Origin of the sequence: Colwellia hornerae, assembly GCF_007954355.1 — a bacterium.
In the GTDB taxonomy this organism is placed as follows: Bacteria; Pseudomonadota; Gammaproteobacteria; order Enterobacterales; family Alteromonadaceae; genus Colwellia_A; species Colwellia_A hornerae.
Genome location: NZ_VOLR01000018.1, coordinates 1 through 57,671 on the forward strand (window position 1 = coordinate 1; position 57,671 = coordinate 57,671).

Consider the following 57,671-nt stretch of genomic DNA (forward strand, 5'->3'; position numbering starts at 1 on the left):
AAACGAAAGTCTTTGAGTTATCAACGTTTGATGTGGGAACTGAGAAAAAAGAAGCAGCCTAGTCGTCTAAAACTAGATTGCAGAAGCCCATTGATCGACGCGAAGCGGCGTCGGTGGGTAGTTCACATGCTAATACGTATGGGAAAAAGGCATTTGTTGAATTCAACGATACCTTTAAATTAAGTACTTCTTACATAAAATTAAAAGATTATGATTTACAATCAAGTAGTAGCAAGCAATTCATCCTCAAGGATGTAGAAGGGAATATACTTACATTTGATAAGACAGAACAAGGCTGGAAACTCAATGTTGATAAATCTTTAGAAGGTGTTGTACTTAAAGAAGCGAAGCAATTAATCGCGTTTTCTATTGGTGCATATTTATCACTAATTTCAAAAATAAAATGCCAGTAAAAGACATCTATAAGTTAGGAGGTAGATATTTTATTGTCGCCACATATGGTTATTTTGATAAAAAATCACAAGAAAAGTTAGATGGTATCTTTGAAGAAAAAAATATCGATGCTGAAGCATTAAGGCGCGATATGCTTTCATTTTATCAACCATCAAATCAATAATTTAAGCCTGCTAATGTCCTACTTGTTTGATAAAACGATAAATTAACAAATGTCAGATCACGCATAAATTTAGCTTAACTCTATTATAAATGATGATAACTTTGTGCGCATTATCATTTTATATAGAAATATCACTAGCGACGTCTATCTGTATAAGTAAAAATACTAATGTTATTAATTGCTTGGTTTGTAGTGGGTAGGAAATAGAAAAGCCGCTAAGTGTATCTTAGCGGCTTAACTTTTGAAACTAATGATTAATTATTAGTTTCAAGTGTTGAAGTTGTTACGGCAATCGTATATTCAGTGGCTACTGAGATATAACCATTAACGCGTAAAGTATAAAGTCCACCGCTAGTTGGGCGAAAGTTAATTTCTTCAGGGTTATCTAAAGAGGCGCTATTAGCGACAACTTCACCTGCTTCGTTAAGTAAGTCAAAATCTAAATCTGCAACACCTGACCACGTTAACACGGCATTAAGCATAGAAACGTTATCTGTCAGCTGTATATCATGATCCGACACTTCCATATTTTCATATGATGGACCCACTGAACCGGCAAAGTTACTCTCGGTTTTGATAATGACCGCCGCGGAGTCGACTAATTGACCGTCGAGTAAAATACCGTCAAACGAAACTGTACCGTTGATACGTTTAAGGCTTATGCTATGAACGCTATCGGTGGATAAATCTCTAAATGCAACAGTTTTAACTTGACGTTGTGGCGAATAATAATCTAATAAACCTTGGCTTTTACCATCAAGAAATAATTCGGCATGACCTTTTCTATTATTAGTTATATATTTTAATTGAACACTATCACCAATGAAATCAAAGCTAATTTCCGCATTTCTACGACGTGTCTGTTTAAAGGTGCCATCTGACGATAATGGACTCGTTTTTACAGCCCAACGTTTTTTGTAATTAACATTTTCATCAGTTTCAGAAACTTCAGACCAAACGCCTTGGCTTGACCAGCCAGTTTGTCCGTTCATAAAATCTGTTCTTTCACCGATAGTAACTCTAGCCAAATCTACAGCGGCTTTTACGTTAATATGACCCGCACCCACTTGATGTACTTTATAGCCAGGCATTTCGTCTGCGCTGTCTTTTAAAATTTGTTCAACTTGATCGGGTGATAATTGTGGGTTCACTTCCATCAATAAACCGACCACACCAGCAACAAAAGGTGTCGCCATTGACGTACCACTCATACTGGCATAATAAAGGTGATATTCAGGATGAGCAGGGTCGATAATGGGACCTGCCGCGCCCAATGGCGTATTAAGTGCTCGCGTTGATACAATTGAGCTACCTGGCGCAGTAATATCAGGTGTTTTAATCCAATCACCTTCAACACCACGGCTTGAAAAATCAGCTAATTGACGGTCAGTTGTGCCAGCAGCAACGTTAATAACCCAAGGGGCAATTGCATATTGGTTAAGGGTGTTGTCATCTGGACCACTATTAGAAGCGGCAAAGGTCACTACGATGCCTTTTTTGTAAGCTTGATAAGAGGCTTGGTTGGTAGGGTTGTTCGGATCAAAACTTGCGCCGTCACCGCCACCCCAACTGTTCGTTATGACATCTATACTATAACGTTCGCTATTAGCAATTGCATAATCAAAGCCAGCAATAGCATAAAGAATTGAAATAGCTTCACCAGCGCCTAGACCTACCAAAGTTGCTTTTGGGGCGATACCTGCTTGATAAAAACTTCTCCGTTCATCATCTCTTGATGCTTCACCGCTACCGGCAACAGTGCCGCCAACATGTGTGCCGTGTCCTGAGCTCGTATCGGTATTTGGCACACCTTCTAAAAATAAGTTTTTACCACCGGCAAAATCAAGATCGCCAGCAATTTTAACATTTTGGATAGTTTTATCACCTAGTAATAAATCAGGGTGTGTTGCATCAACACCTGAATCGAGTACTGCAATCGTTGAACCTTCGCCATAAACACCATAATCGTCATGTACTAGATGACCACTGGTAATTTCGCCAGAGTTATAGTTGTAATACTCTAAAGGAGCATCAAAATAAATACTCTTAACCCGTGCATCTTTAGCTAAGTTATTAATTTGGCTGCGAGTTAAAGAGGTACCCGCCATAGGTAATACTTTTAACGCTAAATAAGGAACGTTTAAACCAGTCATAACATTATCTAGTTCATTGTACTGGTGGGTTGAAACAATCACTTTAGTACTTTGAACTAAAGTGGGTAACAAAGATTGTAATTTAGAGCCGATAAGCGCATCTGCATTAACATTAAATGTGGTTGCAGCGACTACACTGACCGACAGTGCCAAAAGTGTCTTTTTCATTTTCTTATTCCTTTTGAATGATTATAATTTTGAATGATTTTAATCTCATTAACTCACCTACTGTGCATAATTTTGTTTAGCGTTATAATCGTGAAGAACCCCTAGGTCTGTGTGATAAAACTACTTAGCAGATGTTTTTTAATACGCTTGAATGGAAGTTATGAAGAGATAGTCGTGGGTAAAAAAGTTAATAATTCATTATATACTGGTCAATTTTTTTATAAAAAGCTCTGGAATCAATATAGCTAATTTTATGCAAGTTACTATATTATATGGGTTTATGAACGATTGCCTCTAGGTTTTAATCAATATCTCCAATTTATTGGAATTATCTTTTTAGCAGAGAAAATACGCTGGTTTTCTATGGTGATGTTGAAAAGATTTGTCGTTTAAATCGTTAAGCTGTTTTATTAGGTTGTTCTGGATTTAATTGCTTAGTTGATGTTGAAGAACGAATGCTTTTTTCTTTAGACCATCGCTTTGTATGTCTGTTTTTTTTGTTTTTATAGAAGATTTTTCGTTTCGCTAATAAATCAACATTTAATCTATTACCAGTTTGATAAACGCTCGACTTAAGTATTTCAGTTAGTATGACATAACGTGAACTTGGTATAATATTGACAAATTTATTACACAGGTCAGTTGTAACAGACGCTTTAGTCTCTTGTGCTAAAAAAGGTAATGAAAATTGTAATTTTGAACTAATAAATGTACCCGCATTGTTGTTAAACGAGGTAATAGCCAGTACACAAATAAATAGAACAACAATTTTATTTTTCATTATTTAATTTCCTTTAACGTTTTGATTCTACCAATCTACTCTGCATTATTTTATTTAGTGTTATAATCGGGAATAACCCCCAGCTAATCCTAATAAAATTACTTAGCAGGAATTTCTCATTAGCTTGTTGTTAATATTTTATCAGGAGCATGGTGAAGTAGAGTGATTATTTTTAATTAAATCATAGGCTTCACTGGATTCCCCTCATAGGGCTACTAATTTGAACTGAGTGAAAAATAACTTAATCAACGTGGTTTTTTTAGAGAAACCCTTCTAAACTTTGAAATAAATTAAACTTAGAGACACTTTAAATGGTAATACGGTCAAGTGATCCTGCTTTAATTGTTAATTTTTGCCAACGAGTTGCGTTGATATCATTGCTTTTATTTACTGGTATAAGCTCGGCTGAAAAAAGCTTTGAAGAACAACAAGCTATTTTTGAGCTTTCACTGGCTGAGTTACTAAACGTTAGGGTTGAAGTTGCCTCTTATACCTCAGAACGGATTATTCAAACTCCCGCGATAGTTTCCCGCTACAATCAAGATGACTTAACTTTGATGGGTATTAGAACCCTAAAAGATATGCTGTCGTTTATTCCCGGTTTTGTGCTACAAGAAAACCGAGCGGGTGGCACTCCCGTAATGATCAGAGGAATAGTGGAAGCCTTTAACCAGAAAATTCTCTTTTTATTGGATGACGTTCCCTACTGGATGCCATCACATTCTGAAATACCGCTTTTAGGTATTCCTATTGAGGCTATCAGTCATGTGGAAGTTATTCGCGGACCTGGCGCTATCTATTATGGTACGAATGCTTCTGCTGGTGTCATTAAAATTGTCACTAAACAAAAAGCGGGCAACAGCCTAGCCATAAATTATGACTCTAATCAAAAACTCAATGTTGGCGGTTATTACTTTCATGCTTTTAATGCTGATTCTCATCTCTCATTAGCTGTTGAGTCTCAAAAAGATAATGGTTTTACCAGCTATATAGCGGGAACGCCACAACCACCTTTTTTTCCAAAGGGCACACCGGACTTTGATCATATTGTTATAACAGAAGAAATGACCTCTGTGCTGGCGCGTTTTCGATACCATGATTTTAATCTTAATTTTCAAATCTTTGACTCGATGACCAATGATACTAACGCGCCAACCCACTTAAGCATAGCGACACAAAGAGAGCATAAGGGGTATTTATTACATCTGGATAAGGGGTGGGAATTTGAACATTCAAACCTGCAACTCTATAGTGAATATAATCAATTTTATTTACAATTTGTCTCGCGAAATGTGCTTGGTTTAGACAATGATGGTGGATTTCGTTTTGATAATAATGGTGATAACAATACCCGCTGGCGCACTGGAGCTACCTTTGATTATCACTGGAGCGACACTTTAATTTTAAATAGCGGTATGGAATTTGAAAAGCGACGTATTGAAAATTATAATTTATATAGCGTAGCGACTAACCGCAATATATTAAGGTTAATTGAATCCCAAGGTGTTGAAGAGAGCGCCTTATTTGGTCAAATAGATTACCAATACCAGCAATGGCGGTTTCTTATTGGTGGTCGCTACACAAATAACAGCCAGAGTGGAGATCGAGTGACCCCACGTATTTCAACAGTTTACCAAATAGATAACCATCAATCGATAAAACTGCTTTATTCGGTTGGTTTTAACTCACCTAATTTTACTCAATTATTTATAAATATTCCTGGCACGATAGAAGGAAATCCTAATTTAAAAGCTGAACTCGTTAAAACTACCGATCTGGCTTATTCATATGAAAAAGATAATACGTTGTTTGTTGCAAACGCTTATTTGTTGAAAGCAGATGATTTTATTCAACGGGGTTTTAATAACAATCTGGTTAGTTTTTTTAATTCAGGTAGCTTTGATCGAAGTGGCATTGAATTAGATTACCAACGCGTTTTTAAAAACTATACGGTATTTGCCAATTTTGCTTATATTCATCAAGGAAATCGTGAGCTGCGTGATGATAACTTAGCCGCGATTGTACCCAAAATTACTACAGCTTTTGGGGTGTCATATCCTTGGGACGAATTGCAAACTTTAGGGGTTTCACTGCGAACCATCAGCAAACGCAATAAAGCGCAAGCCTCATATTTACTTAATGCAAATTACAATTATAAGACTGAGCGCTATTCATTGTTCTTTACAGTAAAAAATTTACTGGGAAAAAAGGTAGTCTATCCAGATACTCAAGACTTTGTAGCAGAACACTTAATTGAAGGTGACGATAACGCTAATCTATCGGTATTACCTAAAATATTTATTTTAGGTAATACCTGGTTAGCCAGTATTAGCTTAGATTTTTGGTTGCAGTGATAAATAAAACAATCTTTATCGAATGTTATATCTCTTGAATCTTAATTACTCACACAAGGGCAACCTTGAGTGCCATAGATTCGATAAAATTTTTTATAACTGTGCTTTTAACCACGTTAGCGCATCATCTTCGTTATCAAAATACTCTATATTTTGAGCCGCTTTTGAAGGCACCCATTGTTGGTCAATACTTTTTATCACTTGCGAGGTAATGACGATAGCTTTTGCTACCATATTTTGGCCATTGAGCCACTCATTAAACTTATTAGATATATTAAATGCGTCTGGCGTAGCACCGTTTAAGTTTGAAAGATTAACGAGGATCAGAAAATTGCTTTGATTGAGCGATTTGATTATTGCTGCTGTTTTTTGCGAGACTTCTTCAGCACCATACTCATTAAAAGACCCTTTTAAGGTAATATGTATAATATTATCTTTTAAAATTATCGTGTTATCACCATGCTCTATCGTCAATTTGACTCTCCAATAACATAACCATTTATTAGTCGTGTTTAGTTAATAGACTAAAGATTTGCATTGTAACTGAATTATAGTAAATATCGCGGTTTATCTTTCATTAGAAGAAGGCATATTACATTTAAACCCCAAAGGCCACCAATAATAAAATACAAACACTGATTAAAACTACTGACACATAGGTTGATTGCATATTCAGTGGCATCACTTCCTGGGGGGAGAGCTTTTTATCAATAAAATTTTTCAGTTGAGCGAGTAAGCCAAGGTTAACGGCTTTATCTTGTACAATTTTTGGTGTCAGCTTTTCGCCTGATAAAAAAAGTTTTTTTATTGCTACTAACTTCAAACCATCGATGCTGAAAGTTACGCGGCCGTCTAGAATAAAGGTCACTAGTAACTTATAGACAATAATTGCTACAACTATGGGCACTAATGATGAGATAAAGCTATTTAGGCTTACCAGTGATAATAAGCTGGTTAAGGTGTACTTTTCATTAAGTAAAGACCAAGGCGCTAACAGTACTAGAAGGGTGTTAACTAGGCAAATGGCCAGTAATGGGTATTCAGATTTCTTGCCATGAGCACTATTTTTCTGACCTTTGTCGTAAGCCATATGGATAAAACGACACATTAAAAGTCCGGTAAATAATGCACTGATAATAATCGCATATTTCAAATAAGGTAAGTCAATGAGCAAAATTTTGACTTCATTTTTAGCGAAAAATCCACTGGTAAACGCAGCTCCAACCAAGGATAACGCCGGTAGTACCATAGTGCTATAAGTCATACCACGCAGGAAGACTGGTGTATTACTTTGTTTATTTAATAATGGTGTAGTTCCCACAGATAAAAATAAAGCTGACTTAGCTAAACCGTGATGAATAGCATAGAAAATAATGGCGCTGGTCATTGCATCTTTCAGAGCGGGAAAGGCTAATATCACACCAAAACAGGCAGATAATATGCCCATTTGGCTCACGGTAGAATAAGCAAGCACCGCTTTGGGATCCTTTTGCATTACCCCCTTTATTGCCGCATAAAAGGCGCCAATGGCGCCAATAACAATAGTCAGTAAACCTAAGTGATAAAATGTCGCAAGATCATTGCTTTGAAAAGGAAAAAATTTAAGCCAACCAATCATGCCAGCTTTTACCATAAAGCCACTTAATAAGGCACTAGCGGGCACTGCAGCAACAGGGTGCGCAAGGGGCAACCAAGCATGAAAACCAAATAAGCCAATTTTTATACCAAAACCAACAACCAGCATTAGTCCCATAAACTGTAATAACGTTGGGCTAACTATCTGTTGAGAAATGTCCATATAATTAAGAATACAAAAGGCACTAAAAATAGCAACTTCACCGACAATGACCCACTTTATATAGACATTAGCCGCTAAAATAGCGGGTGCTGTTTTATCCCTAATAATGAGTACATAGGACGACAAACTCATCAAAGTAAAAAAGGTCAAAAATCCAAACATGTCTGTGCTGAGAACTAAACCAAAACTACTGGCCATAGCGACACAAAATAATGCCATAAAGGTAGGTTTATTATTACCCAAATGAGGATAAAATAAAGCATATGTTGAGCTTAGTAGCCATAATAGCCCCGCCAGCAATAGAAAACCTTGGCTGAGTTCATCGAGTGAAAGCTCACTACCAAAAAATAAGAATGGGATGCTTTGAAAATAATATTCAGGTTGGAAGCCTAAATAAATAGCAGGAATGGCGCAAAGGGGCATTAAATAGGTAAGTTGGATAGCTTTAGGGCGGATGATAATTAATGCGGCTAATATTAGCGGTAATAAAATAGACCAAATTAATAAACTCGACATTTGCTGAGGTAAAATCGATGATTGCAACAAAGTTGTTGTTTGACTAAAGCCGATAGAATCAGAGGAGGCTATGAGCTTTGACCAGCTTAATGCGCTATATTGACTATTAGCAAATAGCCCTGCCAAAATTGCAAATGTGATGGTAACTACCGGTGGCAATAACATCATCCAATGTGCTTCAAGCGTTGGTTTATTCTCTATATGGTTTTGATGCTCAGTATGTTGCTCTGCAGGTAGTTCTGCGTGTTGCGTAGCATATACCGGTGTCGATAATTGCGTTGGTAAACTGGCGTGCCCGGTATCTTGGCTTTCGAGTGAAGGGGCAAGAAACCATGCGCGGTAAACCAGGGGTAAGAAATAAATTGCGTTTAATAAACTACTACCCGCTAGCACTGCTATTACCCAAGTATTACCGGTTTCAATAGCGCCAACACCAAGGTACCACTTAGAAACAAAGCCAGCGATTGGCGGTATACCAATCATACCTAAAATTGCGATGGTAAAGGCAGTCATGGTGATTGGCATTTTTTTAGCAATACCATTTAACTGACTAACTTTATAAATGTGATGTGTTTCAGCCAACAGGCCGGCACAAAAGAACATAGTGATTTTCATTAGCCCTTGATGCACTAAGTGCATAATAGCGCCAACGGCAGCAATAGGGCCAGCGAGTGCAATGCCTAAAGTTATATAGGACACCTGACTCACCGTTGAATAGGCAAGACGCTTTTTTATATCATCTTGATAAATAGCCCTTACCGAACCATAAATAATGGTAATACATGCAAAGACCAACAGCACTTGTAAAACACCTAAAGAACTGGCTAGGTCGACGCCATAAACATCATAAACCACACGTATAATGCCAAAAGCTCCAGCTTTTACTACCGCTACAGCATGTAATAATGAACTAACCGGTGCCGGTGCTGCCATTGCACGAGGTAACCAACCATGCAGTGGAAATAAAGCCGCTTTAACCCCTAAACCTATCATCAGCATGACAAAAATAATAGTGATGGTGGTTGGATCAATATTGGGGGTATTAAGTAAAATATCTGGAGTTGAAAAATCTAAAGCACCCGCGATAGACTTTAACCAGACAACAGCAACCATTAAAATAGCGCCACCGATCATCGTATAACGTAAATAGGTTTTACCAGATTTTAACGAATCGTCATTACCTTTATGGACAATTAATGGGTAGGTCGCTAAGGTAAGGAGCTCATAAAAAATCAAAAAAGTAATTAAATTACCCGCTAAAGCGACCCCTAATGTTGAAAAAACACAGAGACTGAAAAAGCCAAAGAATCGACTTTTGTGCTTTCCTTTCTTAAAGTAACCCACGGCATAAATGGTGGTAAAAAACCATAACACGCCTGAAAGTGTCACAAAGGCTAAAGACAGGGCGTCAGCTTTGAGTACTAAGTTAATATCAGGTAATAGCGGTAATCTTGTTTCAAATACTGCGCCTTGCGAAACGCCCAACAGCATTATGCCAATTAAGATAATATTAATTGCAGCACTCGTTAAATTAACGGATGTTCTGAGTTTTTCATTTTTTTCACCGATGACCATCATCAAAATGCCGGTACTAAAGGCAACGATTAAAATAATAAGCGGTAGCCAGTCGTTTAACATGCTGAATTTCCTTGAAGCTCATTTACAACATTAATCATTAGTAACTACCCGTAATTAGGTTAGTTAACCACATCGCATTTAAACCAATAATAATCGTAATAATAGAAAGGCCAACCGCACCTAAAAGCTTACTTTCACTGATAGCTAAAACGGTAAGTGAGTTTTCCTGAGTCGGTGTGGTAAACGCCAAGTTGAGCACTCTAAATAGATAAGCACTTGCCAATAACCCGCCAATAAAGAGGGTTAATACCCACCACCATTGCTGAGCTTCTACGGCATTATTCAATAATAACCATTTAGCAATAAAACCTCCGCTTGGCGGCAGCCCAATTAAACTGGCACTGGTTACCGCAAAAACAAAAATACTAATGGGGAGTTGTGACGCTATGCCTTGCAGTTGTGATAATTGATCATGCCCCATGGCTTTTTGAATAACGCCGGCAGCTAAAAACATTGCGGCTTTTGCACAGCCATGGGCAACAATGAAGTAAATGACCGCCGTTCGGGCTAAATCGGGCGTGGTAAACATTAACGGAAATGCAAGAAATAAATAACCAATTTGTGCAACAGTAGAGTAGGCAATTAATTGCTTTAATCTGGGTGAAGTAAAAGCCCGATATGAGCCATAAATGACCGCCATGGCGCCAAATATTCCCATTATAGTCACAGCAGTAAATGTAACTACTGGCGCGAGGATTTTAAACCAGAAGGTAAAGAGAATAAAAAATGCTGCTTTAACCACTAAAGCAGACAACATGGCGCTGACTGGCGCAGAAGCATTGGAATGTGCTGAAGGTAGCCAAAAGTGTAATGGAAATAAAGCACACTTCATCATCATACCTAAGGTAATAAGGGCTAACGCTAACTGCATACTAGTATTACTTTCGACTAAATTAGCAACCAGTTGATTGTCGAGAACGCCATAAGTACGATAAATAATAGCCACACCCAATAAATACATTAACGAGCCAAACAGGCCAACTAATAGGTATTGAAATGAGGCTTGTAGTGCTTGCTGCGTACCTTGAATAGCAATTAAGCTTACCGCAGAAAGCCCCAAAAGCTCGAGCATAATATAAGTATTAAAAATATCCGAGGAGATAAAAACACCATTTAAGGCGGTGATCAAAAACCACCATAAAGGCCAAAAGCGGATTTCTTTTTCGTCATCATCAAAATATTGAGTACTGTAAAAGGTGATAGCTAAACCTATGGTCGAGGTCATTAACAGCATAATGGCGCTAAATTCGTTAATCGATAATCTTATGCCCAGTGGCGGCTGCCAGCCACCAATAATTAACTCAATCGGTGCAGCTTGTTGTAAAACATAACCCGCTTGTAGTGCACAGATCACCACTAACGTTATTGAACTAATAACACTAATAAGGCGGCTTAATCTCGTATTACCTGCCACAAAGCAAATAATAGCAATAACCATAGGTAGTATCATTAATGTCGGTATTGAAAAAATTGTAATGAAATTATTAATCAAATTAACCTCGACCTTGAGTATCATTGCTACTCTTTTCATAGGCCGACTCTGCTTGTGTAGCCGCTTCTTCTTTTTGAACTAGTCGTGCGAACTTGGCTATTTTAGAAGCTAAGTTAAGCCCTAAAGCGGTACCAGCTGCGGCAACTATTATTCCTGTTAATACCATTGCATGTGGAATGGGATCAATAGCATCAGGGTAGGTGTGGGCTGCGGCAAGTAGCAACATAAAAATAGCAATACCAATGACATTTAAGCCCAGTAATTTACGAATGAAATCGCTATTTAATAAAAAACCCAGCAAGCCGATAGCGAACAATAAAATAGAGCAAAGGGTGTATAAATTAGTTTGGGATAATTCCATTACGCGTGTCCTTTGTTAATCGATTCAAAACAAAGAAATAATATTAAGGCAATTGCAAAGGTTGCAAAAAATTCAATGACTAAAATACTGGCGCCAGCTAACTCAACAGGAAAAGTGAGAAAAGAATGTGACTGCAAATAAAGTAGCAGTATTACCGCGATAAATGCGATTAACCCTGACGACATTAACAATCGATAACGTAACTGAGTGAAGTTGATAACTTGTACATTGGCTAAAGATAATAAAACTAAACAGCCGGCTAGCAAAGCCGAAGCTTGAAAAGCGCCACCGGGCTTTGTTGAACCAATCCACAGTAAATAACCCGCCATAATAATAGTTAACGGGATAAAGATCTTGGCGATTAATAATACTTGCGATTCTTCTTGAAGGGTAAAGGTCAAAACAGGGGTATCTATTATGTAGGGTAAAACAGCTATCGCGACTACTAAAAAAACAGCAAATTCGATAAAAGTATCGTAAGCACGGTAATTTAACAGTACAGCGGTAACAATATTTGTTACACCCGTTTTATCAAGTTGAGTTAACGTTAACACTTGTAGTTCATTGCTATGAGGAGCCTGGTTAAATATAGCAAAAATGAAAAATGCGCTAAAGAGAGTGACTAAAATAATAATGAGTGCTTTTTCAATAACGTGACTATTGTTAGCTAAAAATTTTATCAAAGATCACCTCGACCCTTTTTTTCTGCGGGTTTATCTATTGATAATTTACGCCATGACGCCAGCAACATTGCTCCCGTTAAACCTGCGCCAATAGCGGCTTCAGCGATCGCAACATCAATAGCATTCAACTGGATCCAACAAAGGGTGATCACCAGCCCAAGACTAATAAATAATACAATAGCGGTGAATGACTGTTTAACTAAGAACATTGAACTGGCAATGGTCAAAACACCAAGACACAATAAGATGTCAATCCATAACTCGCTATTCATTTGATATTTATCCCTTTATTGTGCTGGTTGCCATCATGTTCAACTAATTGTCTTCTGCGTTCATGGCGAGCCACTAAATGACAGCTCGTTGCACTTGTTAGTAAGAGTAAACCCCACACCAAAAGAATTTTTATTGCCATAGAGACACTATCAACTTGTGGTAGCAAGCCTAAGGTGATTAGGCCTACTCCTAAATTGTCAGATTTAGTCAGCGCATGTAGTCGACAAAATACATCAGGAAAACGTAATAGTCCTAACGTTCCAGCAATAAAGAAAATGCAACCCAGCGACAACATTACGATGGTAAAGATATTAGCTATCATTTTTATGATTCTCCAAAGGGCCAGCGTTGTCGGTAGGTTGTTCCGCTAATTTTAAAAAAGCAATGACAGTTATTGATGCTAATAATGTGAAAACTAAAGCAACGTTAGTTATCACTTCGTTGTTTTGTAATACCGACAAGACAATAACGATTGTCGTACCTATAGTGCCAAACAATTGTGCGGCCAACATACGGTTGGCGTTATCGGGACCTATTAAGACCCTAATTAGTCCAACGATTAAACAGAGCAATAAAAGGGTGACAACAATCATGTAAAAGACAATCATTTCTAGCTTACTCTTTTTATTGATGGGTTATCACTTGGTGAAGAAATGTCTAAACGGTACAATTCACAGATAGCGAGTTCACATTGGTATATATCTTCTAATGAACTGCTGGTAACGGTTAGCACATGAACCAATACGCTAGTAGGCTCTCTAATGACACTTACCGAACCGGGTAATAAACTAACCACATTCATAAATAAGTTCATCGGTGAACCGCCAGGTAAATGTTTAATTGAATAGTGAATGAATTCAGGTTGTAATTTCATGTCAACAGAGAATACCCGCACTGCTGTGTCGGTACCGCCCTTTATCGATTGATAAATGAAAAACCAAATGAATTTAGGTACTTTAGCTATGTTGATGTAAAAAGTACGATTAGCACTGTCGGTTTTTTCGGACAATTTGGCAGATACAAAAATGCTCATTGGGATAAAAACAACACCAACAAGCAATGAAGTAAGCTCACCATCAGTAAGTAAAAACCAAAAGCCTGTTAATAAGAGGCTGGATAAGAAGTAAAACAAGATTTAACACTTAGTATTGTTATTGTTAATATTATTTATAATTATAGAAGTTAACTACAACAAAGCCTACAAAAAACTGTCATCTTTTTACTATTTTAAAGATATAATAATTAAAACTTTTCTGTAGGCTTTTCACAGGCAAATTTATGAATTATGTAATGATGATTGCAGGGCTGTTGATGTTAATCATTGGCGGTGAGCTTTTGATACGCGGAGCCATGTCTGCGGCGAACAAGCTTAATGTTTCTCCTTTTTTAAGTGGTTTAGTCATTGTTGGTTTTGGCACCTCTATGCCAGAATTAATCGTTTCAGTAAATGCCATTGTAAATAACAATCCTAGTGTGGCATTAGGGAATATCATTGGTAGTAATATAGGTAATATTGGCTTTATTATCGGCACTTGTGGATTAATAGCACCGTTAGCATTTAAACAGTCTGCCCTTAAACGCGATGCAATCGTGATGTTAGCGGCTGTAGTGCTACTTATCTTAATGGGCTTAACGGGTTCTTTTTCTATTCTTTCTGGTCTGCTGATGATTTGCGCGCTTTTGGCTTATCTAGGCTTTACCATTTACAAAGAAAAAAATCATAATACGGCCTCACATAAGATTCACCAAGCTGAGGGAAAAGAGTTACAGCGTAAACCTCAAAAAACATGGCTGGTGATATTATCCATAGTATTTGGCTTAGGCTTTCTGATGTTAGGTGCACAATGGTTTGTTACAGGGGCAACTATTATTGCTAAAGCGTTAGGAATATCTGAAGCACTTATTGGACTGACTTTGGTCGCCATAGGGACATCATTACCTGAATTTACTATTTCGGTCATGGCGGTATTAAGAAAACACATGGATGTTGCTGTTGCTAATGTTGTTGGCAGTAATATTTTCAATATTCTGGGTATACTCGGGGTTTCTTCGTTAATTTCGCCTATTTCGTTGGAAGGACGATTTGCCGTATTTGATCAATGGGCTTTGTTATTTATCACTGTGGTATTGACCGTGTTCTTATTGTTTGGCCATTCAATAGGCAAACTAAAATCCATCTTTTTACTGTTGTTTTATGTTACTTATGTTTCGCTCGGATATCTCTATTATAATTAGTATTAATCACGGAATAAAAAAATACCTGGTTGCTAGATGAGCAAACAGGTATTTTATTAGATTATTGTAGTGCAATTGAAAATTATTCTTCACCCAAAGCTTCTATTTCATCAGGGGTAATACTAGCAGCATGGTGGCCTTTGGGGCCTGCATTTAGTTCATAATCAACGTCTTGACCAGCTTTTAATGTACGGTATCCTTCCATTTGGATTGTTGAATAATGCGCGAAAATATCTTCACCACCATCCTCTGGACGAATAAAACCAAACCCTTTTGCATTATTAAACCACTTCACTGTCCCGTGAGCCATACTTCAACTTCCTTCTACATCGGTAATTAGGTATGCTTGCATAAAGCATTAACATAAATGTATTAATGATTAAAAAATAATCACTAAATTAAACAGTAGACAAGTTACATAAATAATCAAGTTAATTTAGCAGTTAATTGAATATTTATTTTTTTAAATGTTAACGCAAAATCACTAGGTACAGACTAATATAAAATTATGAGCAAGTGGAAAGAGTTACTAGATAATCAAGAAGTCCTTGAAGAAGAACTTGTAGAGCAATTTGAAAAGCCCCCTATGTATACTGTCGTGTTACTTAACGATGATTATACGCCGATGGATTTTGTCATAGATGTGTTATGTCGATTTTTTAATATGAACTCAGATAAGGCGACTGACGTAATGTTAGAGATACATTATAAAGGAAAGGGGCGCTGCGGTACTTTTACTGCAGAAATAGCAGAAACAAAAGTTGAACAAGTTAATCAATACGCATTAGAAAATGAGCACCCATTGCAATGTACAATGGAAAAAGCGTGAATTCGCATGGTTTAAAGTGGAGTAGTCTATGCTGAACAAAGATTTAGAAATATCATTAAATATGGCTTTCCGTCAAGCCAAGGACTCCCGTCATGAATTTATGACGGTTGAGCATTTATTATTAGCCTTATTAGATAACCCTTCATCAATCGAAGCACTTAAAGCTTGCGCTGCCGATATGGGAAAAATACGTAAAGAGCTATTAGATTTTATCGCTGAAACAACGCCGGTCATCCCTGAAGGCGAAATTGAACGTGAAACTCAACCAACTTTAGGTTTTCAGCGCGTATTACAGCGAGCCGTTTTTCATGTGCAGTCTTCTGGAAAAAGTGAAGTTAACGGCTCTAACGTGCTGGTTGCTATTTTTAGTGAACAAGAATCTCAAGCGGCTTATTTTCTGAAAAAATCAGATATTAGCCGTTTAGATATTGTGAACTTTATTTCTCACGGAATTTCTAAAATAGAACATACTGATGCCCCGCAATCTAGCGAAGAAGCACAGGTAGAAGAACCCCGTACTATTGAAAACTTTGCGACTAATCTTAATGAAGAAGCGAGAAAAGGGAACATTGACCCGTTAATTGGTCGCGATAGCGAATTAGAACGAACCTTACAGGTTCTCAGTCGTCGCCGTAAGAATAACCCGTTATTTGTCGGTGAAGCAGGGGTGGGTAAAACGGCTATTGCTGAAGGACTTGCCAATTTAGTTATTTCTGACGATGTGCCTGAATTCTTAGCTGAAACCACTATTTACTCGCTTGATATGGGCGCGTTATTAGCAGGCACCAAATACCGTGGCGACTTTGAAAAGCGCTTTAAAGGCTTATTAAAAGAATTGGAAGAAGAGGGCAATGCCATTCTATTTATCGATGAAATTCATACGATAATTGGTGCGGGTGCTGCTTCAGGTGGCATGATGGACGCCTCTAATTTAATAAAACCCTTATTATCATCAGGAAAACTCCGTTGCATGGGTTCAACGACTTATCAAGAATACCAAAGTGTTTTTGAAAAAGATCGTGCATTAGCGCGTCGTTTTCAAAAGATTGATGTTGTCGAGCCAAGTGTTGATGACACCACTAAAATATTGCATGGTTTAAAAGAAAAATACGAATCTCATCATGGTATTCGTTATACAAATAAAGCATTGCGTGCCGCCGCACAACTATCGGCTAAATATATCAATGAGCGTTTTCTTCCTGATAAAGCCATTGATGTTATTGACGAAGCGGGTGCAAAACAACAATTAGTTGCTGCTTCGAAGCGTAAAAAAGTGATTAATGACAGTGATATAGAATCTATCGTTGCCAAAATGGCGAGGATCCCTGAAAAGTCAGTATCATCATCAGAAAAAGACAGTCTTAAAACGCTAGACCGTAATTTGAAAATGGTTGTTTTTGGCCAAGATCACGCTATTGATGAACTTACTTCAGTCATTCGTTTATCTCGTGCCGGTTTAGGTAATGAACATAAACCGGTTGGTTCGTTCTTATTTGCTGGGCCAACTGGGGTGGGTAAAACAGAAGTAACACAACAATTAGCTAAGTCTTTAGGTGTCGAACTATTACGCTACGACATGTCAGAGTACATGGAGAAACATGCAGTAAGCCGCTTAATAGGTGCTCCTCCAGGTTATGTTGGTTACGAGCAAGGCGGTTTATTAACGGATGCAGTAATTAAGCATCCTCATTCGGTGGTCTTGTTAGATGAAATTGAAAAAGCCCATGAAGATGTTTATAACATCCTCTTGCAGGTTATGGACCATGGAACATTAACCGATAATAATGGCCGTAAAGCTGATTTTAGAAATATTGTTTTAGTCTTAACAACCAATGCGGGGGCTCATGAAATAACGCGCCAATCTATTGGTTTTAAACAACAAGATCAGTCTATTGATGCAATGGGTGAAATTAATAAAACATTCTCACCTGAATTTAGAAATCGTTTAGACAATATTGTTTGGTTTAACCATTTAGATGAAGTGGTTATTCAACAAGTTGTTGATAAATTTATTGTTGAACTACAGGCACTCCTTGATCAAAAAGGCGTTTCATTAGAGTTAACTAAAGACGCGAGAAAGTGGTTGGCAGTTAACGGTTATGATAAAGCAATGGGCGCTCGACCTATGTCACGACTAATACAAGAGCACTTAAAGAAACCCTTAGCGAATGAATTACTGTTTGGTGATCTAACACATGGCGGCGTGGCGAAAGTTGGTGTTAAAAAAGATAAATTAGTACTCAGTTATATTCAAAAGAAAGAATTGGTTGAGCATTAGCCGTAAACGGGGCTAACCAAACATTTTATAGTGTTTGGTTTCGTTTCACTGATATAAATTTGCCGAATATAAAAAAAGCCGCAGGGGAGTTATCCTCAGCGGCTTTTTTATTTAAGCGTTGAAATTTATCTAATAGATAAATTTAACGATTAGTTGAACGTTTAGCTTGAACAGCCGCCGATAACTCATCTAACAAACTGACACTGGTGTCTAAGTTAATACAGGCATCAGTGATACTTTGTCCGTAGGTGAGTTTGTTAACATCAACCACTTTTTGATTACCTTCAACTAAGAAGCTTTCAACCATAACACCAAATATAGCCTTGTCGCCTTGCTCCATTTGAGCTCTTAAAGAGCGAGCAACGTCAATTTGTTTGTTATGGTCTTTAAAACTATTGCCATGGCTACAATCGATCATAATACGATTTTCTAAGCCAGCTTTAGCCAATACTTCACCGGTCTTAGTAATGTTTTCTGGGTGATAGTTCGGCTCTTTACCACCACGTAAAATAACATGAGCAAATGGGTTACCATGCGTTTGATAAATACACATTTGACCACTTTTATTGGGTGAGTATAAAACATGAGGCACACTAGAGGCGTTGATGGCGTCAACAGCAATCTGTACATTACCATCAGTACCATTTTTAAAACCTACCGGACACGAAAGGGCTGAAGCTAATTCTCGGTGAACTTGGCTTTCTGTTGTCCTAGCACCAATAGCTCCCCAGCTTATTAAGTCTGAGATATACTGGCCAGTCACCATATCTAAAAATTCAGTTCCTGCCGGTAAACCGAGTTTATTAATATCCATTAATAATGAGCGCGCTAGGTTTAATCCTTTTGCGACATGAAAAGACTTATCTAAATCAGGGTCACTGATCAAACCTTTCCAGCCCACCGTTGTACGAGGCTTTTCAAAATAAACACGCATAACAATCAGTAAATCATCACGGTACTTATCATGTAATTCTTTAAGTTTCTCTGCGTAATCAACAGCGGCAGTGGTGTCGTGAATTGAACACGGACCAATGATCACGAGTAAACGGTCATTGTCACCGGTGATGATCGCTTCAATGTCTTTTCTGCTTTGGATAATAAAACTTGCTGTTTCATCATCTAGTGGGATTTGCTGGGCTAATTCTTCAGGAGAAACAAGGTTTTCAATTAGCGTGGTTCTAAATTCATCCGTTTTAATAGTCATGGTAATCTAATTTTTTTATTTAAAGGCGTTAATGCGCAATAAAAAGCCAGCGCAATATAATTTATCGCGCTAACATAACCAAATTAGCGGCTTATGTGAAATGCTTTCTGTATTTTCAAAGATTAATTTGAACTAAGTTAATATTTATAGCGTTGTAAGCCTGTTTCATTAAGAATTTTTGCGGATATCTCTTCTACAGAAAACTTTGTACTATTAAGGAAGGGAATTTTTTCTTTCTTATACAGTTTTTCAACTTCTCTAACTTCCATTCGACACTGCCGTGCTGATGAATATTTACTGTTCGCCAATCTTTCACCGCGAATATCAATTAAGCGTTGTGCGTCGATAGTTAAGCCAAACAGTTTCTTTTTATGGGGTTTTAAAAAATCAGGTAAGGTCAGGTCGTCCATATCATCATCAGTAAAAGGGTAGTTCGCAGCCTTGATACCATATTGTAGCGCTAAGTATAACGAAGTTGGTGTTTTACCTGAGCGCGATACACCCACTAGAATAACGTCTGCATGCTCATAGTTGGTTACATTTGAGCCATCATCATTTGCTAATGAATAATTAACCGCATCAATACGGTAATCATAGCTATTCTCATGAATACTGTGCGTGCGATGAGCGGTAGGTTTAGCGTCTAGTTGTAACTCTTTCTCAAGTGGCGCGACAAAGTGCTCTAGAAAGTTGTAAATAACACCATCGCAACTATCAATAATTTTTCTAATATCGTTATTAACAAAGGTATGAAAAACTAACGGTGGCATGCCGGTACGTTTAGCAGCCTTGTTGATTTTAATCTTGGCTGCCTCTGCTTTTTCAACGGTTTCCACAAATGATATTGTATCGTGATCAAATTCCATCGGAAAAAGTGACAGCAGTGCATGACCAAAAACCTCTGATGTAATTGCTGTACCATCGGAAATATAAAAAGCAGCGCGCATTTAAAACCTCTTTATTATTTATAATACTCAGCTGACAAAATTATCTGAGCTTTTTATGGTTAAAATAAATAACTACTGCTTGATAAAATCAATAAGTAGGTTAATGACTTAATCAACTTTATGCTGGGTATTTATTCATTGCCTGATGAAAAATAGACCATTTAATTAACCAACTGGGTATAACTGTAACTTATACTGAAATGTTTCAAATAACATTTCAGTTTATAAAGTTCGCAGTGTAAAATGTCTTAAGCTATAAATATACTGATATAACTGATAAATCTATTTATTTTTGTTTCTTTTTTTTTGGAGAAGATGTCGTGCAAGAAAATGTACTTTGGTATGAAGTTTTAGGAATGAATGATGTTGACCGCGTTGGCGGAAAAAATGCATCACTTGGTGAAATGATCTCAAACCTTTCAAATGTAGGCGTGCAAGTCCCCGGTGGTTTTGCCACGACTTCCTACGCATTTAATGAATTCTTAGAGCAAAGCGGCATTAACGACAAAATATATCAGCTGCTTGATAATTTAGACGTCGATGACTTAGCGGCATTATCAAAATCAGGTGAAACAATCCGTAATTGGATCATAGAAACACCATTTTTACCTGAAATGCAGCAAGATATAGCGAAAGCTTACGCTACCTTAGCTGGTGGTTTTGCTGACGATGCCTCATTTGCTGTGCGTTCATCAGCAACCGCAGAAGATATGCCCGATGCCTCTTTTGCTGGACAACAAGAAACCTTCTTAAACGTACGTGGTTTTGACGCTGTGATGATAGCGATCAAACATGTTTACGCTTCTTTATTTAATGACCGTGCTATTTCTTATCGTGTTCATCAAGGTTATGACCATCGTGGTGTTGCTTTGTCTGCCGGTATTCAGCGTATGGTACGTAGTGACATTGCTTCAAGCGGTGTGATGTTTTCTATTGATACTGAGTCTGGCTTTGAAGACGTGGTATTTATTACCTCAAGCTACGGTTTAGGTGAAATGGTGGTGCAGGGCGCGGTTAACCCTGATGAATTTTATGTTCATAAACCTACACTTGCTAAAGGTAAGCCGTCGGTTGTTCGTCGTAATATCGGTAGTAAAGCGATAAAAATGATTTACACCACAGATCAAAGTCACGGCAAACAAGTTGAAATTGTTGATATTGAAGAAAAGCTGTCTAATCAATTTTCACTAACCGATGATGAAGTTCAAGAACTTGCTAAACAAGCTGTTATTATTGAAAAGCATTATCAACGTCCAATGGATATTGAATGGGCTAAAGATGGCTTAGACGGTAAGCTTTACATCGTTCAAGCGCGTCCTGAAACCGTACGTAGTCGTGAAAGCGCTAATGTAATGGAACAGTTTCAATTACAAGCAACCGCTGATGTTATTTGTGAAGGTCGCTCAATAGGTCACAAAATTGGTAGTGGTGAAGCGAAAGTATTAGCTTCATTGGCTGAAATGGACAAAATTAAGCCCGGTGATGTTTTAGTCACCGATATGACCGACCCTGATTGGGAGCCAATTATGAAACGCGCTTCTGCGATTGTGACTAATCGTGGTGGCAGAACTTGTCATGCTGCAATTATTGCTCGTGAAATGGGTATTCCTGCGGTTGTTGGTTGTGGTGATGCGACAACACGTATTGCTAATGGTGATGATATTACTGTGTCTTGTGCAGAAGGTGATACCGGTTTTATCTACAAAGGTAAACTTGATTTTACCGTAACAACTTCACAAGTTGATTCGATGCCAGAAGTCCCGTTAAAAATAATGATGAATGTTGGCAACCCAGACCGAGCCTTTGGTTTTGCACGTTTACCTCATGCGGGTATTGGTTTAGCGCGTTTAGAATTCATTATCAACAAGATGATTGGCATTCATCCAAAAGCTTTGTTAAATTTCGATGAACAATCTGACGATTTAAAAGATGAAATTAACGATATTATTGTTGGTTATGCTAGCCCAGTTGAATTTTATATTGCTAAACTAACTGAAGGCATAGCAACCTTAGCGTCAGCTTATTCGCCAGAGAAAGTCATTGTTAGAATGTCTGATTTTAAATCAAACGAATACGCTAACTTAGTTGGCGGTGACGTGTTTGAACCGGAAGAAGAAAATCCGATGATCGGTTATCGCGGCGCAGCACGTTATATCTCAAAAGATTTCCGTGAATGTTTTGCACTTGAGTGTGAAGCGATAAAGCGCGTGCGCAACGATATGGATTTTACTAACGTTGAAATCATGATCCCATTTGTTCGTACCGTGGAAGAAGCTAAGCAAGTTATTGAAATACTAGCTGAAAATGGTTTGAAACGTGGTGAAAACGGTTTGCGTGTTATTATGATGTGTGAATTACCCTCTAACTGTTTGTTAGCCGATCAATTCCTAGATCATTTTGACGGATTTTCTATCGGTTCAAACGATTTAACGCAATTAACACTAGGTTTAGACCGTGACTCTGGTTTAATCGCTCATTTATTTGATGAACGTAACCCAGCCATCAAAGCTTTATTGTCTATGGCGATTAAAGCGTGTAAAGCGCGTGGTAAATATGTGGGTATTTGTGGCCAAGGCCCGTCAGATCACCCTGATTTTGCCGCATGGTTGGTTGAAGAAGGTATCGACAGTGTTTCGCTTAATCCAGATACGGTATTAGCGACTTGGTTGTATATTGCTGAAAACCACAAAGGATAAATTATCGTCTAGTGTGGTTTATCGGTGAATAAAGTGAGGTTATAGCCTCACTGGCAATATAATAGACAAAGGCTAGGTTCTTTTTACTATAAGTTTAGTTAAAAAGTTCTTAGCCTTTTTGCACTCTTCAACAAAACTTGAGTCATAATTCAAAACTGACGTGATATACTAAGTCTAACCTTAAATCGTTAATATGTTTTTCGTCTATGTCTCAGAGCTTACCTTCATTAGAACACCAAGAACTTATCGCTCCACTATATCAAAAGTTTTCTCAGGAGCTTGGTAACAGTCAATATAGCGGTGAAATTAATTGCCAATATAGTGCTCGGCTAGCGGTTGCTACCGACAACAGCATTTATCAACAATTACCGCAATTGGTTTTACATCCTCGAAGTAAGCAAGACATACAATTGATCAGTCAATTGTCTTCAACACCAAAGTATCAAAGTATTAAGTTTAGTGCGCGTGGCGGCGGAACCGGCACCAATGGACAAAGTCTAACCCCAGGTATTGTCGTTGACTTGTCAAAATACATGAACCGTATTTTAGAAATTAATGTTGAAGAAAACTGGATCCGTGTTGAAGCGGGCGTTATCAAAGATCAATTAAATGATTATTTACGTCCACACGGTTTTTTCTTCTCTCCAGATTTATCAACCAGTAGCCGTGCAACCATTGGTGGCATGATTAATACTGATGCTTCTGGACAAGGTTCTCTGGTCTATGGCAAAACCTCTAATCATGTTTTAGCTCTAGAGTCGGTTTTAGCCAATGGTGACTTTCTGTCCACAGTACCGATGTCGATTGGGGAAGCGGAAGAACTCGCGCAACAAAATAGTAGTTATGGTCATATTGTTAAACAAGTACTGGCCTCATGTCGTGACAACCGGGCCTTGATTTTAGAGAAATTTCCCCGTTTAAATCGTTTTTTAAGCGGTTATGATCTAGAAAATGTTTTTAATGATGATTTAAGTCAAGTTGATATTTCACGTTTGATCACAGGTTCAGAAGGTTCGTTAGCTTTTGTTTGTGAGGCAAAACTTAACTTAACGCCAATTTTAAAAGCTAAAACACTGATTGTAATTAAATACGACAGTTTTGATTCTGCGCTGCGCCATTCTCCTGCGCTCGTTGCAGCTAAAGCGACTTCAGTTGAAACTATTGATTCAAAAGTCTTGAATTTAGCCAAACAAGATATTGTTTGGCATTCGGTGCGTGATTTAATCACCGATGTTGACAATAAAGTCATGGACGGTATTAATATTGTTGAGTACAACGGCACCAGTATCGAAGCCTTAGCCGATCAGGTTGCACAACTAACGGCTCGTTTAGATAGCGACATTAGCAATAATACCGGTGTTATTGGCTATCAAGTGACCACTGATTTAAGCAGTATCAATAAACTTTATGGTATGCGCAAAAAAGCGGTTGGTTTATTAGGTAATACAGCAGGTAGTCAAAAGCCATTGGCTTTTGCCGAAGATACTGCTGTGCCACCGGAAAACTTAGCGGATTATATTGTTGAATTTCGCGCCTTACTTGATAGCTATGGTTTGCACTATGGCATGTTTGGTCATGTTGATGCGGGTGTTCTCCATGTCCGCCCAGCACTTGATATGTGCGATCCTGAACAAGAAAAGTTACTCCGCGAAATCTCTGATAAAGTGGTAACGTTAACCGCTAAATATGGCGGGTTAATGTGGGGTGAGCATGGAAAAGGTTATCGTAGCGAATACAGTCCAAAATTTTTTGGTGAACATTTATTTACCGAACTAAGAAAAATAAAAAGTGCTTTTGACCCACATAATAAAATGAATCCAGGTAAAATTTGTACACCACTTGAGTCGACTGAAAAACTAGTCTCAGTTGATGACACTAAACGTGGTTTCTATGACCGCCAAATACCGATAACGGTAAAAGATTCATTTAGTTCTGCACTCGACTGTAATGGCAATGGCCTGTGTTTTAATTATGATGTAGACAGCCCGATGTGTCCTTCAAGTAAGGTAACGCGTGACCGAAGGCATTCACCAAAAGGTAGAGCAGGCTTGATGCGTGAGTGGTTGCGTCTTTTAGAAGCTAAGGGTGTTGATATTCTTAGTTTAGAAGAAAATATTCAGCATTGGTCTGTAAAACGTTTATTAGATAAGATAAAAAATCGCTTTTCGGCACATCAAAAAGAAGATTTTTCTCACGAAGTAATGGAAGCCATGCAAGGCTGTTTAGCCTGTAAAGCTTGCGCGAGTCAATGTCCTGTAAAAGTAGATGTTCCTGATTTTAGAGCGCGATTTGTTAACTTATATCATTCAAGATATTTCCGTCCGTTAAAAGATCACCTAGTCGCTAATGTAGAAACATTAACGCCATTAATGGCTAAATCTCCAAAATTAATTAATTCGGTATTATCCCATAAATGGTACGACAAATTTTCACGAGCAACGATTGGTTATATTGATACACCGATACTTTCTGTACCGACTTTAGCAAAGCAAGTCAGTGAAAAAAATTATCAATCCTTTGACCTTGCTTATTTGCACGGTCTCAGTAAAGAGCAACAAGCGAGTCATGTGCTGATCGTTCAAGACCCGTTTACTTCTTTTTATGATGCTAACGTCGTTGAAGCTATGATGGCCTTAATTGAAAAATTAGGTTTTACCCCAGTGTTATTACCTTTTAAACCTAATGGCAAACCACAGCACGTAAAAGGATTTTTAGCTAAATTTGCAAAAACAGCTAAAAATACTGCTGAATTTTTAAATGAACTTGATCAGTTAAATATACCTATGGTTGGCTTAGATGCTTCATTAACGCTTTGTTATCGCGACGAATATAAACAAACACTTGGCGATAAACGTGGTGATTTTCACGTGATGTTAGCCCATGAGTGGTTATTAACCGTTATAGAACACCCAAACACTAAAATTGCACTTTCATCACTAACCGGTGATAAACAAGTGGCGCCTTATAAGCTATTTGCGCATTGTACTGAGAAAACGGCATTAGCCGGAAGTGAAGGACAATGGCGTGATATATTCAAGTTGTTTGGTTTGACACTAGAAAATGTCTCTGTGGGTTGTTGTGGTATGGCTGGAACTTACGGCCATGAGCAAGTAAATTTTGAAAACTCGAAAATGTTATTTGAAATGAGTTGGCAAAATAAGTTGGCTAAATTAGAGGCAGAGCAAGTACTTGTGACTGGCTATTCATGTCGAAGCCAAACAAAGCGACTAGGCAATATGCAAACGCGTCATCCAGTTGAAGCGTTATTATCGGCTTTTGCTTAAATGAATATTTCTGTATAAAGTTATTATCAAGCGTGTCGATAATTATTGTGACACCCTTGGTACTAACTTTATCGGTGCATAACTAAAATGTGGGGAGTTTTATGGCATTATCATTGAATAATATTGACAGCGTACAAACGGATATAACCACAGGTTATGCATTAAAAACCGCAGCCTTGTCTAAAAGTCAGCAAGAGCTAGAAGGTGAAATGGCATTAAAGCTTATCGCCTCTGCTGGCAGTGTTGACTCAGTGGCATTACCGACATCAGGTAGCAGTGGTTATACTATCAATATTAAAGTTTAATATTGATAGTCGGAGAGGTAAACGTTTAAATACAGCGTGCTGGCTTGGGTAAGCCAGCATACTTTGTTGCTTGCTTTGCTGGTCCTTCTTTGAATAATCGATATAAATACCGACTACTTGATTTTTCTTCGCCAAATTCTGCTTTCATCGCTTTTGTTAACGCTCTTATCGCAGGGGACGTATTGTAAGTCAGGTAGAACTCTCTAACAAAGCGTATAACTTCAAAGTGTTGCTCCGTTAATACTAATTGGTCTTTATCAGCAATTATCTGTGCTAAATCTGTATGCCAGTCTTTAAAGTTAATTAAATAACCTTGCTTGTCGGTGGCAATTTCTTGTTCATTAAAAAGTAAACTCACTGCCAAGTTACCGATTTTTCTGTTGCACAAATCAATGTCATTAATGCATCGAGTGATAAAGTGTTTATTTTTTCTTTATCAATCGTTATAGCTCTGGCTTGTGCATGCGCTTCAACAATATAAAGCGCGGGCAGCGCTATTTTACTTAAGGCTTGTTGCCATAAATCATGACTAAGGTTGTAGCAACCATCATCAAGTAGCACGATAGTGTCATTTGCTTGTATTACGTTAAGGCATTGTTGAAAGTCGCTTGTCTGAAAAGCGGATGTGCGCACTAAATGAAGCATACTCATGAGGGTTAAAACCTTAAAATTGATTGATGTTGGTGTAATGATTTAGAGAACTCTACACGGTTAAGCACGGCTACGTTTTCAATAGAAAAATCGTTAGCCAAGCCACGTTCAGTCAGTGAATGTTGGCAAACATAAATATTTTCAATATCATAAAACGTTAATGCCGCTAACGTTTTCAAAAAGTCTTTTTGCTGGATAAATTCAGGTTGTTGTTTGGGGATTAATTGATAGACGCCATCACCTTGAAAATACAAGCTAATGGCTTGTTCATAAGAGCCAAAAATAAGGGCAACATCAAGAGAATCTTTAGCATTTGCTGTTGAAAATGGGGCGCTAGCATTAACGATAGCAACTGATTTTTTGGCTTGAGACATGATAAATTCCTTACAGTTGAATTAAACGATCAGCGTTGACATTCAATTCTACTAACTCACCTAGGCCCGATAAGGTAAATGCCTGATGAATGGTATCGACTTGACTATCACTAACATCGTCACTTAGCCCACGTTTTTCTGCTGCAGTAGCACATAAGTGTAAAGGAAGACTATAGTCGTGATGTAGTTGTTGCCATTGCCGATGGGCTTGGTATTCGTCATTAGGTAGCGCAAGAAGCTGGCTTCCATTTAAAACACCGTCTTGATAAAAAAATACGCCAACAACGTCAATACCACTCTTTAAGGCAGCGGTAACCATATTAATAGCGGTAGCCGTTAAGTTACTGTTGGGCGGGGTGGTAATAACAAAGGCGAGTTTTTTCAAAAAATGTCCTACATGCACAAGAAAACAGTGATTATAAATGAGTATAAAAAAACCTCGGTGACCATTAGATCAACGAGGTTTTATATTATAAGCAATAACTCACTTATATTCTATTAGCTTGGAAGATTAATCATCTCCGCCCAAAATCCCTAACATGCTTAGTAAGTGAACGAAAATATTGTAAACACTTAAATAAAGTGAAATCGTTGCACGAATATAGTTAGTTTCACCGCCATGGATGATACGACTTGTATCGAATAAAATTAGACCCGACATAATCATAATAACGGCAGCACTAATTGCTAATGAAAGCGCCGGTATTTGGAAAAATATATTCGCTATCATTGCTACAACCGCAACGATTAAACCTACCATTAAAAAGCCACCCATAAATGAGAAGTCTTTTTTACTGGTTAATGCATAACCCGATAATGCAAAAAATATTAATGCTGTGCCACCAAGTGCTTGCATTATCATGGCAGGACCACCAGGCATTGCAGCATATTGGCTAAGCATTGGACCTAAAGATGCGCCCATTAAGCCAGTGAAAGCAAATATCCAAAAAATACCACTTGCAGAATCAGCTTTTTTGTTAACAACAAACATTAAACCAAAAGCGACCAACATCATTATAAGTGCGGCACCACGAGGTAGATTCATTGTCATTGTTATAGCAGCAGTAACTGCACTAAAAGCTAATGTCATTGACAACAACATATAGGTATTTTTAAGTACCTTGTTAATTTCTATAGCTGAGCTTTTGCTCGCTTGTAAACCAATATTTGATTGCATAAAACTTCCTCTGATAACTTTAGTTATACTTTTTAGATAAGGCCATTTAATTAAAATTCAAGAGTGTTCTTAAACTTTTCTTATGACATCTTGACATATTATGGCATGGTGTTTTTTAAAATACTATGATTTAGTTGCTTAAATCTGTTGATATTTATTAATAATTTGTGAATGTTTGTAACAGGGGGTTTTTGCAACATTAACTAACCTTTGTAGCTTGGTGGTGAATTGTTATTTAGCCATGGTCTTGCTCATTTATTTTCTAAAACAGCTATTCGAGTGATCGTTTATCAATCCTGTTGCTTGTAAATGTGAGTATAAGGTCGTTGAGCCTAAAAATTTAAAGCCACGCTTCTTCATATCTTTTGCTAACTGATCACTAATAGATGACGTAGCAACCGAATTTTCAGCATCCTCAATGTTGTTAACTTGGGTTTTATGGTCAACATAAGACCAGATGAACTGACAAAAACTGCCGTATTCATTCTGTATTTCAATAAATCGTTTAGCATTATTGATAGCCGCAACTATTTTAAGCCTATTTCGTACTATTGAGGCATCCTGCATTAAACGTTCTATATCGTCATCAGTAAATGTTGCCACTTTATTTACATTAAAGTCCAAAAATAATTTACGGTAACCTTCACGCTTCTTAAGAATGGTGTACCAACTTAAGCCAGCTTGTGCAGATTCTAAAACAAGGGATTCAAACATCACTTTATCATCATGAACAGGTACTCCCCATTCTTCATCGTGGTATTTTACGTAATCGGGTTTTGAAGTATCAAGCCAAGAACAGCGACACTTGTTTACAGAACAATTATCATTATCCATATATACCCTTAAGTATTGTTTAAATAGCTAGCAATCTGTTGTTTTTTTTAGCAAACAAACATTTTTGGCAAATAAATGCTTTACAAGTCTTTTTCGACACTTTAATATTCGCCTCGTCTTCAAGCAAGCAATTGTTTTTAGACATTCAGGTGAGATGGCTGAGTGGTCGAAAGCACTGGTCTTGAAAACCAGCAAGGGTTTATAGCCCTTCTAGAGTTCAAATCTCTATCTCACCGCCAAACAAAGAAAAACCGCTAATCGAAAGATTAGCGGTTTTTTGCATTTTAAAGTTAGAAATTATAAAAAAAGGTTTATAGCGCTAATTCTTCAAGTAGCGTTCAAATCTCTTTCTCACCGCCAAACAAAGAAAAACCGCTAATCGAAAGATTAGCGGTTTTTTGCATTTTAAAGTTAGAAATTATAAAAAAAGGTTTATAGCGCTAATTCTTCAAGTAGCGTTCAAATCTCTTTCTCACCGCCAAACAAAGAAAAACCGCTAATCGAAAGATTAGCGGTTTTTTGCTTTTGGAAAGTTAGAAATTATAAAAAAGGCTTTATAGCGCTAATCCTTCGAGTAGCGTTCAAATCTCTATATTACGAGTATATAAAAAAGATAGTTATAAAAGTGTAGAACTTGTTCAATACATCAATATATGAAAATTTAAACAAATGGGTTTTCAGCACATTATTTACAATTAGCTTCATACGATTAGGTTACTGTACAGGTATTGTATTTATTAAATTCGCTCAGGACGAAGATAAAAGGATGGGGCAGAGGGGCTGATAATTATTGAGTGAACGAGAAATTATTTGTTTCTATTTTTTAGATATCTTGCCATTATTGCTAGCATAATTATGCAATGCTATGCTAATAGATATTAGCATAAATTATTAATTCAGGTATTATGTGTTAATCGGTGTTATTAAATCAGAATTTTTTAGTTGGAATTTAGTGTCGTGTTTTTTAACAGTATTAATGAATTAAGTTTATGATTTTTCTTTACCTGTTGAATTAAATGGATTTTTATTTTTGGTATGATTTTTGCTTTCTACTGGTGTAGTGAAGTAAATGTAGTTATGTAACATCAAATTATTAACCCATTCAGGGCTTAAGGAAGTAGTATGAGTTCTAAAATTATAAGTATTATTGTAGTTATTTTGTTTTCTCTTTGTATTGTAGAAAGGGCCAATGCTGGCCTAATTGTTGGCGATCTGTATTCAGATGATGCTGGTATTCAATGGGCATATGTCGGTTCTTTTGATTTAGCAGATGGTGAAGAATATAGAGAATTTAATGCAAATGATGAAGAAATAATCAAAAATGTTATAACCTATAATGGCTTAGAGGCTGCTGAACTTTTGTTTCGTCCACTTACCGACGGCTCAGTATATGCCTTAAGTTCGAATTCGACTACTAATGATAATAATTATGACCTTGTCAACTTTATTGTTAATTATAAGGCTCATTATGACTTTTTTGATGACGAGTTGGATCCCAATTATTCGGGTAGATTGAAAGAACTTGCACAAGACGTAGTGACTGATAATGCAGGTGGCGTTGGTTATAATGCAAATGGTGATCTTTCAGCATTTGTCGATGACCGAGCGTTAAAAGGTGTCAAGATTAATCATGTATTCAAATCAATTACTATTTCAGTGCCTGAACCTTCAACAATCGCTATTTTCTCACTTGCTTTAATCGGGTTAGTAACTCGTAGATTCAAAAATTAATAATTATTTTTTATCATAGTTAAGGCGGTATCGCTCGATACCGCTGTTGTTAATGAACATTAATCCCTATTGTTCATATCCTTTTTATTTAAAAATAACATATATTTAATTACGATTAGACCCTATATATTAAATCATTATTGTAAATTTAGATTTTATAATATATTTAGTGTTAAAAATTAATCTCTTTATTTCATTTATCTGTTAATTAATTCATAAGAAGACCATCCAGAAATACATTGTCTTTAGTCTAAATACTTGTAATATGTAACCTTATAAGTATGTTTACAGTTATCAATCAGCTGCAGTATTTTTAGATTGTCTAGAGTATGTGGTAAGCCAAATCATTAGGAAGTTGTTTATGGAAAACTATACCAACCCAAAAAATGCACAAGTCATTAATGTTAAAGGTGAAGTTCACACCAATGTGGCTGTAAACACTCTATTACAAGTTGGTGATGTCATTGAAGCAGGCACCGTTCTTAATCTAATCAAAGGCAGTGAAATTGTATTGGCTTTTGCTGATGGAAGTCAGCATCGAGTCTACAGCTACGAGGGTGAGTCGGTTAATGATATTCGTGTAGACATAGTTCCAAATGATGACAATACAGGAACAGTTGATAATAACGATATAAATAATATTCAAAATGAAATTTCAGCCATTCAAGATTTAATTGATTCTGAAAGTGATGCTGAGCTTCCTGAAACAACTGCTGGTCTTACTAGTAATGAAGGAACAAGTTTTGTCACAGTAAATAGAACAGGTGATGAAACGTTAGCGCAGGCTGGATACGATACAACAGAACAAAATAATGCTTCTGTTTTGTCTACTGATTTAGATAACGACAATAATAACAATAATTTTGCCTTATTTGATGGTAATGAAACTGTCAGTGTCACAGAGGATACATCAGTCACAGGTAATGTGCTGGAAAATGGTGCTAGTGCTGGTGGTCCATTAAGTGTGATTAATTTTACTGTTGATGGCAATACTTTTGAGGTGGGCGAAGCAGTTAATCTAGCAGAAGGTGAACTTACCTTAAATGCAGACGGTAGCTATACTTTTGTACCCGCTGATAATTTTAATGGCAGCGTACCAGTCGTCAACTACACCGTTACCGATGGTGCCGGTAATACCGATAATTCTACTTTAACAATTTTAGTAACACCCGTCTCCGATCTTACTGATGCGGATGAAACCGTTACAACAGCAGAAGATACCTCAGTTTCTGGCAATGTGCTTAATAATGCCGAAACTGCAGATGGTCCACTCATCATTACGAGCTTTACTGTCGACGGAAATACTTTCAATGCAGGTGAAACAGTTACTCTTACCGAAGGTGAATTAACCTTAAATGCTGATGGTAGCTATACTTTCACACCTGCTGATAATTTCAACGGCGCTGTGCCGGTTATTAGTTACATCGTTACCGATGGCGCAGGAGATACAGATAGCTCTACTTTAACGATTTCAGTGACACCGGTTTCTGATCTCACTGACAGTAATGAATCGGTAACAACAGCAGAAGATACCGCAATTTCTGGCAATGTGCTTGATAATGCAGAAACTGCTGATGGTCCATTAACAGTGACCAGTTTTACTGTTGATGGCAATACTTTTAATGTCGGTGAAACGGTTACTCTTACTGAAGGTGAGTTAACCTTAAACGCAGATGGTAGCTACACTTTTACACCTGCTGATAATTTCAATGGTGCTGTGCCCGTTATTACTTACAATGTTACCGATGGTGCAGGAGATACAGATAGCTCTACTTTAACAATTTCAGTGACACCGGTTTCTGATCTCACTGACAGTAATGAATCGGTAAGAACAGCAGAAGATACCGCAATTTCTGGCAATGTCCTGGATAACGCAGAAACTGCAGACGGTCCATTAACAGTGACCAGTTTTACCGTTGATGGAAACACCTACAGTGCCGGTGACACGGTTACTCTTACCGAAGGTGAGTTAACCTTAAATGCCGATGGTAGTTATACCTTTATACCTGCTGATAATTTTAATGGCAGTGTGCCCGTGATCAGCTACATCGTTACCGATGGCGCTGGTGATACCGACAGCTCTACCTTAACGATTTCAGTAACACCTGTCTCCGATCTTACTGATGCGGATGAAGCGGTTACAACAGCAGAAGATACCGCAATTTCTGGCAATGTGCTCGATAATGGCAACAGTATTGAGGGCACATTAACAGTGACCAGCTTCACTGTTGGTGGCAATACTTTTAATGCCGGTGAAACGGTTACTCTTACTGAAGGTGAGTTAACCTTAAATGCCGATGGTAGTTATACCTTTACACCTGCTGATAATTTCAATGGTGCTGTACCCGTTATTACTTACATTGTTACTGATGGTGCAGGAGATACAGATAGCTCTACTTTAACGATTTCAGTGACACCGGTTTCTGATCTCACTGACAGTAATGAATCGGTAACAACAGCAGAAGATACCGCAATTTCTGGCAATGTGCTTGATAATGCAGAAACTGCTGATGGTCCATTAACAGTGACCAGTTTTACCGTTGATGGAAACACTTACAGTGCCGGTGACACGGTTACTCTTACCGAAGGTGAGTTAACCTTAAATGCCGATGGTAGTTACACTTTTACACCTGCTGATAACTTCAATGGCGCTGTGCCAGTGATCAGTTACACAGTGACTGACGGTGCTGGTGATACTCAGAGTTCAACTCTAACAATTTCTGTGACACCTGTTTCTGATTTAAGTGATGATAGTGAATCTGTCACGATAGATGAAGATACAACCGCGACAGGCAATGTCCTTGATAACGCAGAAACTGCAGAAGGTCCGTTAACCGTAACGAGTTTTACCGTTGATGGTGATGCTTACAATGCGGGTGAAACAGTTACTCTTACTGAAGGTGAGTTAACCTTAAACGCAGATGGTAGCTACACTTTTACACCTGCTGATAATTTCAATGGTGCTGTGCCCGTTATTACTTACAATGTTACTGATGGTGCAGGAGATACAGATAGCTCTACTTTAACAATTTCAGTGACACCGGTTTCTGATCTCACTGACAGTAATGAATCGGTAACGACAGCAGAAGATGCCGCAATTTCTGGCAATGTCCTGGATAACGCAGAAACTGCTGATGGTCCATTAACAGTGACCAGTTTTACTGTTGATGGCAATACTTTTAATGTCGGTGAAACGGTTACTCTTACCGAAGGTGAGTTAACCTTAAATGCCGATGGTAGTTATACTTTTACACCTGCTGATAATTTTAATGGTGCTGTGCCTGTTATTACTTACATTGTTACCGATGGTGCAGGAGATACAGATAGCTCTACTTTAACGATTTCAGTGACACCGGTTTCTGATCTCACTGACAGTAATGAATCGGTAAGAACAGCAGAAGATACCGCAATTTCTGGCAATGTCCTGGATAATGCAGAAACTGCTGATGGTCCATTAACAGTGACCAGTTTTACTGTTGATGGCAATACTTTCAATGCAGGTGAAACGGTTACTCTTACCGAAGGTGAATTAACCTTAAATGCAGACGGTAGCTACACTTTTACACCTGCTGATAATTTCAATGGTGCTGTGCCGGTTATTAGTTACACCGTTACTGATGGTGCAGGAGATACAGATAGCTCTACTTTAACGATTTCAGTGACACCAGTTTCAGATTTAAGCGATGATAATGAGACTGTTACTGTCGCAGAAGATACATCAGCGACAGGCAATGTCCTAGATAATGCAGAAACGGCAGATGGACCTTTAACCGTAACGAGTTTTACCGTTGATGGTGATGCTTACAATGCCGGTGAAACCGTTACCCTCACTGAAGGTGAATTAACTTTAAATGCCGATGGTAGTTATACCTTTACACCTGCTGATAATTTTAATGGTGCTGTGCCTGTTATTACTTACATTGTTACCGATGGTGCAGGAGATACAGATAGCTCTACTTTAACGATTTCAGTGACACCGGTTTCTGATCTCACTGACAGTAATGAATCGGTAACGACAGCAGAAGATACCGCAATTTCTGGCAATGTCCTGGATAATGCAGAAACTGCTGATGGTCCATTAACAGTGACCAGTTTTACTGTTGATGGCAATACTTTCAATGCAGGTGAAACGGTTACTCTTACCGAAGGTGAATTAACCTTAAATGCAGACGGTAGCTACACTTTTACACCTGCTGATAATTTCAATGGTGCTGTGCCCGTTATTACTTACACCGTTACTGATGGTGCAGGAGATACAGATAGCTCTACTTTAACAATTTCAGTAACACCAGTTTCAGATCTTAGCGATGATAATGAGACTGTTTCTGTTGCAGAAGATACGCCAGCGACAGGCAATGTCCTAGATAATGCAGAAACGGCAGATGGACCTTTAACCGTAACGAGCTTTACTGTTGATGGGAATACATACAATGCCGGTGAAACGGTTACCCTCACTGAAGGTGAATTAACCTTAAATGCAGACGGTAGCTACACTTTCACACCAAATGATAATTTCAATGGTGCTGTACCTGTTATTACTTACATTGTTACCGATGGTGCAGGAGATACTGATAGTTCTACTCTAACAATTTCAGTAACACCTGTTTCAGACCTTACTGATGATAATGAGACTGTTACTGTTGCAGAAGATACGCCAGCGACAGGCAATGTCCTAGATAATGCAGAAACGGCAGATGGACCTTTAACCGTAACGAGCTTTACTGTTGATGGTGACACTTACAATGCCGGTGAAACGGTTACTCTTACTGAAGGTGAGTTAACCTTAAACGCAGATGGTAGCTACACTTTTACACCTGCTGATAATTTCAATGGTGCTGTACCTGTTATTACTTACATTGTTACCGATGGTGCAGGTGATACTGATAGTTCTACCTTAACTATTTCAGTAACGCCAGTTTCTGATCTTAGCGATGATAATGAGACTGTTACTGTTGCAGAAGATACAACCGCGACAGGCAATGTCCTTGATAATGCAGAAACTGCTGATGGTCCATTAACAGTAACGAGTTTTACCGTTGATGGAAACACCTACAGTGCCGGTGACACGGTTACTCTTACCGAAGGTGAGTTAACCTTAAATGCTGACGGTAGCTACACTTTTACACCGAACGATAATTTCAATGGTGCTGTACCTGTTATTACTTACATTGTTACCGATGGTGCAGGTGATACTGATAGTTCTACTCTAACAATTTCAGTAACGCCAGTTTCTGATCTGATCGATGATAGTGAAACGGTCACAATAGCAGAAGATACAACCGCGACAGGTAATGTCCTAGATAATGCTAACAGCGTTGATGGTCCGTTAACCGTAACGAGTTTTACTGTTGATGGTGGTACTTACAATGCCGGTGACACTGTTACTCTTACCGAAGGTGAGTTAACCTTAAATGCCGATGGTAGTTACACTTTCACACCAAATGATAATTTCAACGGTGCTGTGCCAGTGATCAGTTATACAGTGACTGACGGTGCTGGTGATACACAGAGTTCAACTCTAACAATTTCTGTGACACCTGTTTCAGATTTAACCGATGATAATGAGTCGGTTTCGGTTGCAGAAGATACGCCAGCGACAGGCAATGTCCTAGATAACGCAGCATCTGTAGATGGACCACTCACCGTCACTAGCTTTACTGTTGATGGTGACACTTACAATGCCGGTGAAACCGTTACCCTCACTGAAGGTGAACTCACTTTAAATACCGATGGTAGTTACACTTTCACACCAAATGATAACTTCAATGGTGCTGTACCAGTGATCAGTTATACAGTGACTGATGGTGCTGGTGATACTCAGAGTTCTACCCTAACAATTTCAGTAACACCGGTTTCTGATCTCAGCGATGAAAATGAATCTGTCACGATAGATGAAGATACAACCGCGACAGGTAATGTCCTAGATAATGCAGAAACGGCAGAGGGTCCACTGACCGTCACTAGCTTTACTGTTGATGGAAATACTTACAATGCAGGTGAAACAATTACCCTCACTGAAGGTGAATTAACCTTAAATGCAGATGGTAGTTACACTTTTACACCTGCTGATAATTTCAACGGTGCTGTACCCGTGATCAGTTATACCGTAACTGATGGTGCTGGTGATATTCAGAGTTCAACCCTAACAATTTCTGTGACACCAGTGTCTGATTTTACTGATGATAATGAAACGGTTACGATAGCAGAAGATACACCAGCAACAGGTAATGTCCTGGATAATGCTAACAGCGTTGATGGACCGTTAACTGTAATGAGTTTTACTGTTGATGGAGATACTTACAATGCCGGTGACACTGTTACTCTCACTGAAGGTGAGTTAACTTTAAACGCAGATGGTAGCTACACTTTCACACCTGCTGATAATTTTAATGGCAGTGTGCCCGTTATTACTTACATTGTTACCGATGGTGCAGGTGATACACAGAGTTCTACCTTAACAATTTCAGTGACACCAGTTACAGATTTAAACGATGATAATGAAACGGTCACGATAGCTGAAGATACACCAGCGACAGGCAATGTGCTTGATAATGCAGAAACTGCTGATGGTCCTATGACTGTCACTAGCTTTACTGTTGATGGAAATACTTACAATGCCGGTAATACCGTTACTCTCACTGAAGGTGAACTCACTTTAAATGCAGATGGTAGTTATACCTTTACACCAAGTGATAATTTCAACGGTGCTGTACCAGTGATTAGCTATACCGTGACAGATGGTACTGGTGATACACAGAGTTCTACTCTAACAATTTCAGTGACGCCTGTTTCAGATTTAACCGATGATAATGAGACGGTTTCGGTTGCAGAAGATACACCAGCGACAGGAAATGTGCTCGATAATGCAGAAACGGCAGATGGACCGTTAACCGTAACGAGTTTTACCGTTGATGGTGATGCTTACAATGCGGGTGATACTGTTACCCTCACTGAAGGTGAATTAACCTTAAACGCTGACGGTAGTTATACCTTTACACCTGCTGATAACTTCAATAGCGCTGTGCCAGTGATCAGTTACACAGTGACTGACGGTGCTGGTGATACTCAGAGTTCTACCCTAACAGTATCAGTAACACCAGTTTCAGATTTAACCGATGATAATGAGACTGTTACTGTCGCAGAAGATACAACTGCAACTGGTAATGTCCTCGATAATGCTAACAGTGTTGATGCTCCGTTAACCGTCATTAGCTTTACTGTTGGTGGTGATACTTACAATGCAGGTGAAACGGTCAATTTAGCCGAAGGTGAATTAACCTTAAATGCAGACGGTAGCTATACCTTCACACCAAATGACAATTTCAACGGTGCTGTGCCAGTTATTACTTACATCGTTTCCGATGGTGCCGGTGACACTCAGAGTTCTACCCTAACAATTTCTGTGACGCCAGTGTCTGATTTAAGTGATGATAGTGAAACGGTTTCTGTTGCAGAAGATACAACTGCAACTGGTAATGTCCTGGATAATGCTAACAGCGTTGATGCTCCGTTAACCGTAACGAGCTTTACTGTTGATGGTAATACTTACAATGCCGGTGACACTGTTTCCCTCACTGAAGGTGAACTCACTTTAAATGCAGACGGTAGCTACACTTTCACACCAAATGATAATTTCAATGGTGCTGTACCTGTTATTACTTACATTGTTACCGATGGTGCAGGTGATACTGATAGTTCTACTCTAACAATTTCTGTGACGCCAGTGTCTGATTTAAGTGATGATAGTGAAACGGTTTCTGTAGTAGAAGATACACCAGCGACAGGCAATGTCCTGGATAATGCTAACAGCGTTGATGGACCGTTAACGGTAACGAGTTTTACTGTTGATGGTGATACTTACAATGCAGGTGACACTGTTTCCCTAACTGAAGGTGAACTCACTTTAAATACCGATGGTAGTTACACTTTCACACCTGCTGATAACTTCAATGGCGCTGTACCTGTTATTACTTACACAGTGACTGACGGTGCTGGTGATACTCAGAGTTCTACCTTAACAATTTCAGTGACACCAGTTTCTGATTTAACCGATGATAATGAAACAGTCACGATAGCTGAAGATACACCAGCGACAGGTAATGTGCTTGATAATGCAGAAACTGCAGAAGGTCCGTTAACCGTCACTAGCTTTACTGTTGATGGTGATACTTACAATGCCGGTGAAACGGTTACTCTTACCGAAGGTGAACTAACCTTAAATGCAGACGGTAGCTACACTTTTACACCAAATGATAATTTCAACGGTGCTGTACCTGTTATTACTTACATTGTTACCGATGGTGCTGGTGATACTCAGAGTTCTACTCTAACAATTTCTGTGACACCAGTGTCTGATTTAACTGATGATAATGAAACTGTTTCTGTTGCAGAAGATACACCAGCAACAGGTAATGTGCTTGATAACGCAGCATCTGTAGATGGACCACTCACCGTCACTAGTTTTACCGTTGATGGTAATACTTATAATGCAGGTGATACCGTTACCCTCACTGAAGGTGAACTAACCTTAAATGCCGATGGTAGTTATACCTTTACACCGAACGATAACTTTAATGGCAGCGTGCCAGTGATTAGTTACACAGTGACTGACAGTGCTGGTGATACCGAAATATCATCATTAACAATTTCAGTGACACCAGTTTCTGATTTAACCGATGATAATGAAACGGTCACGATAGCTGAAGATACACCAGCGACAGGTAATGTGCTTGATAATGCAGAAACTGCAGAAGGTCCGTTAACCGTCACTAGCTTTACTGTTGATGGTGATACTTACAATGCAGGTGAAACGGTTACTCTTACCGAAGGTGAACTAACCTTAAATGCAGACGGTAGCTACACTTTTACACCAAATGATAATTTCAACGGTGCTGTGCCAGTGATCAGTTATACAGTGACTGACGGTGCTGGTGATACACAGAGTTCAACTCTAACAATTTCTGTGACACCTGTTTCAGATTTAACCGATGATAATGAGTCGGTTTCGGTTGCAGAAGATACGCCAGCGACAGGCAATGTCCTAGATAACGCAGCATCTGTAGATGGACCACTCACCGTCACTAGCTTTACTGTTGATGGTGACACTTACAATGCCGGTGAAACCGTTACCCTCACTGAAGGTGAACTGACCTTAAATACCGATGGTAGTTATACTTTCACACCTGCTGATAATTTCAACGGTGCTGTACCAGTGATCAGCTACACAGTTACTGATGGTGCTGGTGATACACAGAGTTCTACCCTAACAATATCAGTAACACCAGTTTCAGATTTAACCGATGATAATGAGACTGTTACTGTCGCAGAAGATACAACTGCAACTGGTAATGTCCTCGATAATGCTAACAGTGTTGATGCTCCGTTAACCGTCATTAGCTTTACTGTTGGTGGTGATACTTACAATGCAGGTGAAACGGTCAATTTAGCCGAAGGTGAATTAACCTTAAATGCAGACGGTAGCTATACCTTCACACCAAATGACAATTTCAACGGTGCTGTGCCAGTTATTACTTACATCGTTACTGATGGTGCCGGTGATACTCAGAGTTCTACTTTAACAATTTCTGTGACACCGGTTTCTGATCTTACTGACAATAATGAAGTTGTCAGCACCAATGAGGACACCAGCGTAAGTGGTAATGTCTTAGATAATGGCGCAAGCCCTGACAATCCCTTATCAGTCACTGGTTTTACTATTGCAGGTGTCACTTATACAATTGGTACAACAGCGTCATTAGTGGAGGGTGAATTAACCTTAAATGCTGACGGTAGCTACACTTTTTTACCTGCTGATAATTATAACGGTGGTGTACCTGTAGTAACTTATACCGTGACAGATGGAGCTGGTGATACCAATGAATCAACATTAACAATTAATGTTGACGAGGTTGATGATCTAACCGACACCACTGCAGATATAAACAGTACATCAGAAGATACGACCTTAACGGTGAATGCGATTAACGGCGTGTTATCAAATGATAGTGATATTGATGATGTATTAACGGTTGCAAACTTTAGTGTAGATACTGGAATAGGCGGACAGACTAGTTTTGTCGCCGGTCAAACAGCCGTGATATTAGGTGTGGGTAGTTTAACCCTTAATGTGGATGGCGGTTATACCTTTGTGCCAGCGGACAATTATTTTGGTGTAGTGCCCGTGGTGACTTACACCACGAATACAGGTGTGAGTGATACTTTAACATTAACCGTAACACCAGTGAATGATCCACCCGTTGCAGAAGATGATGGTTTTAATATTGATGAAGGGGAAAGTGTTTCAGGGAATATTATATCTCATCATGATGGTGATGGCGTCATCGATACTGATGGTGGTGACGGTTCAACATTAGTGATTACTCATATTAATGGTGTCGAACTAATCTTTGAAACAGATGGCTTTGCTGTTATTAACGTCGAAGGAGGAATTTTAAGTATTAATGCTAGTGGTGACTTTACTTATCAAAATAGTGAAGGCTTTGTTTTAGGTGCTGATTTCCCAAGTTTTGAATACAGCTTAAGTGATGGTATTGATACCGATACAGCAACAGTAACTATTAGTATTAATGACTCGGCTCCTGTTGCCGTAGATGATAATAATGGTATTGAATATGACGACAAAAACGGAGACGGAACTACAAATAGAGCAGAAGGTATTAAAGGCAATGTCATAAAAAGAGGTAGTAGTGGGGACAACAGAGATACTTCAGTTGATGGCACCGTAACCTTAATTCAATTTGAATATGAAGGACAAGTATACATTTTTGATACTAACAACACTTCTTACATTATAGATACGGGGTTTGGTACTTTTACTATGTATGATACAGGGAGGTATGAGTTCCGTTTACCAGTAGGGACTGATACTAATCTTATTCCTCCATCAATTGAAATTTTCTATACCATTCAAGACGGTGATACGGTTAATCCTGAAACAGATAATGCGACTCTAACCATTTATTTTGAAAGTGCAAATGCTAACAACGCCAACGATACTAATGAAGAGAACTCTGCTTTTTCTGACGGCGAACTTATCGACTTGTCTTTTAGTGAATCAACTACCAGCCAAGCTGTAAACAATGAAGGTTCAAGCCTTGCAACTGATTATGATTTAAGTGATCTTTTGGTGCAAAGCCAAAGTGAGAGCATAGGTGAAACATTTATGTTGAATGAACTTTCACAAAGCGACATAAATACAGATCAGGAAAGTGAAGTTACAGCTATCTTTGCAGACGAAAACTTGACCTTAGAAAATATTGATCAAGTAGATGTGCTATCGAATACTGAAACAATAATCACCAATAACTTCTTAAACAAAGGTGTAACATTGAACAGTGATGCGTCATCAGAAGTTGTAGCATTACCCATTGAACTCGACACTTCAGACCAGATATAGTTAAGTCGAGCAAATTAAGCATAAAATATAATAATTACAATGAGCTAATGATAAAGTTTTTTCAAAAATCATTAGTTCATCAGCTTATTTAAGGGATCAAATACTTCGTGCAATCAACAGAGCAACAGTCAACTCAATGGACAATTAATGCTTCACAGAAGTTAAGTTCAGACCCTTTGTTAGACAGCTTAGTGCTTATAACAGAGCATTATGGTAATCCGTGTTCTGCTGAAGCGCTTTCAGCAGGCTTGCCGCTTACAGGCGCAAACCTAACACCAGAACTTTTACCTCAAGCGGCTTCTCGCGCAGGGTTAAGTGCTAAATTGGTGCGCAAAGGTCTAAATGAATTACCATCAATGCTGTTGCCTTGCATTTTGATGCTAAAAGATAAAAAAGCTTTAGTATTACAAGAGCTTAATGTTGAAAAAAATATAGCTACGGTTTCTTTACCTGAAACCGGCGGTGAAGAACAGCTGACGATAGAGGAATTAGAATCAAGTTTTGTTGGTTATTTATTTTTAATAAAGCAGCAATATCGGGGCGATAGAAATTTTGATGTTCATCTTAATAGCTCAAAAGAACATTGGTTATGGCAGAAAATTAAGAATACTTCATCGATATACCGAGATGTGATTATTGCTTCAGTTATGATCAATATTTTTGCCCTAGTATCACCACTTTTTGTGATGAATATTTATGACAAAGTTATACCTAACCTTGCTTTTGAATCACTATGGGTATTAGCGATTGGAGCCGGTATTGCTTATATTTTTGATTTGATTTTAAAGCAACTTCGCGGTTATTTAATTGATGTTGCGGGTAAAAAGATTGATATTGAAGTTTCTTCAAAACTATTTGCTAAAGTTATCGGTATACCGCTAGAAAAACGCTCACCAAGTGTTGGTGGAATGGCTAAGCAGCTAAGTGAATTTGACAGTGTTAGAGAATTTTTGTCTTCTGCGACAATAAGTGCGTTGGTTGACTTACCTTTTGCTGTACTTTTTATGTTTTGTATTTGGCTTGTTGCCGGTGACCTAGTGATGTTTCCAATTATCGCCTCAATACTTATCATTAGCTATACATTGTTAAATCAATCTAAACTGCGTAAAGCGATAGAAGAAAGTAATAAGTTTTCGGGTTTAAGGCATGGACATCTAATTGAATGTTTAAGCGCATTAGAATCTATTAAAGCTAATGGCGCAGAAGGTGTTGTGCAAAGAGCATGGCAACAAATGGTTGGTCACACTTCTACCTGGTTACTAAAATCTAAAATGATCACTAATTCGGTGTTGAATTTTGCTAGTTTTATTGTACAAATATCAGTAGTTGCCGTTGTCGTGTTAGGTGTGTATCGGGTCTCAGAAAACTTAATATCTATGGGGGGAATTATAGCGGCGGTTATGTTAACTGGTCGTGCTATATCTCCTATTGCTAAGCTTGCTGGCTTAATGACGCGCTCTAATCAAACCTTAAGTGCTTTAAAACAACTTGATACCTTAATGGAGCAAGAAGGCGAATTTGAAGACAAAGCTCATTTAGTGAGTCGGACAAAACTCAGTGGTAATATACATGCTGAAAATATCAGTTTTAAGTACCCTAATGCAGAAAGTGATTCTTTGCTACCAATGTCTGTAAAAATTAAGCAAGGGGAAAGAATAGCCATTGTCGGTCATAATGGTTCGGGTAAAACAACGCTGGCTAAATTATTGCTTGGCCTTTATCAGCCAAGCAAAGGTAGTATACAATTTGATGGTTTGAATCATCGACAAATTCACCCAAGTGATCTACGAAAAAACATCGGTTATCTACCACAAGATATTGTCTTATTCCATGGTACCATTCGCGACAATATCCTATTTGGTACTCGTCAAGTAACCGAATATCAACTTATTAGAGCGGTTCAATTATCTGGTGTAAGTGCTTTTACCGATCATAATAGCCAAGGTCTTGACCAACAAGTTGGGGAAAGTGGTAGTGCATTATCACGTGGTCAAAGACAATCAATTGTTTTAGCAAGAGCGATATTAAATTCACCACAAATATTACTTTTAGATGAGCCAACCGCGAGTCTTGATGCTCGCGCTGAAAAGAAGTTTATTGAAGCAATCAATGCAACGGCAAAAGATCGCACGATGTTATTAATTACCCATAAAATGGATTTACTGAAATTGGTTGACCGTATTCTAGTTTTAGATAAAGGCAAATTGATTATTGACGGTCCAAAAGACAAAGTATTAGCGCAACTCAAAGGCGAGAAGTTAAATCAAGAGGCGAGCTTATGAAGGTTAGTCAACAAGACCTAGAAATGGCTGACGATGTTTATGGTGCAATGTTAACAGAAGTACCAAGTTTACATCGATTGACTATTTGGGCGATGGCCACATTACTTTTTTGTTTTCTTGTTTGGTCATATTTTGCAGCACTTCAGCAAGTTACCTCAGGCATGGGCAAGGTAATACCTTCAACTCAAGTACAAATTATACAAAGTTTAGATGGTGGTGTTTTACAAAAACTCTTTGTTCAAGAAGGTATGCAAGTTATTAAAGGGCAACCGATTGTAAGTATTGATGATACGCGTTTCAGATCAGATTTTGCAGAACAAAAGCAAGAAGTTAGTAGTCTAAGAGCGAATGTTATTCGTCTCAGAGCCGAGCTTTCAAGCGTATTGATTGGTATTAGCGAAAGTTGGCAACGGCAAATAGAAATAAATATAAAAGTGCCTGTTTATCCAGAAGATCTGCAACAAAACGCTAAATTCATGGTTGAAAGACAACAAGAAGAATACTCAGGAAGGCTAGACAATTTAATCAACCAATTGGCAATACAAGCCCAACAAATACAACAAAGGGAACAAGAAGTTGCTGAATTAGTGTCTAAAATTAACACCTTAAAAATAAGTTATAAAATAGCCAGTAAAGAACTTGATTTAACACGACCGCTTGCAGAAAAAAATATTGTTTCAAAAATTGAACTGTACAAATTAGAACGTAGTGTAAATGAGCTTAAAGGTGAATTAAGTGCCGTACGTTTATTAGCACCAAAGTTAAAATCTGCCATACAAGAGTCAATATTAAATCGCCGTGAAACAGCACTTGCTTATAGAACAGAAGCGAGATCACAGCTTAATGAATTAGAAAATAAATTATCTCGTATTAATGAATCACAAGTGGGCGCACAAGATAAAGTGACTAAAGCATTAATTTTATCGCCGGTTGTTGGTACAATAAAAACCATACACATTAATACATTAGGTGGAGTAGTAAAGCCTGGTGAAACAATCGCAGAGATTGTACCCACAGAAGATAAATTAATGGTTGAAGCAAAAATAAAGCCTAGAGATATTGCCTTTATTTACCCTGGCTTACCTGCAATTGTTAAAATTACCGCTTATGATTTTACACGATATGGGGGCCTGACCGGTAAAGTAGAGCATATTAGTGCAGATACCACCCAAGACGAAGAAGGGAACAGTTTTTATCTTATTAGAGTACGTACCGATGCTTCTAGTATTAAAAATAAAAATGGTGAAGCAATGCCTATTATCCCTGGTATGTTAACCGAAGTAGATGTTATTACGGGTAAGCGAACAATTTTAGAATATATTTTAAATCCGATATTACGGGCGAACGAGGCTGCACTGAGGGAACGGTAAGTCTTGGCTAATAAAACTAACAATAAGAAAATGGAATCTTTATGTATAACGTGATATTAAATTTAAATAAAATAACAGTTGTTGGGTTTTTCGGTTTATCTGTATTGTATTCAGCTAATCTCAAAGCTCAAAGCTTAGAGGCTGCGGTCGCTACAGCACTTGATACACACCCTGATATTCGTCAGGCATTTGCGCGATTTAAAGCTAAAGAAGAAGATGTAAACCGCGCCTCAGCAGGCTATCTTCCAACAATCGACCTAACCGCTGGTTATGGTTATGAATATACAGATACTCCTGGAAATAGAAGAAATGCTATTAATGGTGATGATGGTGAAACCGAATTAGCCCGTGGAGAGTTTGGTGTTAGTATTAAACAAATACTATTTGACGGTATGTTTACGAGTAATGAAATAGATAGAACTAAGTTTGAAGCAAGCGCTGAACAATGGACATTAATTGCCAACGCAGAAGATCTGGCTTTACAAGTTGCTAAAGCCTATTTGAATTTTATTAAAACAGCAGAATTTGTTAAATTATCAGAAAAAAATATTGCATCACATCAAGCAATATATTTACAAATAAAAGAGCGTACAGATTCTGGTTTAGGTAATATTGCTGACTTGTCTCAAGTTACAGGTCGACTCGCACGCGCGCAATCGAATATGATATCGGCGCGCAATAATAACCTTGATGCAAGATCTCAATTTATTCGCTTAACTAATGCTCAACCTAATAGCCTAGTATTACCCGTACCTGACGCTGATATGTTACCTAAAGATAAAGTGTTGGGGTTAAATTTAGCGATAAAAAATCATCCGGTAATTAGATCTGCTCAACAAGATATAAGTGCTGCTCGTTCTTTTAAAAGCTCAATAAATGCAAGGTACTACCCGACACTATCTCTAGAACTAGCCGCAAATTCTGATAATGATATTGCAGGAGAGAGTGGTATTAATCGATTTGGTCCTGATGTGGGTGGTCATCGAAATGATGCTACAGCAATGCTTCGTTTTAGATACAACTTTTATGCTGGTGGTAAAGACGTTGCTTCTGAACGAAGTGCCGCCTATAAAGTTTCCGAAGCACAAGAAATCAACTACAGCGCCCACCGTCAAGTCACTGAAAGTTTTGGCTTAGCGTGGAATGCATTTAAAATGTTAGCGTTACAGAAAAAATATTTAAAGCAACATGTTACCACCTCTAGCGATACAAAATCGGCCTATAAGCAACAGTTTGATATAGGTCAACGAAACCTACTTGATCTACTTGATACCGAAAATGAATTGTTTCAAGCTCGCAAGGATTATTTGGATGCAGACTTTAATGAATTGAGTGCTCAGTACCGTTTATTAAATGCTACTGGGCAGTTGCTTGATTCATTAAGAGTAACAAGGTCAACAAAATGGAAAGGTGAACATGAATACGAGCAAGGGGCTTACAATGAATAAGTTATCAACTAAGCCAATAGAAGTTACTGCAAAATATTTAGTGGTCGCTTTTGCGGCATTATTTGTTAGTGCTTGTGCTGATACACCCGTAGTTACATTAGAAGAGTCAGTTCAGCAACTGCATGATTTAACTGATTATGACAGTGATGGTGTAGTAAAAGCGCGTGAAAAATGTGATGGGACTACTATAGGTGCTGCAATTAACAATTATGGCTGTGGCACTCAAACGTCGAAAATAATGCCTTTTAAAATTGATAGTAAATTTGTTAACAACTCTTATCAATTGTCGGATCAAGCTAATACAGAAATTGGTAAGTTAGCCGAACTTCTTAAGTTGTATCCGCAGATCAATGTAGTGATTGAAGGGCATAGTAGTAAAGTTGGCGCGGCAAAGTTAAATCAAGTGCTTTCTAATAATCGCGCTAAAGCGGTTGCTTTTGTGCTCATCAATAACTTTAAAATTAATGAAGCACGTATTTCTTCAATTGGTTATGGTTTTGAACGCTTAGAAAACTTAGCTGATACTGAACAAGCGCATGCTGAAAATCGTCGTATAATGGCCGAGATATCTCATACAGAAAAAATTGATGATCTCAAGTGGACCATTTATACGGTGAACCAAGCTAATTAATTATTAATGAGTAGCATTAGAAGACGTTCTTTTTTTAAATGGATGGTCATTAAGCCTATTCAGATGCTATGCATCAGCATCATATGTTTAGCCGCTATATTTGCTCAATCTACACTGCCACTTAATGAAAAAGAAATTATCACATCATTGCAGCAGAGTTACGGAGAAAGAGCAGGTAAAAGAGGTAAAGCTTGGTTTAAATTAATGCAACCAAAAGCTGAACATTCAGCATTAGACACATTACAAGAAGTTAATCAATTCTTTAATATGTTTAGGTTTATTGATGATAGTAAACTCTGGGGAGTGAGCAATTATTGGGCGACACCCATCGAATTTATTGGTGTTAATGGTGGCGATTGCGAAGACTATTCAATTGCTAAATATTTCACATTATTAGAGATGGGTATTGCAGATGAAAAAATGAGGATCACTATGGTTAAAGCCGTCCAACTTAATCAATACCATATGGTACTTGCTTACTATGATACACCTAGTGCTATACCATTAATTTTAGATAATCTAGACGGCGTTATTAAACCCGCAAATCAGCGCAACGACCTTATCCCCGTATATAGTTTTAATGCCAGTCAATTATGGTTGAACAAAGCAAAGGGGCAAGGAATTCTTAGTGGAAAATCATCAAAGCTTAAACTTTGGCGAGAATTAAGACAGCGAATAACCACTTCAAAACTTAAACAACCAAAAATTAAAATGGAGTTTTAAGATCATGACCTTATTTAGAGAAATAAACTCATTACTGTTCGCACTTTTTTTATTAGTCATGACCAGTTTAGTTTATTTTCAATTTACACAAACCCGTGACTTTATGAGTCAACAAATGCAATCTGACTTAAACAACACCATAACTTCCTTAGGGTTAATGTTGCAACCTCAGATAGAAACTGGGGATGTAGCCACCGCAGAAACCTTAGTTAATGTTATTTTTGAAGGCGGTTTTTATCGTAAGGTTACGCTTAAATGGTTAGTTGATGGGAAAGAACAAGTTTGGGAAAATCCCGTGGTTATAAAGGGCGTTCCACAATGGTTTATTAACCTAGATTTATTTGAAACACAAAAAAAAGAAAGTTTAATAACCTCAGGCTGGATGCAATTAGCAACACTTGAAGTTGAAGGGCATCCGGCATTGGGTTACCAAGAATTATGGCGAGTGATGAATGACACTGTGATGATTTTATCGTTCCTTTTTATTCTTTCTATTATTGTTTTAAGATTTAAGCTTAATCGTATTTTAAAACCTTTACATAATGTGGCTATCCACGCCAAAAACATTTCGCAACGTAAGTTTGACCAAGACATTGAATTACCCAAGACAACAGAATTAAAAGATGTGGTTGGTGCAATAAATTTAATGTCAGGGCAATTAAAACAAATATTCTCTACTTTAGACGATGAAGTTAATGATCTAAAAGAAGACAAGCTTATTGATCAAGTGTCTCAATTACCTAACCGCCAATATTTGTCTGCACAAATTAATAATTGGCTAAATGAACCAGGTTTTGGTGGTCTTATCTTAGCTAAATTTGATTGGCTTGATGATATCCATAGTAAATATGGCTATCAAGGTCGTGATGAAATAATTAAAGTTGTATCGAAACGCATGCAAGCAGAGTTACCTGACATAGCCGAAAGTGTAATAGCACGTATTGCCAACACAGAATTTGCATTTTTAATCACCAAAGCAGAAAAAAGTACCATCAAAGTTTACCTACAAACATTAATTAGGTTAATTAACCAAGAGATCACTAAAGCCGGTTGTTCGCCTAATACTCGTTTCGCCTTGGGTGTGAGCCAACGTATTGAAAATATGAACTCTGCTGATTTATTGTCTCAATCTGATAACGCGCTACAACAAGCACAACGCGATAATAAAGTAAGTCATTGGATAGATGCTGATCAACCACAGAAATACAGTAGAGAACAATGGCGAAGTAAATTAGTTGACTCCATTAATAACAACCATTTTATTTTTCAATGGCAGCCAATTTTAAGTACAAGAACCAAGAAAGTTATCCAGCGTGAAATTTATTGTCGTTTAAATATTGATGAACAAATTGTTACTGCATCAGAGTTCATGCCATTTATAGAGTTGTTGTCTTTAGGATCTCAGCTTGACCGATGTTTGTTACAGTCGATTGAACAACAAAATATATTAGCGCAATCATCAGAAGGGGTGGCGATCAACTTAACCCATGACACCTTGCAAGATCCACAATTTATTCAATGGTTAACGCAGTACCTTAAGCAGTCAATTTATGCCGATCGTATTTTATTTGAAATACCTGAATCGGCTGCCATAAGCTCACTGAACCAATGCTACCAACTGGCTGAAATTATTAAAGCGGCAGGTGCTAAAATAGGCATTGACCAATGTGGTCGCCAAATTGGCTCTTTAGAATACTTACAAAAGTTACGGCCAAATTATATAAAGTTAGATCTATCTTTCGCCTATTATGAAAAGCTTAATCAAAATAAAGAACTTTGTCGGGCGTTAGTCAATGTAGCAAAAGGACTGGGTATCGCAGTTATTATTACCGGAATTGAAGATCAAGAGCAATTAGCAGCTTTTAATTCATTAAAAGCGGAAGGCTACCAAGGCTATATTTCCCCAGTTGAAGATGTTGATATTAATCACAGCTAAATCTACAGGTGTTAAACATTGAATACTTTAACGACTTAGCCCACCTATTTAGAGTAAGTGTTTATGTTAGGCACTTGTTTTTTTGTATAGAACCTTGTACTAAGGTACAAAAAAGACAAATATTTAATGATGTGTTAAATAAACGATTTATCTTAAAATAAACAAGTACAAGTCATCAGAGGTATGTCATATTTAACACGATCAGTTAGCAATAGTTTGTTCCAACTTCAGGGAGTTAGAGTGACAAGCACCGATAAGACTAAAAAATTAAATCTATCATGGTTTAATAGAAATTTACCCCAAAGTGTTTTGTTCATATTTTTTCTGACAATGGCGGCTGGGTGTTCATCTTTAAACGATGATATTGTCGTCGAAAAGGCTATAAAAATTGAACATCCTTTAAAGGGGCCTTATGAAATAGCGGCCGAAGAAAATATACCGAGTGTTATCAGCTATGAAGAACCAGAAGATTCACTAAGATTTATCAATGAGCCTATTTTTAAATTTAATGATAAGGTCTATCGTTACGTACTTAGCCCCTTTGCAATAGGTTATCAAAAAATTGTTCCTCAGCCAGTTGATCAAAGTATTCGTAACTTTTTTTATAATTTACGTGAACCGCTTTATGCGTTAAATCATTTATTTCAAGGTGAGCTCTCTAAATCAGGTAACAGTCTTGCTCGAGTCTTGGTAAATAGTACCATGGGTTTATTGGGTTTATTTGATCCAGCCGACAGCATGATGAAACTGGTACGTGATAAAACGACTTTTGGAGAAACACTTGCTTCTTATGGCGTTGGACATGGTGCTTATCTTGTTCTCCCTTTACTTGGACCTTCAGATTTACGTGACACGGCATCATTATCGTTCAACTACCTAGCACATCCTCTTAATTTTATTAACGATAAAAGAGCAGCTCAACAATTATTATTGGTTGATGGTATTCAAGCACAAACGGCTATTTTGGCTAAGTATCCACTGGTATTAGCTGACGTTGAAAACCCTTATGAGTTTACACGTAATCTATATATGCAAAGCATCCAACGAGATGGTCAAGAACGTCGTAATGAAGTTTTTAAAACTGAAAAGCAAAAGCAAAAGCAAAAATAACGTTTTTTGTTAGTACTTTAACCCGAAAGTGGAATAAATATGTTTAAAGCGAGTGCAACTTTTTGGGCTTATACCAGCTGTATTATTTTTTGCATGCTCACGACTGCATTAGCCTGGCAAGCGAAAAACTTTGAGATTGATGCCTCAGCAGATACTTTGTTAGTTGATAACAATAAACATTACATTTTAACCCAGCTTGCCGGTCAACGTTATGGCTCTGAAGAATTTATACTAATTGCATTTAAACCGAGTAACAGCCAGTTATTTTCGACAATCAACCTTGATATATTATCTGAACTTGGCAGAAAAATAGAGAAAATAGCTCGAGTCAAACAGGTAAATAGTATTGTTAATGTGCCTATTTTTTCTTCTTCTAAGACAGTTTCTGCGGATGTTGAAGATTTAACTTGGGAAAATAAAAAGTTTGATGAACAAACATTCTCACTAAGTTTAAAAAAACACCCTTTGTATGAGGGCTTGCTTATTAACAAAGACCAAACGGCATTGTCGTTGCAAGTGGTTTTTAATACAGATCAAAAAGTTGAGCAGATAAATTACGATATTATTGATATCAAACGCCATTTATTAAACCGTGAGCTGACAGATAAAGAACAACATTTACTTAAAGCGTTAAAGCAACAACAGCAGAAAATTAACAAACAACTCGAGCAAACTCGTATTGATGAAATTGAAAATATTCGCGCGCTTTTGTTACCCTATAAAAAAGACGGCGCCTTTTATTTAGGCGGTAATAATTTATTGTCATATGAGTTAATTCAAATCATTCAGAATGATTTAGTTCTTTTTGGTGCTTTAATTATTCTTGTAGTCATTGTGTTGTTGTGGTTTTTATTTAGACAAGTAAGTTGGGTAGTTTTACCTATAGTTTGCTGTGCAACAAGTGTTGTTATGACGATAGGTTTACTCGCAGCACTTAATTTTAAAGTGACTGTTATTTCGGCGAATGTATTTGCCCTGCAAATTATTTTGTCTCTGGCCATGATAATTCACCTTATTGTTCATTACCAAGAGTTGGTGTTAAAACACCTCGACTGGGATCACCAAAAACTCGTATTGGCAACCATTAAACAAAAAATAAAACCCTGTTTTTATGCGGGTTTAACGACCTCTATTGGTTTTGGCTCACTTATATTTAGTGGTGTTCAGCCCGTTATAAGTTTCGGTTGGATGATGGTTGTTGCTATGCTGGTCAGCTTTATTGTTAGTTTGGCTTTTTTCCCCGCATTACTGTTAGTCATTTTTAATAAACAAGGTTTTGTTAAGCAGCATCATCAGATTGAAAGGGGAATGCAAGGCGCAGCCACTTTTGTTATAAATCAGCCAAAAAAAATTATTATTATATCTACTTTAATCACCGTTGTTGGCGGCTTGGGTTGTTTAAAGTTAACAGCTGAGAATAGTTTTTTAAATTACTTTAGTGAATCAACCGATGTTAGAAAAGAGCTGACCTTTATCGATCAAGAGTTTGGTGGTTCGACGCCATTTGACCTGTTATTGAATATCCCAGATGAGCAGATAAAATCAGGATTAGTTATCTCGGCAAGTGCAGTACAGACAGTAACAGATATTCAAAATATGTTAGCAAAACAGCAAGCTATTGGCGCGATAACCTCAATTGCCGACTTTACTAAGATCGCTCAAGTGGTCTATGGTAAACCGCTGACAGAATATGAGCTTACCGCACTCTATAAAAGTTTAGATACTGAGCTACAACAGAAACTTTTTGGTGCTTACTTTTCAGAAAAAGATAATCAAATACGAATTTCTATGCGGGTTCAAGACAGTACTAAAGACCTAAATAGAGCCGATTTGTTGGCGCATATCCATAAAGAATTATCTGCAATGGGCATTAAAGAGCAGCAGTATACATTAACTGGTTTGTTTATCCTTTATCAAGATGTACTGTCACGTTTGCTCGACTCGCAAGTGCTGACAATACTCATTGTTTATGGTGCGATGGCGATAACACTGATGATTATATTTTCATCGTTCAAAGTTGCCTGGATTGCTCTGGTGCCTAATTTCATTACTACAGTAGTGATTATGGGCGTTTTAGGGATATTTGCGATCCCGTTAGATTTAATGACTATTACTATAGCTGCGGTTGCTATGGGGATTTCAATGGACGATACCATTCATTATATTCACCGTTATATAGAAGAAATGAAACTTGGCCAAGCCAATAGTGATGATTGGGTTAAACGAACTAATTTATCGATTGGCTATGCATTAATATATACCACCACTGTTATTGTTATCGGTTTTGGTACCTTAATATTCTCTAATTTTGTACCAAGCATATTATTTGGTTTACTCACCAGTATCGCGATGATCGTTGCCTTAGTGACAGATATCACCACATTACCGGTATTATTAAAAAAATATTTAACTAAAAATACCCTTAAACAAAACTAAATAGTTTTAAAAATATTAACCGAGCTAATGAAATATTGAACAAATTAAAGATCAAAGCTTACGTTAAGAGCTGATCGGATACTGCGAAAAACTTATAAGGGCAAAGTTTAATTGTGGCGGTTTTTGTTCTTTGTAAATGCCTATATATTTCAATAAGTAACAAGTTATATCAGTCTGGAGATAACAGTCTTAATATAGATACTTGAATTAAAGCCCGTACAGACCCATATTTATATTTTACTTTTTATATTAACAAATTTTAAAATACTTATTTAGTGAGGTTTACTATGACTGATTCACCTATTCAAATAGTTTGCGCAAGTTGCGGTACGAAAAATCGTTTAGCTAAGGTTAAACTCAATGACCAGCCTCTTTGCGGTAAGTGTGGTAACGCGGTGCTTTCTATTAAACCTGTTGTTGGTAGCGATAAAAACTTTAGCCGTTATATTACCGACAATGGATTACCTGTTATTGTCGACTTTTGGGCACCTTGGTGCGGGCCTTGTAAACAATTTGCACCCACTTTTGAACAGGTTGCTGCTGAGATGTTTACGCAGGCTTGTTTTGTGAAGTTAGACACTGAAAGCAATCAAAATACCGCAGGAGGACATAATATCCGTTCTATTCCTACTTTAATGATATTTCATCACGGCAAAGAAATTGCTCGAATGTCCGGCGCCTTACCCAAAGTACAGTTTAAACAATGGCTAACTGAAAATTTGCCTTTGACAGACACTTAGTAAATATCGTAAAGAACATTCTTTATAGGTGCTGTGGTTACTCACAAGGGACAAAGATCACTCTTGTGAGTAACAAGTTAAACGTTTTTGTTAGTTAATGTTATTCGTTTAATAGCGAGATAAAAAAGCTCATTTCTAAAGCTTTTTCTTTTAAACTTTTAAATCGTCCTGATGCACCGCCATGGCCAGCGTCCATATCTGTCTTAAACAACAATAAATTATCATCTGTTTTAAGCTCTCTCATTTTTGCTACCCACTTCATTGGTTCAAAGTACTGAACCTGAGAGTCATGTAATCCGGTAGTCACCAGTATATTGGGGTAGTGTTGAGCACTGATATTATCCATTGGTGAATAAGATAAAATATCTTGGTAGGCTTGTGCTTCGTTTGGATCACCCCATTCGTCATATTCATTAGTGGTTAGCGGTATGCTTTCATCGAGCATAGTCGTTAACACATCTAAAAAGGGCACATGAGCGCCAATGCCTAAATATAGTTCCGGTGCTTGATTGACCACAGCGCCCATTAATAAGCCGCCAGCGCTACCGCCAGAAGCAAATATTTTATCTTTAGCGCCATATCCTTGGGCAACTAATGCCTTAGTAACATCAATAAAGTCATTAAAGGTATTTTGTTTATGCGCCTTTTTACCGGTTTCATACCATTGTCGGCCTAACATTTCTGAGCCACGAACATGGGCTATAACATAAACAAACCCTCTATCAAGTAAACTTAAAGTTTGACTCGAAAAATCAGGATCTATGGTTAAGCCATAAGCACCATAACCGTATTGAAGAAGTGGGTTGGTACCGTCTTTTTTAAAGGTACTGCGACGATAAACAATTGATACCGGTACTGCTACACCATCACGAGCGTTAATAAATAGACGTTCTGCTTGATAATCGTCTTGGTTAAAGTCTCCTAAGACTTGTTGCTGTTTAAGTAATTTTCGCTGACCTGTCGCTAGGTCAAATTCAAATAAAGAATCGGGCGTTGTTAAACTAGAATAATATAATCTTGCGATGCTAGTGTTTGGCTCTGGATTTTCGTCAAGACAAGCAAAATAACAGGGGTCATCAAAAGATAATGGATAGTGATGACCGGCGTTTTCCCCCTGGGTTGTGTGCACGACAAAACGAATTTGACCATTTTCTCTTTCGGTTATTACAATGAAACGGTGAAATAATTCAATGCCTTCAAGGAGTACATTCTCTCTGTGAGGAATAATTTCTTGCCAGTTATTGATATCATCAATTTGAGCAACTGTGGTTTTCATTAACCTAAAGTTTTTAGCTTGGTAGTTAGTGACAATATAAAAAAATTCACCCATTTTATCGGCGTGATATTCATGTTGTTCTTGATAAGGGAATAGTTCGGTAAACTGGCCATTAGGTTCATTGGCACTGACTACTAAATAATGTGTAGATTCAGTGGCATGTAAACAAATATAAAGTTGAGAGTCATCTCTGCTCTTGTCTAAGCTGATATAAAAACGGTGATCGTCTTCTTCATAAACAAGCACATCATCAGCTTGTGGAGTTCCTAATTTATGGCGATATACTTGTGTGCCAAGTAAAGTTTCTAAATCTTTCTTTACATATAAGATGGTTTTATTGTCGTTCGACCAAACAACTTGTCCTTCAGTTTCAACAAGAATATCGGCTAAATAAGCATCTGGTGCGTTAGACGATTTTGTTAAATCTTTAAAATAAACCGTGTAAATACGGCGGCTGTCAGTATCTTCAGAGATTGACATGATTTGGTCATTTGGACTTATTGATAAATCACCTAAATCATAAAACTCATGATCTTGTGCGCGCTCATTAACATCTAGTAATAGAGTTTTGTTTTCACCAGCAAAGCTTGTTGCTCGGTAATAGTTTGAAAACTCTTGCTCGCCATTAATTTCGCTGTGATACCAATATTTCCCGTCTTTTGCTGGCACGGTATTATCGTCCTTGACAATCCGGTCTTTAAGTTCATTAAAAAGTAATGCTTGTAAAGGCTTTTGCTTGGCCAACATAACATCAGCATAATTATTTTCATCATTAAGGTGTGCTAACACTTTTTCATCACTGCGCTGGTCGTCACGCATCCAATAATAATTATCGATACGTTGATGATTATGTTTTTCCATTAGATGGGGGGTCTTTGCCGCTATTGGTGCAGTCATATTTTTGTTTGACGCAGCTGATATAAGTGAAGATGTTGGCACTAAGTGCTCCTAGTTAAACGATGAA

Annotated in this window: 41 protein-coding genes and 1 tRNA gene; 21 read left to right on the forward strand and 21 right to left on the reverse strand. The window is 37.8% G+C overall.

Going from position 1 to position 57,671, the window contains the following annotated elements; all coding sequences use genetic code 11:
* The first annotated feature begins 113 nt into the window (after positions 1-113).
* Together ESZ26_RS13050 and ESZ26_RS19255 are read left to right on the forward strand one after the other, a co-directional pair.
* Positions 114-413, forward strand: coding sequence for a hypothetical protein (locus tag ESZ26_RS13050; protein ID WP_146799920.1), 300 nt, complete (start codon positions 114-116; stop codon positions 411-413).
* Positions 404-577 carry a hypothetical protein gene (locus tag ESZ26_RS19255; protein ID WP_170246378.1) on the forward strand — a complete coding sequence of 58 codons (174 nt, stop codon included), beginning with the start codon at positions 404-406 and terminating at the stop codon, positions 575-577. The genes ESZ26_RS13050 and ESZ26_RS19255 overlap by 10 nt, the downstream gene beginning before the upstream one ends.
* A gap of 254 nt (positions 578-831) precedes the next feature.
* Here the strand turns inward: ESZ26_RS19255 and ESZ26_RS13055 are convergent, their stop codons facing one another.
* Complete coding sequence (locus ESZ26_RS13055) at positions 832-2,898, reverse strand: S8 family serine peptidase (RefSeq protein ID WP_146799921.1); 2,067 nt, start codon at positions 2,896-2,898, stop codon at positions 832-834.
* Between the two features lie 397 nt (positions 2,899-3,295).
* Positions 3,296-3,679, reverse strand: a complete 384-nt coding sequence (locus ESZ26_RS13060) for a hypothetical protein (protein ID WP_146799922.1) — start codon at positions 3,677-3,679, stop codon at positions 3,296-3,298.
* A 311-nt stretch (positions 3,680-3,990) separates the two neighbouring features.
* On the opposite strand from ESZ26_RS13060, the gene ESZ26_RS13065 reads away from it, so the two are divergent.
* Positions 3,991-6,033: a TonB-dependent receptor plug domain-containing protein gene (locus tag ESZ26_RS13065; protein WP_146799923.1), complete on the forward strand. Its 2,043-nt coding sequence runs from the start codon at positions 3,991-3,993 to the stop codon at positions 6,031-6,033.
* Positions 6,034-6,126: 93 nt separating this feature from the next.
* Here the strand turns inward: ESZ26_RS13065 and ESZ26_RS13070 are convergent, their stop codons facing one another.
* From ESZ26_RS13070 to ESZ26_RS13110, 9 genes are all read right to left on the reverse strand, one after another.
* Positions 6,127-6,507 (reverse strand): STAS/SEC14 domain-containing protein, encoded by a 381-nt coding sequence (locus tag ESZ26_RS13070; RefSeq protein ID WP_146799924.1) that lies wholly within the window; start codon positions 6,505-6,507, stop codon positions 6,127-6,129.
* A 124-nt stretch (positions 6,508-6,631) separates the two neighbouring features.
* Entirely contained in the window at positions 6,632-9,985 is a 3,354-nt protein-coding gene (locus ESZ26_RS19470; protein WP_146799925.1) for a complex I subunit 5 family protein, read from the reverse strand.
* A 37-nt stretch (positions 9,986-10,022) separates the two neighbouring features.
* On the reverse strand, positions 10,023-11,516 hold the full coding sequence (locus ESZ26_RS13080) for a complex I subunit 5 family protein (RefSeq protein WP_146799926.1): 1,494 nt from the start codon (positions 11,514-11,516) through the stop codon (positions 10,023-10,025).
* Positions 11,479-11,838, reverse strand: coding sequence for an NADH-quinone oxidoreductase subunit K (locus ESZ26_RS13085; RefSeq protein WP_146799927.1), 360 nt, complete (start codon positions 11,836-11,838; stop codon positions 11,479-11,481). Before ESZ26_RS13085 ends, ESZ26_RS13080 begins: the two co-directional genes overlap by 38 nt.
* Positions 11,838-12,521, reverse strand: a complete 684-nt coding sequence (locus ESZ26_RS13090; RefSeq protein WP_146799928.1) for an MnhB domain-containing protein — start codon at positions 12,519-12,521, stop codon at positions 11,838-11,840. The genes ESZ26_RS13085 and ESZ26_RS13090 overlap by 1 nt, the downstream gene beginning before the upstream one ends.
* Positions 12,518-12,793: a hydrogenase subunit MbhD domain-containing protein gene (locus tag ESZ26_RS13095; protein WP_146799929.1), complete on the reverse strand. Its 276-nt coding sequence runs from the start codon at positions 12,791-12,793 to the stop codon at positions 12,518-12,520. Before ESZ26_RS13095 ends, ESZ26_RS13090 begins: the two co-directional genes overlap by 4 nt.
* Positions 12,790-13,116, reverse strand: coding sequence for a cation:proton antiporter (locus ESZ26_RS13100; protein ID WP_146799930.1), 327 nt, complete (start codon positions 13,114-13,116; stop codon positions 12,790-12,792). The genes ESZ26_RS13095 and ESZ26_RS13100 overlap by 4 nt, the downstream gene beginning before the upstream one ends.
* Entirely contained in the window at positions 13,106-13,402 is a 297-nt protein-coding gene (locus ESZ26_RS13105) for an MrpF/PhaF family protein (RefSeq protein WP_146799931.1), read from the reverse strand. Before ESZ26_RS13105 ends, ESZ26_RS13100 begins: the two co-directional genes overlap by 11 nt.
* A 2-nt stretch (positions 13,403-13,404) precedes the next feature.
* Positions 13,405-13,926: a Na+/H+ antiporter subunit E gene (locus ESZ26_RS13110; protein ID WP_170246379.1), complete on the reverse strand. Its 522-nt coding sequence runs from the start codon at positions 13,924-13,926 to the stop codon at positions 13,405-13,407.
* Positions 13,927-14,072: 146 nt separating this feature from the next.
* Between ESZ26_RS13110 and ESZ26_RS13115 the strand changes: the two genes are divergently transcribed.
* Entirely contained in the window at positions 14,073-15,029 is a 957-nt protein-coding gene (locus tag ESZ26_RS13115) for a calcium/sodium antiporter (protein WP_146799933.1), read from the forward strand.
* 82 nt (positions 15,030-15,111) lie between these two features.
* Here ESZ26_RS13115 and cspD read toward each other — a convergent pair whose 3' ends face one another.
* On the reverse strand, positions 15,112-15,339 hold the full coding sequence (gene cspD, locus ESZ26_RS13120; RefSeq protein WP_146799934.1) for a cold shock domain-containing protein CspD: 228 nt from the start codon (positions 15,337-15,339) through the stop codon (positions 15,112-15,114).
* A gap of 198 nt (positions 15,340-15,537) precedes the next feature.
* Here cspD and clpS point away from each other — a divergent pair, with 198 nt between their 5' ends.
* Together clpS and clpA are read left to right on the forward strand one after the other, a co-directional pair.
* Positions 15,538-15,858: an ATP-dependent Clp protease adapter ClpS gene (clpS, locus tag ESZ26_RS13125; protein WP_146799935.1), complete on the forward strand. Its 321-nt coding sequence runs from the start codon at positions 15,538-15,540 to the stop codon at positions 15,856-15,858.
* Positions 15,859-15,886: 28 nt separating this feature from the next.
* The gene (gene clpA / locus ESZ26_RS13130; RefSeq protein ID WP_146799936.1) at positions 15,887-18,136 is read left to right on the forward strand and encodes an ATP-dependent Clp protease ATP-binding subunit ClpA; all 2,250 of its coding nucleotides are present in this window, start codon (positions 15,887-15,889) and stop codon (positions 18,134-18,136) included.
* Between the two features lie 142 nt (positions 18,137-18,278).
* On the opposite strand, the gene ESZ26_RS13135 is transcribed toward clpA, so the two are convergent.
* Positions 18,279-19,340, reverse strand: a complete 1,062-nt coding sequence (locus ESZ26_RS13135) for a 3-deoxy-7-phosphoheptulonate synthase (protein WP_146799937.1) — start codon at positions 19,338-19,340, stop codon at positions 18,279-18,281.
* 137 nt (positions 19,341-19,477) lie between these two features.
* Positions 19,478-20,287, reverse strand: a complete 810-nt coding sequence (gene ppsR, locus ESZ26_RS13140) for a posphoenolpyruvate synthetase regulatory kinase/phosphorylase PpsR (RefSeq protein WP_070373656.1) — start codon at positions 20,285-20,287, stop codon at positions 19,478-19,480.
* 320 nt (positions 20,288-20,607) lie between these two features.
* Here ppsR and ppsA point away from each other — a divergent pair, with 320 nt between their 5' ends.
* The 3 genes from ppsA to ESZ26_RS13155 all read left to right on the forward strand — a co-directional run bounded on the left by ppsA (position 20,608) and on the right by ESZ26_RS13155 (position 26,572).
* Positions 20,608-22,983, forward strand: a complete 2,376-nt coding sequence (ppsA, locus tag ESZ26_RS13145; protein ID WP_146799938.1) for a phosphoenolpyruvate synthase — start codon at positions 20,608-20,610, stop codon at positions 22,981-22,983.
* Between the two features lie 206 nt (positions 22,984-23,189).
* Positions 23,190-26,267 carry a D-2-hydroxyglutarate dehydrogenase YdiJ gene (gene ydiJ, locus ESZ26_RS13150; RefSeq protein WP_146799939.1) on the forward strand — a complete coding sequence of 1,026 codons (3,078 nt, stop codon included), beginning with the start codon at positions 23,190-23,192 and terminating at the stop codon, positions 26,265-26,267.
* Positions 26,268-26,368: 101 nt separating this feature from the next.
* Positions 26,369-26,572, forward strand: coding sequence for a hypothetical protein (locus tag ESZ26_RS13155; protein WP_146799940.1), 204 nt, complete (start codon positions 26,369-26,371; stop codon positions 26,570-26,572).
* A 25-nt stretch (positions 26,573-26,597) separates the two neighbouring features.
* Here the strand turns inward: ESZ26_RS13155 and ESZ26_RS13160 are convergent, their stop codons facing one another.
* The 6 genes from ESZ26_RS13160 to ESZ26_RS13185 all read right to left on the reverse strand — a co-directional run bounded on the left by ESZ26_RS13160 (position 26,598) and on the right by ESZ26_RS13185 (position 29,608).
* Positions 26,598-26,936 (reverse strand): TusE/DsrC/DsvC family sulfur relay protein, encoded by a 339-nt coding sequence (locus ESZ26_RS13160; protein WP_146799941.1) that lies wholly within the window; start codon positions 26,934-26,936, stop codon positions 26,598-26,600.
* On the reverse strand, positions 26,927-27,223 hold the full coding sequence (tusB, locus tag ESZ26_RS13165) for a sulfurtransferase complex subunit TusB (RefSeq protein ID WP_146799942.1): 297 nt from the start codon (positions 27,221-27,223) through the stop codon (positions 26,927-26,929). Before tusB ends, ESZ26_RS13160 begins: the two co-directional genes overlap by 10 nt.
* A 5-nt stretch (positions 27,224-27,228) precedes the next feature.
* Positions 27,229-27,597 (reverse strand): sulfurtransferase complex subunit TusC, encoded by a 369-nt coding sequence (tusC, locus tag ESZ26_RS13170; RefSeq protein WP_146799943.1) that lies wholly within the window; start codon positions 27,595-27,597, stop codon positions 27,229-27,231.
* 10 nt (positions 27,598-27,607) lie between these two features.
* Positions 27,608-27,982 carry a sulfurtransferase complex subunit TusD gene (tusD, locus tag ESZ26_RS13175; protein WP_146799944.1) on the reverse strand — a complete coding sequence of 125 codons (375 nt, stop codon included), beginning with the start codon at positions 27,980-27,982 and terminating at the stop codon, positions 27,608-27,610.
* Positions 27,983-28,108: 126 nt separating this feature from the next.
* Positions 28,109-28,774, reverse strand: a complete 666-nt coding sequence (locus ESZ26_RS13180; protein WP_146799945.1) for a Bax inhibitor-1/YccA family protein — start codon at positions 28,772-28,774, stop codon at positions 28,109-28,111.
* A gap of 255 nt (positions 28,775-29,029) precedes the next feature.
* Positions 29,030-29,608 (reverse strand): DNA-3-methyladenine glycosylase I, encoded by a 579-nt coding sequence (locus ESZ26_RS13185; RefSeq protein ID WP_146799946.1) that lies wholly within the window; start codon positions 29,606-29,608, stop codon positions 29,030-29,032.
* 148 nt (positions 29,609-29,756) lie between these two features.
* Here ESZ26_RS13185 and ESZ26_RS13190 point away from each other — a divergent pair.
* From ESZ26_RS13190 to trxC, 12 genes are all read left to right on the forward strand, one after another.
* Positions 29,757-29,847, forward strand: a tRNA-Ser gene (locus tag ESZ26_RS13190).
* An 883-nt stretch (positions 29,848-30,730) separates the two neighbouring features.
* Positions 30,731-31,339, forward strand: a complete 609-nt coding sequence (locus tag ESZ26_RS13195) for a PEP-CTERM sorting domain-containing protein (protein WP_146799947.1) — start codon at positions 30,731-30,733, stop codon at positions 31,337-31,339.
* Between the two features lie 361 nt (positions 31,340-31,700).
* The gene (locus ESZ26_RS13200; protein ID WP_146799948.1) at positions 31,701-42,755 is read left to right on the forward strand and encodes a tandem-95 repeat protein; all 11,055 of its coding nucleotides are present in this window, start codon (positions 31,701-31,703) and stop codon (positions 42,753-42,755) included.
* Between the two features lie 107 nt (positions 42,756-42,862).
* Positions 42,863-45,037 carry a type I secretion system permease/ATPase gene (locus ESZ26_RS13205; protein WP_146799949.1) on the forward strand — a complete coding sequence of 725 codons (2,175 nt, stop codon included), beginning with the start codon at positions 42,863-42,865 and terminating at the stop codon, positions 45,035-45,037.
* Positions 45,034-46,407: an HlyD family type I secretion periplasmic adaptor subunit gene (locus ESZ26_RS13210; protein WP_146799950.1), complete on the forward strand. Its 1,374-nt coding sequence runs from the start codon at positions 45,034-45,036 to the stop codon at positions 46,405-46,407. Before ESZ26_RS13205 ends, ESZ26_RS13210 begins: the two co-directional genes overlap by 4 nt.
* 41 nt (positions 46,408-46,448) lie before the next feature.
* Positions 46,449-47,855 carry a TolC family outer membrane protein gene (locus tag ESZ26_RS13215; protein WP_146799951.1) on the forward strand — a complete coding sequence of 469 codons (1,407 nt, stop codon included), beginning with the start codon at positions 46,449-46,451 and terminating at the stop codon, positions 47,853-47,855.
* Positions 47,848-48,486, forward strand: coding sequence for an OmpA family protein (locus ESZ26_RS13220; RefSeq protein WP_223271678.1), 639 nt, complete (start codon positions 47,848-47,850; stop codon positions 48,484-48,486). Before ESZ26_RS13215 ends, ESZ26_RS13220 begins: the two co-directional genes overlap by 8 nt.
* 6 nt (positions 48,487-48,492) lie before the next feature.
* Complete coding sequence (locus ESZ26_RS13225) at positions 48,493-49,209, forward strand: transglutaminase-like cysteine peptidase (RefSeq protein WP_395881211.1); 717 nt, start codon at positions 48,493-48,495, stop codon at positions 49,207-49,209.
* 4 nt (positions 49,210-49,213) lie between these two features.
* Complete coding sequence (locus tag ESZ26_RS13230) at positions 49,214-51,145, forward strand: bifunctional diguanylate cyclase/phosphodiesterase (RefSeq protein ID WP_146799953.1); 1,932 nt, start codon at positions 49,214-49,216, stop codon at positions 51,143-51,145.
* 240 nt (positions 51,146-51,385) lie between these two features.
* Positions 51,386-52,255 (forward strand): MlaA family lipoprotein, encoded by an 870-nt coding sequence (locus ESZ26_RS13235; RefSeq protein WP_170246380.1) that lies wholly within the window; start codon positions 51,386-51,388, stop codon positions 52,253-52,255.
* Positions 52,256-52,294: 39 nt separating this feature from the next.
* On the forward strand, positions 52,295-54,691 hold the full coding sequence (locus ESZ26_RS13240; RefSeq protein ID WP_146799955.1) for an efflux RND transporter permease subunit: 2,397 nt from the start codon (positions 52,295-52,297) through the stop codon (positions 54,689-54,691).
* A 287-nt stretch (positions 54,692-54,978) separates the two neighbouring features.
* Positions 54,979-55,431 carry a thioredoxin TrxC gene (gene trxC / locus ESZ26_RS13245; protein ID WP_146799956.1) on the forward strand — a complete coding sequence of 151 codons (453 nt, stop codon included), beginning with the start codon at positions 54,979-54,981 and terminating at the stop codon, positions 55,429-55,431.
* 100 nt (positions 55,432-55,531) lie between these two features.
* Here trxC and ESZ26_RS13250 read toward each other — a convergent pair whose 3' ends face one another.
* Positions 55,532-57,604, reverse strand: coding sequence for a S9 family peptidase (locus ESZ26_RS13250; protein ID WP_146799989.1), 2,073 nt, complete (start codon positions 57,602-57,604; stop codon positions 55,532-55,534).
* Positions 57,605-57,671: the final 67 nt, after the last annotated feature.

Coding starts and splice junctions, on each gene's coding strand:
- ESZ26_RS13215 (WP_146799951.1), top strand. CDS start 46,449: ATGTATAACGTGATATTAAATTTAAATAAAATAACAGTTGTTGGGTTT.
- ESZ26_RS19470 (WP_146799925.1), bottom strand. CDS start 9,985: ATGTTAAACGACTGGCTACCGCTTATTATTTTAATCGTTGCCTTTAGT.
- ESZ26_RS13180 (WP_146799945.1), bottom strand. CDS start 28,774: ATGCAATCAAATATTGGTTTACAAGCGAGCAAAAGCTCAGCTATAGAA.
- ESZ26_RS13105 (WP_146799931.1), bottom strand. CDS start 13,402: ATGATTGTCTTTTACATGATTGTTGTCACCCTTTTATTGCTCTGTTTA.
- clpS (WP_146799935.1), top strand. CDS start 15,538: ATGAGCAAGTGGAAAGAGTTACTAGATAATCAAGAAGTCCTTGAAGAA.
- ydiJ (WP_146799939.1), top strand. CDS start 23,190: ATGTCTCAGAGCTTACCTTCATTAGAACACCAAGAACTTATCGCTCCA.
- ESZ26_RS13250 (WP_146799989.1), bottom strand. CDS start 57,604: ATGACTGCACCAATAGCGGCAAAGACCCCCCATCTAATGGAAAAACAT.
- cspD (WP_146799934.1), bottom strand. CDS start 15,339: ATGGCTCACGGGACAGTGAAGTGGTTTAATAATGCAAAAGGGTTTGGT.
- ESZ26_RS13195 (WP_146799947.1), top strand. CDS start 30,731: ATGAGTTCTAAAATTATAAGTATTATTGTAGTTATTTTGTTTTCTCTT.
- ESZ26_RS13230 (WP_146799953.1), top strand. CDS start 49,214: ATGACCTTATTTAGAGAAATAAACTCATTACTGTTCGCACTTTTTTTA.
- clpA (WP_146799936.1), top strand. CDS start 15,887: ATGCTGAACAAAGATTTAGAAATATCATTAAATATGGCTTTCCGTCAA.
- trxC (WP_146799956.1), top strand. CDS start 54,979: ATGACTGATTCACCTATTCAAATAGTTTGCGCAAGTTGCGGTACGAAA.
- ppsR (WP_070373656.1), bottom strand. CDS start 20,287: ATGCGCGCTGCTTTTTATATTTCCGATGGTACAGCAATTACATCAGAG.
- tusC (WP_146799943.1), bottom strand. CDS start 27,597: ATGTCTCAAGCCAAAAAATCAGTTGCTATCGTTAATGCTAGCGCCCCA.
- ESZ26_RS13185 (WP_146799946.1), bottom strand. CDS start 29,608: ATGGATAATGATAATTGTTCTGTAAACAAGTGTCGCTGTTCTTGGCTT.
- ESZ26_RS13085 (WP_146799927.1), bottom strand. CDS start 11,838: ATGGAATTATCCCAAACTAATTTATACACCCTTTGCTCTATTTTATTG.
- ESZ26_RS13200 (WP_146799948.1), top strand. CDS start 31,701: ATGGAAAACTATACCAACCCAAAAAATGCACAAGTCATTAATGTTAAA.
- ESZ26_RS13220 (WP_223271678.1), top strand. CDS start 47,848: ATGAATAAGTTATCAACTAAGCCAATAGAAGTTACTGCAAAATATTTA.
- ESZ26_RS13240 (WP_146799955.1), top strand. CDS start 52,295: ATGTTTAAAGCGAGTGCAACTTTTTGGGCTTATACCAGCTGTATTATT.
- ESZ26_RS13115 (WP_146799933.1), top strand. CDS start 14,073: ATGAATTATGTAATGATGATTGCAGGGCTGTTGATGTTAATCATTGGC.
- ESZ26_RS13060 (WP_146799922.1), bottom strand. CDS start 3,679: ATGAAAAATAAAATTGTTGTTCTATTTATTTGTGTACTGGCTATTACC.
- ESZ26_RS13080 (WP_146799926.1), bottom strand. CDS start 11,516: ATGAAAAGAGTAGCAATGATACTCAAGGTCGAGGTTAATTTGATTAAT.
- ESZ26_RS13155 (WP_146799940.1), top strand. CDS start 26,369: ATGGCATTATCATTGAATAATATTGACAGCGTACAAACGGATATAACC.
- ESZ26_RS13065 (WP_146799923.1), top strand. CDS start 3,991: ATGGTAATACGGTCAAGTGATCCTGCTTTAATTGTTAATTTTTGCCAA.
- tusB (WP_146799942.1), bottom strand. CDS start 27,223: ATGAGTATGCTTCATTTAGTGCGCACATCCGCTTTTCAGACAAGCGAC.
- ESZ26_RS13135 (WP_146799937.1), bottom strand. CDS start 19,340: ATGACTATTAAAACGGATGAATTTAGAACCACGCTAATTGAAAACCTT.
- ESZ26_RS13095 (WP_146799929.1), bottom strand. CDS start 12,793: ATGAATAGCGAGTTATGGATTGACATCTTATTGTGTCTTGGTGTTTTG.
- ESZ26_RS13055 (WP_146799921.1), bottom strand. CDS start 2,898: ATGAAAAAGACACTTTTGGCACTGTCGGTCAGTGTAGTCGCTGCAACC.
- ESZ26_RS19255 (WP_170246378.1), top strand. CDS start 404: ATGCCAGTAAAAGACATCTATAAGTTAGGAGGTAGATATTTTATTGTC.
- ESZ26_RS13210 (WP_146799950.1), top strand. CDS start 45,034: ATGAAGGTTAGTCAACAAGACCTAGAAATGGCTGACGATGTTTATGGT.
- ESZ26_RS13100 (WP_146799930.1), bottom strand. CDS start 13,116: ATGATAGCTAATATCTTTACCATCGTAATGTTGTCGCTGGGTTGCATT.
- ESZ26_RS13225 (WP_395881211.1), top strand. CDS start 48,493: ATGAGTAGCATTAGAAGACGTTCTTTTTTTAAATGGATGGTCATTAAG.